The sequence below is a fragment of the Candidatus Hinthialibacter antarcticus genome (assembly GCA_030765645.1).
GTDB classification, from domain to species: domain Bacteria; phylum Hinthialibacterota; class Hinthialibacteria; order Hinthialibacterales; family Hinthialibacteraceae; genus Hinthialibacter; species Hinthialibacter antarcticus.
This window is the reverse complement of the sequence record JAVCCE010000031.1, coordinates 1-57,671: the sequence shown is the minus strand read 5'-3', so window position 1 is coordinate 57,671 and position 57,671 is coordinate 1. Positions and strand designations below refer to the sequence as shown.

The 57,671-nt window shown below is 49.7% G+C and carries 45 protein-coding genes and 2 tRNA genes (1 of these 47 running past the window's edge); 18 read left to right on the top strand and 29 right to left on the bottom strand.

Annotation, left to right across the window (positions count from 1 at the left end):
- Both P9L94_08190 and rplQ read left to right on the top strand, forming a co-directional pair.
- A protein-coding gene (locus tag P9L94_08190) for a DNA-directed RNA polymerase subunit alpha (GenBank protein MDP8244043.1) crosses the window boundary here: on the top strand, positions 1-908 show its 3' portion. It extends 181 nt beyond the left edge of the window; the window shows 908 of its 1,089 coding nt (coding positions 182-1,089); the start codon falls outside the window, past its left edge; its stop codon occupies positions 906-908.
- Positions 909-942: 34 nt separating this feature from the next.
- A complete protein-coding gene (gene rplQ, locus P9L94_08185; protein MDP8244042.1) occupies positions 943-1,323 on the top strand; it encodes a 50S ribosomal protein L17 in 381 nt (126 codons plus the stop codon).
- Between the two features lie 37 nt (positions 1,324-1,360).
- On the opposite strand, the gene P9L94_08180 is transcribed toward rplQ, so the two are convergent.
- Genes P9L94_08180 through P9L94_08160 form a run of 5 tightly spaced genes read right to left on the bottom strand, consistent with a single transcriptional unit; the run spans position 1,361 to position 8,461 of the window.
- Positions 1,361-2,146, bottom strand: a complete 786-nt coding sequence (locus P9L94_08180) for a hypothetical protein (protein MDP8244041.1) — start codon at positions 2,144-2,146, stop codon at positions 1,361-1,363.
- Positions 2,121-4,226, bottom strand: coding sequence for a glycoside hydrolase family 57 protein (locus P9L94_08175; protein MDP8244040.1), 2,106 nt, complete (start codon positions 4,224-4,226; stop codon positions 2,121-2,123). Before P9L94_08175 ends, P9L94_08180 begins: the two co-directional genes overlap by 26 nt.
- An 18-nt stretch (positions 4,227-4,244) precedes the next feature.
- Positions 4,245-5,756, bottom strand: coding sequence for a glycogen synthase GlgA (gene glgA / locus P9L94_08170; protein MDP8244039.1), 1,512 nt, complete (start codon positions 5,754-5,756; stop codon positions 4,245-4,247).
- Positions 5,704-7,599 (bottom strand): peptidyl-prolyl cis-trans isomerase, encoded by a 1,896-nt coding sequence (locus P9L94_08165; GenBank protein MDP8244038.1) that lies wholly within the window; start codon positions 7,597-7,599, stop codon positions 5,704-5,706. The genes glgA and P9L94_08165 overlap by 53 nt, the downstream gene beginning before the upstream one ends.
- Positions 7,600-7,606: 7 nt before the next feature.
- Positions 7,607-8,461 carry a glycosyltransferase family 2 protein gene (locus P9L94_08160; protein MDP8244037.1) on the bottom strand — a complete coding sequence of 285 codons (855 nt, stop codon included), beginning with the start codon at positions 8,459-8,461 and terminating at the stop codon, positions 7,607-7,609.
- A 198-nt stretch (positions 8,462-8,659) separates the two neighbouring features.
- On the opposite strand from P9L94_08160, the gene P9L94_08155 reads away from it, so the two are divergent.
- Entirely contained in the window at positions 8,660-9,025 is a 366-nt protein-coding gene (locus P9L94_08155; protein ID MDP8244036.1) for a hypothetical protein, read from the top strand.
- Between the two features lie 9 nt (positions 9,026-9,034).
- Here P9L94_08155 and P9L94_08150 read toward each other — a convergent pair whose 3' ends face one another.
- Together P9L94_08150 and P9L94_08145 are read right to left on the bottom strand one after the other, a co-directional pair.
- Complete coding sequence (locus tag P9L94_08150; GenBank protein ID MDP8244035.1) at positions 9,035-10,000, bottom strand: peptidylprolyl isomerase; 966 nt, start codon at positions 9,998-10,000, stop codon at positions 9,035-9,037.
- A 99-nt stretch (positions 10,001-10,099) separates the two neighbouring features.
- Positions 10,100-11,467 carry a hypothetical protein gene (locus tag P9L94_08145; GenBank protein ID MDP8244034.1) on the bottom strand — a complete coding sequence of 456 codons (1,368 nt, stop codon included), beginning with the start codon at positions 11,465-11,467 and terminating at the stop codon, positions 10,100-10,102.
- Positions 11,468-11,602: 135 nt separating this feature from the next.
- Here P9L94_08145 and P9L94_08140 point away from each other — a divergent pair, with 135 nt between their 5' ends.
- Complete coding sequence (locus tag P9L94_08140) at positions 11,603-11,926, top strand: YMGG-like glycine zipper-containing protein (protein ID MDP8244033.1); 324 nt, start codon at positions 11,603-11,605, stop codon at positions 11,924-11,926.
- Positions 11,927-12,040: 114 nt separating this feature from the next.
- Complete coding sequence (locus P9L94_08135; protein ID MDP8244032.1) at positions 12,041-12,460, top strand: hypothetical protein; 420 nt, start codon at positions 12,041-12,043, stop codon at positions 12,458-12,460.
- A 38-nt stretch (positions 12,461-12,498) separates the two neighbouring features.
- Here the strand turns inward: P9L94_08135 and P9L94_08130 are convergent, their stop codons facing one another.
- The 4 genes from P9L94_08130 to P9L94_08115 are packed head-to-tail and all read right to left on the bottom strand — an operon-like array spanning position 12,499 to position 20,542.
- Complete coding sequence (locus P9L94_08130; GenBank protein ID MDP8244031.1) at positions 12,499-12,891, bottom strand: S41 family peptidase; 393 nt, start codon at positions 12,889-12,891, stop codon at positions 12,499-12,501.
- On the bottom strand, positions 12,884-18,367 hold the full coding sequence (locus P9L94_08125; GenBank protein ID MDP8244030.1) for an alpha-2-macroglobulin family protein: 5,484 nt from the start codon (positions 18,365-18,367) through the stop codon (positions 12,884-12,886). The genes P9L94_08130 and P9L94_08125 overlap by 8 nt, the downstream gene beginning before the upstream one ends.
- A 28-nt stretch (positions 18,368-18,395) precedes the next feature.
- Positions 18,396-19,961: a hypothetical protein gene (locus tag P9L94_08120; GenBank protein ID MDP8244029.1), complete on the bottom strand. Its 1,566-nt coding sequence runs from the start codon at positions 19,959-19,961 to the stop codon at positions 18,396-18,398.
- Entirely contained in the window at positions 19,958-20,542 is a 585-nt protein-coding gene (locus tag P9L94_08115; protein ID MDP8244028.1) for a sigma-70 family RNA polymerase sigma factor, read from the bottom strand. The genes P9L94_08120 and P9L94_08115 overlap by 4 nt, the downstream gene beginning before the upstream one ends.
- Before the next feature lie 181 nt (positions 20,543-20,723).
- Between P9L94_08115 and P9L94_08110 the strand changes: the two genes are divergently transcribed.
- The 3 genes from P9L94_08110 to waaF all read left to right on the top strand — a co-directional run bounded on the left by P9L94_08110 (position 20,724) and on the right by waaF (position 23,944).
- Positions 20,724-21,401: a hypothetical protein gene (locus tag P9L94_08110; protein MDP8244027.1), complete on the top strand. Its 678-nt coding sequence runs from the start codon at positions 20,724-20,726 to the stop codon at positions 21,399-21,401.
- Between the two features lie 107 nt (positions 21,402-21,508).
- The gene (locus tag P9L94_08105) at positions 21,509-22,909 is read left to right on the top strand and encodes a hypothetical protein (protein ID MDP8244026.1); all 1,401 of its coding nucleotides are present in this window, start codon (positions 21,509-21,511) and stop codon (positions 22,907-22,909) included.
- A gap of 3 nt (positions 22,910-22,912) precedes the next feature.
- Entirely contained in the window at positions 22,913-23,944 is a 1,032-nt protein-coding gene (waaF, locus tag P9L94_08100; GenBank protein ID MDP8244025.1) for a lipopolysaccharide heptosyltransferase II, read from the top strand.
- A gap of 318 nt (positions 23,945-24,262) precedes the next feature.
- Here waaF and purF read toward each other — a convergent pair whose 3' ends face one another.
- The 3 genes from purF to P9L94_08085 form a co-directional block, all read right to left on the bottom strand.
- Positions 24,263-25,705 (bottom strand): amidophosphoribosyltransferase, encoded by a 1,443-nt coding sequence (gene purF, locus P9L94_08095; protein MDP8244024.1) that lies wholly within the window; start codon positions 25,703-25,705, stop codon positions 24,263-24,265.
- Between the two features lie 138 nt (positions 25,706-25,843).
- Positions 25,844-26,176: a hypothetical protein gene (locus P9L94_08090; protein ID MDP8244023.1), complete on the bottom strand. Its 333-nt coding sequence runs from the start codon at positions 26,174-26,176 to the stop codon at positions 25,844-25,846.
- Positions 26,177-26,245: 69 nt separating this feature from the next.
- Positions 26,246-26,968 carry a queuosine precursor transporter gene (locus tag P9L94_08085; GenBank protein MDP8244022.1) on the bottom strand — a complete coding sequence of 241 codons (723 nt, stop codon included), beginning with the start codon at positions 26,966-26,968 and terminating at the stop codon, positions 26,246-26,248.
- Between the two features lie 146 nt (positions 26,969-27,114).
- On the opposite strand from P9L94_08085, the gene P9L94_08080 reads away from it, so the two are divergent.
- On the top strand, positions 27,115-27,492 hold the full coding sequence (locus P9L94_08080; protein MDP8244021.1) for a hypothetical protein: 378 nt from the start codon (positions 27,115-27,117) through the stop codon (positions 27,490-27,492).
- Here P9L94_08080 and P9L94_08075 read toward each other — a convergent pair.
- From P9L94_08075 to P9L94_08065, 3 genes are read right to left on the bottom strand one after another with little or no spacing between them, the layout of a single operon-like run.
- On the bottom strand, positions 27,489-28,778 hold the full coding sequence (locus tag P9L94_08075) for a Gfo/Idh/MocA family oxidoreductase (protein MDP8244020.1): 1,290 nt from the start codon (positions 28,776-28,778) through the stop codon (positions 27,489-27,491). The genes P9L94_08080 and P9L94_08075 overlap by 4 nt on opposite strands.
- 54 nt (positions 28,779-28,832) lie before the next feature.
- Positions 28,833-30,209, bottom strand: coding sequence for an NDP-sugar synthase (locus tag P9L94_08070; protein MDP8244019.1), 1,377 nt, complete (start codon positions 30,207-30,209; stop codon positions 28,833-28,835).
- 14 nt (positions 30,210-30,223) lie between these two features.
- Complete coding sequence (locus P9L94_08065) at positions 30,224-31,453, bottom strand: DegT/DnrJ/EryC1/StrS family aminotransferase (GenBank protein ID MDP8244018.1); 1,230 nt, start codon at positions 31,451-31,453, stop codon at positions 30,224-30,226.
- 279 nt (positions 31,454-31,732) lie between these two features.
- Between P9L94_08065 and P9L94_08060 the strand changes: the two genes are divergently transcribed.
- Positions 31,733-33,163 carry a PKD domain-containing protein gene (locus tag P9L94_08060; GenBank protein MDP8244017.1) on the top strand — a complete coding sequence of 477 codons (1,431 nt, stop codon included), beginning with the start codon at positions 31,733-31,735 and terminating at the stop codon, positions 33,161-33,163.
- 128 nt (positions 33,164-33,291) lie between these two features.
- Here P9L94_08060 and P9L94_08055 read toward each other — a convergent pair.
- Both P9L94_08055 and P9L94_08050 read right to left on the bottom strand, forming a co-directional pair.
- Positions 33,292-33,374: transfer RNA gene (locus P9L94_08055), tRNA-Ser, on the bottom strand.
- A gap of 359 nt (positions 33,375-33,733) precedes the next feature.
- Complete coding sequence (locus P9L94_08050) at positions 33,734-34,825, bottom strand: DUF5009 domain-containing protein (protein ID MDP8244016.1); 1,092 nt, start codon at positions 34,823-34,825, stop codon at positions 33,734-33,736.
- A 172-nt stretch (positions 34,826-34,997) separates the two neighbouring features.
- Between P9L94_08050 and P9L94_08045 the strand changes: the two genes are divergently transcribed.
- Both P9L94_08045 and mnmG read left to right on the top strand, forming a co-directional pair.
- On the top strand, positions 34,998-35,576 hold the full coding sequence (locus P9L94_08045; protein MDP8244015.1) for a hypothetical protein: 579 nt from the start codon (positions 34,998-35,000) through the stop codon (positions 35,574-35,576).
- Positions 35,577-35,682: 106 nt separating this feature from the next.
- Positions 35,683-37,554 carry a tRNA uridine-5-carboxymethylaminomethyl(34) synthesis enzyme MnmG gene (gene mnmG / locus P9L94_08040; protein MDP8244014.1) on the top strand — a complete coding sequence of 624 codons (1,872 nt, stop codon included), beginning with the start codon at positions 35,683-35,685 and terminating at the stop codon, positions 37,552-37,554.
- Positions 37,555-37,599: 45 nt separating this feature from the next.
- Here the strand turns inward: mnmG and P9L94_08035 are convergent, their stop codons facing one another.
- Positions 37,600-38,529, bottom strand: a complete 930-nt coding sequence (locus P9L94_08035) for a hypothetical protein (protein MDP8244013.1) — start codon at positions 38,527-38,529, stop codon at positions 37,600-37,602.
- Positions 38,530-38,763: 234 nt separating this feature from the next.
- On the opposite strand from P9L94_08035, the gene purU reads away from it, so the two are divergent.
- Entirely contained in the window at positions 38,764-39,621 is an 858-nt protein-coding gene (gene purU, locus P9L94_08030) for a formyltetrahydrofolate deformylase (protein MDP8244012.1), read from the top strand.
- 87 nt (positions 39,622-39,708) lie between these two features.
- Here the strand turns inward: purU and P9L94_08025 are convergent, their stop codons facing one another.
- Together P9L94_08025 and pyrE are read right to left on the bottom strand one after the other, a co-directional pair.
- Complete coding sequence (locus P9L94_08025; GenBank protein MDP8244011.1) at positions 39,709-40,437, bottom strand: hypothetical protein; 729 nt, start codon at positions 40,435-40,437, stop codon at positions 39,709-39,711.
- A gap of 120 nt (positions 40,438-40,557) precedes the next feature.
- Positions 40,558-41,091, bottom strand: a complete 534-nt coding sequence (gene pyrE / locus P9L94_08020) for an orotate phosphoribosyltransferase (protein ID MDP8244010.1) — start codon at positions 41,089-41,091, stop codon at positions 40,558-40,560.
- A 124-nt stretch (positions 41,092-41,215) separates the two neighbouring features.
- Here pyrE and P9L94_08015 point away from each other — a divergent pair, with 124 nt between their 5' ends.
- A complete protein-coding gene (locus tag P9L94_08015; protein MDP8244009.1) occupies positions 41,216-41,884 on the top strand; it encodes an HAD family phosphatase in 669 nt (222 codons plus the stop codon).
- A 243-nt stretch (positions 41,885-42,127) separates the two neighbouring features.
- Here the strand turns inward: P9L94_08015 and P9L94_08010 are convergent, their stop codons facing one another.
- On the bottom strand, positions 42,128-43,249 hold the full coding sequence (locus P9L94_08010; protein MDP8244008.1) for an aminotransferase class V-fold PLP-dependent enzyme: 1,122 nt from the start codon (positions 43,247-43,249) through the stop codon (positions 42,128-42,130).
- A gap of 139 nt (positions 43,250-43,388) precedes the next feature.
- On the opposite strand from P9L94_08010, the gene P9L94_08005 reads away from it, so the two are divergent.
- Positions 43,389-44,540 (top strand): class I SAM-dependent methyltransferase, encoded by a 1,152-nt coding sequence (locus tag P9L94_08005; protein ID MDP8244007.1) that lies wholly within the window; start codon positions 43,389-43,391, stop codon positions 44,538-44,540.
- Here the strand turns inward: P9L94_08005 and P9L94_08000 are convergent.
- On the bottom strand, positions 44,537-45,238 hold the full coding sequence (locus P9L94_08000) for a glycosyltransferase family 2 protein (GenBank protein MDP8244006.1): 702 nt from the start codon (positions 45,236-45,238) through the stop codon (positions 44,537-44,539). The genes P9L94_08005 and P9L94_08000 overlap by 4 nt on opposite strands.
- Positions 45,239-45,241: 3 nt before the next feature.
- Positions 45,242-46,165: a PfkB family carbohydrate kinase gene (locus P9L94_07995; GenBank protein ID MDP8244005.1), complete on the bottom strand. Its 924-nt coding sequence runs from the start codon at positions 46,163-46,165 to the stop codon at positions 45,242-45,244.
- A 201-nt stretch (positions 46,166-46,366) separates the two neighbouring features.
- Between P9L94_07995 and P9L94_07990 the strand changes: the two genes are divergently transcribed.
- Positions 46,367-46,439 (top strand) — tRNA-Ile (locus P9L94_07990).
- Between the two features lie 112 nt (positions 46,440-46,551).
- Here the strand turns inward: P9L94_07990 and P9L94_07985 are convergent.
- The 4 genes from P9L94_07985 to P9L94_07970 are packed head-to-tail and all read right to left on the bottom strand — an operon-like array spanning position 46,552 to position 55,214.
- The gene (locus P9L94_07985) at positions 46,552-50,295 is read right to left on the bottom strand and encodes an efflux RND transporter permease subunit (protein MDP8244004.1); all 3,744 of its coding nucleotides are present in this window, start codon (positions 50,293-50,295) and stop codon (positions 46,552-46,554) included.
- 35 nt (positions 50,296-50,330) lie between these two features.
- Complete coding sequence (locus P9L94_07980; protein ID MDP8244003.1) at positions 50,331-52,307, bottom strand: efflux RND transporter periplasmic adaptor subunit; 1,977 nt, start codon at positions 52,305-52,307, stop codon at positions 50,331-50,333.
- A 27-nt stretch (positions 52,308-52,334) separates the two neighbouring features.
- A complete protein-coding gene (locus P9L94_07975) occupies positions 52,335-53,885 on the bottom strand; it encodes a TolC family protein (protein MDP8244002.1) in 1,551 nt (516 codons plus the stop codon).
- Positions 53,886-55,214 carry a TolC family protein gene (locus P9L94_07970; protein ID MDP8244001.1) on the bottom strand — a complete coding sequence of 443 codons (1,329 nt, stop codon included), beginning with the start codon at positions 55,212-55,214 and terminating at the stop codon, positions 53,886-53,888.
- Between the two features lie 646 nt (positions 55,215-55,860).
- Between P9L94_07970 and P9L94_07965 the strand changes: the two genes are divergently transcribed.
- Positions 55,861-56,970, top strand: coding sequence for an ATP-binding protein (locus P9L94_07965; GenBank protein ID MDP8244000.1), 1,110 nt, complete (start codon positions 55,861-55,863; stop codon positions 56,968-56,970).
- Positions 56,963-57,671, top strand: a 709-nt coding sequence (locus P9L94_07960) for a sigma-54 dependent transcriptional regulator (protein ID MDP8243999.1), incomplete at its 3' end; no start/stop codon positions are given. The genes P9L94_07965 and P9L94_07960, both read left to right, overlap by 8 nt.

Here is a 57,671-nt window from a genome sequence, read left to right as displayed (position 1 = left end):
TCACTGGCGTTCTTCAGGAAGTGTCCTATATCCCCGGTGTCGTTGAAGATGTCACCGATATTATTCTTAACCTCAAAGGCCTACGCGTAAGAAATCACCGTAACGGGCCTGTGACATTGTACTTAACTGCGAAGGGTGAAGGTGAAGTCAAGGCGGCTGCCATTGAAGCCAACCCTGATGTTGAAATCCTAAACCCCGAACTCCATATCGCCACCTTGGATAAAGACGGCGAATTGGAAATGGAACTCTACATAGACGTTGGACGCGGTTACCTTCCCGCAGACCGTCAAGGTAAATCAGCTGACCAATATCCCGTGAATACGATTTTGATGGATGCGGTGTTTACTCCAATTGAACGAGTCAAATACGTCGTTGAAAACGCCCGCGTTGGCGACATCACTGACTATGACCGTTTGATTATGGAAATCTGGACGGACGGCACTGTGAATCCCCAAGATTCAATCGCATTCGGGGCAAAAATTCTTAAAGACCACTTGTTCCTCTTCATTCACTTCCCCGATGAGGATGAGTTGCCGCTTGAGGCGGATGAAGCGCCAGAAGAAGCCGCGAATCCATACCTTCTCAAAGGCGTAGAAGAGTTAGAGCTTTCAGTTCGCGCTTACAATTGCTTAAAAGCCGCAAACATCAAATCGGTGGGTGTGCTTGTAAGCAAAACCGAAAGCGAAATGTTGAAATACCGCAACTTCGGTAAGAAATCCTTGAATGAAATCAAGGATGTTCTCACTAAATTGGGTCTTTACTTAGGAATGGATGTTTCTGCTCTTAATTCAGACGCAATCGCAACGGATACGCAGATTCCAGCGATGCTGGGTGATGACATTGATGATGAAGACGACGCGGATCTCGAACCCGAAGAGAGCCTCGCAACAGAAGAAGACGTAAACTAAAATTTAATCGCCGCTGCAAGGAGCGCATGAACTCATGATTCATAAGTGGAAAGGCAGAAAACTCGGACGTACCGCCGCGCATCGTAGTGCGATGCTGTCAAATCAGGCGGCTTCGTTGATCCGTTATGGTCGCATTAAAACCACTTTGCCGAAGTGCAAGGAATTGCGGACAGTCGTTGAAAAATTGATTACAACGGCTAAATCAGACACCGTTCATGCGCGCCGTATGGTGAACCGTTTTATCCAAGATAAAACCATTATCAAAAAACTGTTCACAGACGTTGCTCCTGAATTTTCAGAACGTCCTGGTGGTTATACCCAGATTCTTAAAATCGGGCCGCGCGCAAACGACGGCGCCCAAATGGCCTATATTCAATTTGTGGGTTATGATCCTGAAGCGGAAGACGAAGATTAAGCAACCGGTTTTAACAAACTCGACTTGTAACGCGCGGCTATTCGCCGCGCGTTTTGTTTTTACGCAAATCGTAATCTTTGACATTACGTGGAATGTTCGGCATCAATTCTTGCGGGCGCAAGCCTTGGTTTAATATCATGTCTTTGAATTGAATGGAAAGTTTCCAATCTCCCGCCACTTCAAAACGCTTCGGTAAGTAGTTTTCCCGATTTACCCATAAGAGTCGATCCGGTTCCATGCTTTTGTGTTCCGGCTTTGGAAAGAAGTGAAGACGATAGCATGAGACTTCGTCAACAACTTCTTCATAGACATCTTTGTTGACGAACACCTTATCTTGTAATTCGTCCATATCAAATTGCGCAAGGCCCGCCAATTTCAAAAATTCCGGTAACGGCCCGCTGTCGTCCAACCACTCCCGGGTCAGCGTATTGGCTTTGGGCTTATAGGTATATAAAATTTTCTGGGGGCTGGCGTAATAGGTCACCACGGGGGTGGCTGGAACTGCAGGCCCGGCAAGCGCTGAAACGGGGATGTCGTCTTCATAAAAATCGAGCCGCAAAGTGCCGTTGCGTTGTCCGCCGGACTCGTGTTCTTGCACCACTTTTGCGTGAACCCAAAAGCGCTTGGTCTCACCATTGGGTTGCTGTTCTATTTGTTGGAAGACGCATTGGAAATCCTGAATGTCTTCCCAGGTTTTTGCGATAGACTCCAAAATCGAACGCGGGCTGCGGTCCGTTTTTTCAAGTGCGAATGCGGGAACCGCCAACAACAAAAGCATGAACAAAAGCGTGATGTATTTAGAGAAACCAGAGCAGGCTGTCATTCGGATTATCAACTCCTTGAATTTGCAATTCGCCGTCTTGTGGGATGGAAACATCCAGTTTTCCTTGTTGTTCAATTACCAGACAAAACCAAGTTTCGTCTTTGGTTTCAATATCCCAGTTGCTTAAATCAACGATTGCTTGTAATCGTCGGTCACGCAGATCCAGTTGAATCGCGTTGTTTGGTTCACTGAGCGCAATTTTAACTTCAACGGGCTGGCTGATTTTTAGATAGATTTTTGAGTCGTCATGGAGCGGTTTATCTGAATTGAAATCGACCCGGATGCAAAGTGATGATTGGCAGCGGCCATATAAAACTTCGCCGTCGATTGCGTCCGCTTGGTGCATGGCCCCGCCGCTGGATGCGGGAGCATAACGCGCGCCCGCCCATTCGAAATAGCCGCCGTCAGCGCTGATGTTTGGCGCCTGCCGCAACATGCCGCCGCCGCTGGAATGGACAAGGTGATGTCCCTTCTTGATTGGATGACGTAATTCATTAGGCGGATCAAGTTCCAGCAGTTGGTATAAATGGGCTAAGTGGCTTCGGAACAACTGGTCAAAAATAAAGTCGAGCGATGTTTGGTTTTCATCGCCATACCACCAAAACCAATCGCTTCCTTCACAGATATCGAGTTGACGCCAAGCCGCGCGTTTGGTTTCTTCATCAAGCGAGGGTTCTTTTTTTACCAGTTCTGCGCGCGCATCCCGCATGAGCGACCAGCCCAAATTGTCTTCTTCATGGCCGATCCAAATTCGGAAGTTTTGGTTGATCCACGAACCGGGGAAAATTGATTTCAGCGTTGTTTCTGCTGGATAAATTTCTCGATAATCAGGTACGGTCGTTGGAATAATGCGAGAATCGTTCAACACGCCTTCGATGAAATATTGCAGAAAATCATGGCCGTCTCGCGGGTAATATTCCCAACAATTTTCACCGTCAAGAATAATATTAATCAACGGCGGTTCGGGATGGTTCCAGTTTGAGCCGATATTATGTAGTTGTTTGATTAAATTTTTGGCGGCGTGTTTTCCGTCTTGCGTTTGATTGACGAAGCCGATCATGTCCGACAAACCATGATCGCGGAAGATGCAGTCGAGTTCGCCGTTCGGCGTTTCGAGTCTATGTAGACGGAACAAGTCGTCCCGGGTCAACTCCCCGCCGTTCGCGGGAGACGAACGGAACAGTACGGCTTCATCGGTGGCAAAATAATTGATCCCTTCGCCGGCCATAAGCGCACAGGCCTGGTCTGAAACCGAACCCTCTGAAGGCCACATGCCTTTGGGACGAAACCCCATGACGCGTTCAAAATAATCGAGACCGCCTTGAATATGGCGCTGCGCATCTTCTGGAGACCGAAACGCAGGAGAGGGAACCGGGTCAAATGGGTTTGAAACACGGGCGATGTCGCTATCGCACAAGAGTGGAAGTATCGGGTGAAAGTGCGGCGTCGTCGTGGTTTCCAGCCCGCCGTTTTCCGTTAAGCGCCGATGGATTGGTATGATCTGTTTTAAAATTTTAAAATGCAGGTCGAGTAATTGAGATTTATCGCTCTCGGTGAAGTCGCGTCCTTTGTTAATTAATGCGGGCGCAATTTCATCGGGGTCTTCTTTCCAAATGGGGTCAAGCCAGGTGAGATTAAACCAGACTTGCAGATCAAGATAATCTTGCGTGGTATAGCGGTCGATGGCGTCTTCAATTTCACCGCATCGTTTATGATTGAGTTCCGCATAGCGCGGGTAGGGATCAACCATGCGCGGCGCATGAGCGTCAAAGAAACGTTCAATAATGGCCCGTTTTTCATCGCGCGTTAACTCTGCGGCGGGCTTTCGGCTTAGCTCGAGCGCTGTGTCGGAATACTCGCCGCTGCAAAGACCGCTGAGTTGCTCCAACAACGAGGGGACAAGATTGATTGTTTGTTTCCAACCATCAAAGCGTTGGCAGAGCCACGCCATGTCATAATAATCTTTGACTCCGTGCATTCTCACCCAGGGCATCCAGGCGATATTCGAGTCCGGGCCGATGTACCATGGTTGGTGTTGGTGCCAGAAAATATGAAGAAATATGGGTTGATGTTGAGACATGGGTTTCCTTTATTCAGCCTATTTGCTGGCGCTTACAATTTTAAGGTAAAGTTTGATGTACTCATGCGCGGAATTTTCCCAGGAAAAATCCTGCTTCATCGCTCGCTTAACGATTGACCACCAAACATGCTGGTTTTGGTAGAGGGTCAATGCGCGAATACAGGCTTCTTGTAATGCGATGGAACTGGGGTCATAAAACACAAAACCGTTGCCGTCTGGATACGAATTGACATCTTTGATAGTATCAGCCAAACCGCCTGTATGACGCACGATCGGGATCGAGCCGAAACGAAGCGCATACATTTGCGTTAATCCACACGGTTCATAACGCGAGGGAACGATAAATAAATCGGAACCCGCTTGTATGAGGTGAGACAGGCGTTCGTTATAGGTGATTTTTACCCCGCACGCATTGGGGTGGATTGTATTCAATGCGCGATATGCATCTTCTAAATGCGGCTCTCCAGTTCCGAGAATAACAAACTGGGCGCCTCGTTTAATCAGTTTTGGAATCGCTTCCGCGAGTAGGTCGAGGCCTTTTTGCGAGGCCAGTCGCGTGACAACGCCAAAGAGCGGTTTATCGCTATCCGGCGGCAAGCCAAATTCTTTTAACAAGGCTTTCTTGCAAATAGGCTTATTGGTTTCGACTGTATTGATGTCGTAATTAACGGGCAGGCTCTTATCATTGTCAGGCGACCATTGCGAATAATCCGCGCCGTTTAATACGCCGGTTAGATGTTCGCTTTTCATGCGCAATATGCCGTCTAGCCCGCATCCGAATTCCGGCGTTTGTATTTCATCCGCATAATTGGGGCTGACAGTGCTGACATGATCGCTGAGCAAAATGCCGCCCTTCATCAGGTTGACGCGATTGTAATATTCAAGCCCATCCAGACGGAAAAATTTCCAATCCAAGCCGGTCATTGGAAATTTACCCACTTCAAACGCCCCCTGGTAGGCCAGGTTGTGTATGGTAAAGAGACTTCTGACGTGAGAAAGTTCTTCTGTGTCGGCGTACAACGACCGGAGATAAACCGGAGCCATCGCCGTCTGCCAGTCGTTGGCGTGAATGATGTCGGCGGAATAATGTTTGCGCTTTATGATTTCCAAGCAGGCGCGGCAAAAAAAACAGTACCGCAGCAAGTTGTCAGGATAATCTTTGCCCGCTTCGTTATACAATCCATCCCGTAAAAAAAATTCATCCTGTTCAATGAGAAATAAAGGGATATCTGAACCGGGTAGAGTTGCTTTTAAAATGCGCCCTTTATAAGTCGCTTTGGGAAAAACAATCTCAAGCGTATCAATCGGGACCGCTTCAAGATCAACATCTTTGTATTTTGGCATACAAAGCGATACGTCAACTCCCTTTTTCTGTATCGCTTGAGGGAGAGAACCCGCTACGTCGGCGAGGCCGCCTGTTTTGGCGAGCGGCGCGACTTCTGATGCAAGAAAAAGAACTTTCATTGTAGATTCTGTTTTATCTTCCTGTTTGCGGCGTTTTTGATTGAGTTGTTTTTTTCGTTTGTGCATAATAGGTAATATCTACTTGTCGATCAGGCTTTTCTGATAAATAGGATAAATATTGGATGGCATTTTGAATTCCATTTTTATCTGGCGTTATGGGTTTTGAGTTAATGAAATTAGATTGCATGGAATCACGGATTTTCGCATACTGGTTTCCGATGAACCCTGTGGTCAGAATTGGTTTCGCTTCTTCAAAGGTATAAGGGCGGGGAGGCTCAATGCCTTTCACATAGAATAGTTCAATTCCAAATCGCTCTTCTGTTGTGTCGGATAACACTTCGGGCCGGGAAACTTCGCCTGCATCCAATTTGCCGATAATTGACTGCAAACGCGCATTCAATTTATTGAACGGGATTCGTCCCAATCGGCCTGCGGTGGAAGCCGAGGCTTCGTCGTTCGTGAAGAAGACGGCGACTTCGGAGAACGGGCGACCTGTTTCAATTTCTTGAAGCGCGGCGTGGGCTTTGCCTTCCGCATTTTGAAAGCGAATTGAACTCTCAAATGACGTCAAGGCAAAATTAAACGCAGCGTCAAAAAACAGATAGTTCAGGTCATAGTATTTCGGCGAACTCAAGTTTGGGTGGCCGTAGTTTTTATCAAAGACTTTTTTGATTTCTGCTTCAGGCGGCAACTTGGCTTCCGCCTCATGTTTTAAAAATAATTCGGCAAGACGCTTTCGACGCCAGACGGACAGCGGCCCTTCGACTTCGTTGGCTGACCAACCTCTATCGTAGGCTTCTGCAAGACAAGAAGCCTTGTTCGCGAGAAAATTGAGGTAATCGCTTTTTTGGTTGAAAGTCCATTTTTTGTTGTCGATGGCTAAGCGGTTAAATTCATCCAACGTAATTTCATACACGTCAGGGACAGACAAGACAATCGTGTCTGGCGATGCTTGGTCGGTTTCTTTGAGCAAGTCTTCATTGATTAAACAGTTGTGTTTTGTTTGTAGGCGCTGTGAAAAATCATACACGCGCTCATTGCGGCGTTCATCAAATAGTTGTTGCATGATGAGGTCATGGACTGCTTCATATTCAAGATAGTCAGCGCCGACAAATTCGACCAATTCAAAAATATACAGACGGTCTTTGTATTCGAAAATTGGGCTGTAGCCGCCTTCTGACAACAAGCGAAGTTGTTGCTCGATTGGCGCCGCCGCCGACCCGAGCGGAAGTGGATTGACCACGCCGCGCATGTTCGCTGGCGCTTCTGAATAACGTCGTGATACTGACGCAAACGGTTCGCCGTTTTTCAGCGCTTGATAGGCTTGTTGCATTTTTTCGCGCGCGAGTTCTGGCGAACGCCCTTCTTGGTTTAAGTAAACGTAAATGCCCCGCACTTTATAGACATTGGTGTTTTCTTTTAAAAAAAGGTCTTCGCGATACTGTTGATAATATTGTTGAATGTCATCGTCTGAGATGTTGATTTTATTTAGCACGTCTTCAATGATGACTTTTTGATATAGTTCGTCGCGTAACACATCTTCCATTTTTTTTTGGAAGGGTTCGCTCTGTTCGATCTGTATTTTTTTTGCTTCTTCCGCCAGCATGGTTTCAAACGCAATCTCTTCCGCGATTGTTTGAAGGTAATGCGTTGCGCTTTTGATGTCGGCGCTTGGGATGGAAGAATTGGTTGGCGTATCGGAACCTTTTTTGAAATGGAGTTGGAATTCCACAAACCCGCGAGTTTCTTGAAAGGTTAGCAAGACCTCGCCCGTGGTGATTGCATTGTCGCCGATCTGAAATGCAACCGAATTGGCTTCGGGGCGTTGCACAACATCAGTCGTTGGTCCGTAACAACCTGCGAAGAAAATCAAAATTCCAATGAAATAGCGTACGTTTTTATTTAACATAATATTTTTAATGAGTCCTGTATTGGACTCGGACGATTAGGTCTGCAATCAGCCCGAGTACGAACATTTGCATGCTGGCCATCATTAATACAATAAAGGTTGCGTCCATAAATTCCCCGATTGCCAGAGAGACGCCGCCGACCAATATTGCCAAAACCGCCAGCAATAAACTTAACGGTAAGAAAAAATTCAGCGGCCTTAATAATACGACGGTGCGAAGGATGACGAGAATCAAATTCCACGTATCCGCAATCGGGCGGAATTTTGATTGGCCCGACCGGATGCGATATTCCGTTTCAATATATTCAACTCTAGACCCCGTCGCTTGAAACGCAATTGTGATCGTCGTCGTCAATGAAAAACCGTCCGGCAATAACCGCAGAATCGGTTCAACCCGTTCCCGGCGAAACGCCCGTAATCCCGAATTTAGATCGGGGATAGATCGCCGCACCATCCATTGCGCAAACATTCGGATCAGCCATTTTGCCGGTCGCCGCACCCAGGGGATTTTGGCGTCTGTCCCGGTCCTTGCGCCAACCGCCATATCAACATGTTCAAGTCGGCGTACAAGTTTTTCAATTTCAGCTGGCGGGTAAGTGCCGTCTGCGTCAATGATGACGATGTTTGGCATGGAGGTTTTTTGAATGCCGGTTTTTATCGCGGCTCCATACCCCAGGTTGACGTCATGTTGTATATAGGGCAGCGATTGATTGGCTAAAATTTCAGTAGACCCGTCAGACGAACCATCATCGACGAGCAAAACTTCACAGGGCCTGGAAAACGTCTCCAGTACGGCGCTTAATTCGCTGATAAAAGCCGAAAGCCCTTCTGATTCGTTGTAAACAGGAATGACGATTGACACGCCCTCCTGTTTTTCTAAATGGGTTTCCATATCTGTTTGATCACAATCGTACGTTAAACAATAAGAACCAGTATAGCAACATTGAAATCTAGACTGGATAGTTAGAAGAGGATTGTTGATTTTCAATTAAGGATTATAATTTAACTATGTGATGTTAATGATGAGATGACAGACTCTCTACGGAAGTGAATGTGAACTATGAATGACGAGCGAGTTTTTACCTGGCTGGCCGATCATGATCGGCGCTATCATGTAAATGCTTATATTTTCGTCCTCGAATCTCTTCGTTATACTCAAAACCTCTATAAAAAACACCGCCACGTTTCGGGCAGACAACTCTTAGTGGGGATTGCCAAGTTTGCCAAAGAGCGCTTCGGCGGCATGGCGTACATCGTTTTTGATGATTGGGGAATCGCCACGCCGCGCGACTTCGGCAACATTGTATTCAACTTGGTCGAAATGGGTGAAGTCAAAAAAACCGCTGACGACAGCATTGAAGACTTTGATATTGCCTTCGACCTCAAACGCGAACTCGAACACGCCGACCAATTAATGAGCGAATAGCGCGCCGGTTTATTCCGATTTTAATTTGACTTCAATCTTTGCGCTCGCCGTAAGTTCTTCTGTCCATTTCAACAGAACATCCTGCATCTTCTGCCGGGCCAATAATGACTCGGGCGTTTCTTTTTCGAGCACTTTGACGACGTGATATCCCGAAAGCGTACGGATCGGGTCTGTAATGGTATTCACAGGATAATTGAATAAGGCATCAAATCCTGCGTCTAATTGTCCACGTTTAAATGGAGGAATCCGACCGCCTTGCATTTTGGTTTCCTGATGTTCGGAATTAGACATCGCCAAGTTTTCAAAGTTTTCGCCGCCACGGGCGCGGTTTGCAATTTCCGTTGCTTTGTCTAACGCGGCTTTTTCTTGTAAATCGTTTGCGTCTTGCGGGACGCGGAGCAGGATATGAGAAACGCGAATGGTTTCTTGTTCTGCTAGATTGGGGTTATCGGTTTTAAAACTACTGAGTTCCTCTTCTGTCGGCGGTGAAATTCGTCCCCGCATCAACTGCGGCGCGACAACGCTGACCAAGTAGTCCTTATAGAGATTGCGGTATTGAATCTGCCGAAGTTCTTCCCAATTGACGCCCATCTCTTCTTCCCGCTGCGCGAGCGCCGCAGGCGTTGTGAATTGCTCTTGCATCCGTTGAATAATTTCAGCGGCTTGCCGTTCGACAAATTGGCGAATGCTATCTTTCTGCGTCGGGCTAAGTTGTGATTCGATGCCTTGAATCAAAATGGTCTCGTCGATTAAGCGTTTCAACACGCTGGAACGAAATTTATTCAGCTCAGATTTTTCCATGGTGTTGAAATCAACGCCTGGCTTCTTTCGTTGCTCCATGAAAGCGTCAATTTCACCGCTTAAAATTAACTCACCGTTAACGATTGCCGCGATGGCTTCTGTGCCAGGGATCTGAGCAGACGAAATCGAAGGTATTAACAGAAATAAAGTGACGCCTATCAAGAAAGACCGCATGGAAATCTCCATTCAAAAACCGTAAGGTTCTATTTTTATCAATTTAGTACAGCGTATTATGCCAAGCAATTGAGTTTGCGCCAAGCAGTGGTTTAACAATTACTGACTCATGGGATGTTTGACGCCGTTATAAAAACTTTCCCAAATTTGATTATAACTCCACTCCCACAAACGCGCTTTATCATCAGAGAGGCTCACGGGCCATACGGCCCAATTGCCGGGGAAACAAAAAGCGCCCACCCATTGCACCCAAACCGAATAGAGCAGCAGGCAGACAAAAAGCGTCAGCATCCAGCGGCGTTTTTCAATTTCAGGCCAGGCGGCGGCCAGGCATAACATCAAAAACGGATAGGCGTCAACTTGATAACGCGGACCGTAGTGCATGATGCCGCCCCACCAGACGATATATTTTCCAAATACGCATAACAACCCAATGGGAATGGGAAGCATATATTTTAATGTTTGCCATTGGGCGCCGGAGCGCTTCCAAAGGAGAAACATTCCCAATAATGAGAATAGAAGAAACGGACTAAAGGCGAACACTCCACGGCTGGGGCTGATGAGCACGCCCGCAAGCCCCTCAAACAAAGGCGTTGACCAAACCCCGCCCTGGACGCGATCCAGATGCCAGCGGTCAGCCAGCACATACGCCAGGCCGCCGTTCCATGTATCAAATACCGCATAGTTATAGGCAATCAACATCGCCGTTAATATGCCGCATGGCAGTAAAAACGCAATAGCGGATTTTCGATATCTCCAGAGAATAACTGCTGCATAAAATCCCGCGCTGGTGAGGTGGACGATCCGGCACAAGACGGTGCACCCCGCCGCCGTTCCTGCGAGCGCGAGCCACTTCCAGCGATTGGGGCTTGCGCTGTCATCGGCGCGGATTGTGGCGTAAAAACAGACGCTCCACCAAAAAATTGCCCCGGTATGTTGCCAGATGCTTTGCGACGCAATCGGCCAGGCCGCCGTGCCAAACGCATAGGCGTACGCAAGAACAAAGGCGGATTTGATGTTTAATAAGCGTTTAAAGGTCAAATACAAAAATAGGACGCTCAATGAGGTGTAGGTTGAAGCGCACAATTTAGAAATATAATCCCAAACTAAATTTCCTTCGCCGGGGCGTATCATGCCCATCCAGACGAACGGGGCATAAAACGGCGTCGCCATAATACCAGGGAAAATGGGATAATTCGATACGACATGCCCATCCCGAACGGAAAGGAAATAAGGCAGTTCGTTATATTCGAAATACTGTTTCATATTGTCGAGGTAGATCGTGCCGGATTGCGCCAGAAAGATCGCGACGAACTTTGTGCAGGTGGTGTCGCCGCTGCTGAGTTCCCGAACATTAGACATGTAAACAACAAACGGAATGAAAAAGAGCACAATCAGCCGTTTATCGAACCATTCCGCAACCGCTTGCAGGGCGCCGGGCCGGAACAGGAAAAAAAATATTTTCATTCAGAGACCTATTTGGGATAATAAAGTTGATACAATACTATAACGAAACTGGCGTCTCAAACGTAGTGATTAGCCAGAGGCCATTGAGGAACGACATACACTATAGTGATGATTCACATAGAAGGAGAGTAACTCATGAAGATGATGAAATTTGGCGTAGTTTCAGTGCTTGGAATTAGTCTATTGTTCGCAGGGTGTACTGCGACTCCCGCGCAAAAGGGCGCAATGGGCGGCGGCGCATTAGGCGCGGTCGCAGGTCAGTTAATTGGCGGCGATACCAAGTCAACCTTGATTGGCGCCGGAGCGGGCGCGCTGGGCGGCGCTTTGTTAAATGACCAGGTCGATAAATCCAAACGTCAGTCTTATGACCAAGGGTATAACCAGGGTTACAACCAAGGCGCACAAAGCAATCAATCGACTCCGCCTCCTCCGCCGAATTACAACACCGCGCCCCGCTAAACTAATTTACGATCACCAGTCAAAACGCCCGGAATACTCCGGGCGTTTTTTGTTTAGCTAGGGCGGATTTTATAGCGATACAGTAGGCATACCATTGATCGCTTGGAGGGCGCCATGAAACATCCGGCACTTTATATTTTTTCAGCAGTAATCGCATTGGTGTTGCAAGGTTGCACGACCACTGGCGGCGCCTTCGGCGGCGGCGCGCTTGGCGCGTTGGCGGGGCAGGCCATCGGCGGAAACACCGAAGCGACATTGATCGGCGCTGGCGTCGGCGCCCTTGCGGGAGCCATCACCGCAGACCATGTGAACAACCAAAAAGGACGCTCTTACGACCAGGGCTATTCAAGCGGGTACTATGATGCGACTTCTGCGCCGCCTCCCGTTTATGAGCGGTCATATTATTACTACCCCGCGCCGCCTCCACCATCGTATTATCATTATCGTAGAAGTTACTATCGGCATGGACCGCGCGTCATCGTGGTTCCACCGCCGCCGCCTCCCCCGGGAAGCGTTATCTACTATCCATATTGAGAGCAAAACGGCCCGGTTCATCGCCGGGCCGTTTCATTTTATATTTTACGCAGCCGCTCAAGCGCAGCGTCTAGCAGGCTGTCTTTGTCGCTGTTGTATTCATTCCCATCAACAATGAATTCCACGTCTGGCTCAACGCCGTTGCCTTCGAGCGGCTTGCCGTCGGCGCGGTAGTCAATCCACTGGGGAACGCTCACCTGAATGCCCATCGGCAAGTCAAGCATCTTCGGGTTTCCGCTGGAACCGCGCGTCGCTTCTCCCATCAGGGTCACGTTCGGACACTCGCCCATCATTTTGACGAAGGCTTCGTTGCTGCTCATGCAGCGTTGTCCAATCAAGACGATGACGGGCTTGTCGTATTGCCATTCGCCCGTGGAAGGACGGCCCGAAGACCGTCTTGGAGAAAAGAGCCGTAGAACGAAACTAGTCAACAATGATGTCTTGCGGCGTGGAGATCGACTTCACTTCGGGATTGTAATATTCATACATGCTGGATTCAGGCGCTTTGGCCATCATCGGCAGCGTCGCCTTCATGGGGACGTCGATCTTGATTTCCTCGCCCGCGTCCATAGATTCAATATAGATCAGCAATTGGCGCGACATGATGGTGAATTTCTCAATCACGCCCTTATCAACATACGCGTCCAGATCAGGCCGTTCTACGCGGAAACCAGGAGGAACGCCCACGTCAATCATCACCATTTCCGCTCGTTGAGGCGTATTGTTTTTTGCGGTGACTTGACAGGTGACGCGGTCGTTGCGGCGCAACTGCGTCCGGTCATATTCAACGTCGATGTCAAATAATTGATTGCCGCTGACTTGGCGCGCTAACGCGACATCCCAATTTTGGTGATACTTGCCCACGATTTGATAGAGCATGCTGCCTTCGCCGTCGATGGTGAGCGAGACTTTGTTTTCGCCTTCGCGTAAGAACTTGCCAGCGTCAATCTGGCGGAACACGTCGGAATACTCCGGCGTGATGTTCAACGTATCGACGACTTCATCGTTGACTTTAATCGCGACTGTTCCGCTAGCAACGTCGGTGCGTTGTCCAAGGGATTTGACCAATGCCTTCAGCGCCAACACGGTTCCATGGGTGGTTGACCAGGTTCCGCTTGAAGTCTTTTGAGAAATCAACCAATTCAATGCTTTGCCCAATTCGCTGGGATAGCGTCCGTTGTCGATCAACGCCAGCGCCGCCCATGCAGTGGTTTCGACCCAGGCGTGTTCGCCGCGGGCGAAACTCATGCTGGCCTCGCTTTTCCAGTAGACGCTTTGGTTATCAACCGACGCCATTTCGACGAGACGGTCGAGGCAATCTTTTGCGGCTTCGCTTTTTGGATCCATCGCGATCAGCGCGTTGCACAGAATCGCAAGCGTGTAAGAATCTTTGGCTTCTTCGGCGTGGTCGATGAGATATTGTTTTGTGATTTCCAATTCGCTGCCTGCGTCGGTTTGCGCCAATGCCAGCGCGATGTAGGCCGTGACCAACACTTTGTTATCCTGAATGCTTTCCCACATTTCCGCGTGGGAATAATTATCGTCCGGGTCCCAACTGCCGTCGGCTTTGCGTTGTCCAAGCAGCCATTGTTTGGTGCGTTGAAGAACATTGGCGTCGATGGGATAGACCGCATTCATATCGCTGAACTCAAGCAATCCATACGCAGACAACACCCGCGTCGCAGGCGCTTGTCCAAACACCGAGAATCCGCCGCCGGGAATTTCAAACGTCAGCAATCGCTGGTAGCCCAGGTTGATGTACTCTTTGGCTTTCATCTCAATGGCGGGGGTAATACGCTCGCTGGCCTGCATATAATTCAACGCTAGCAGGTTGGGGTAAGTCGTTGAACTGGTTTGCTCAAAGCAGCCGTTCGGCATCTGCAAAATCGCGTCCATGCCTTCCACTACCTGGCTGAATACGCCCGGGTAAATCTTCACCCACAGGCGGTCGGCGCCTTCGAGACGCGAAGCGGGGAAGGCGAGCCGCTCTTCAACTGCGCTGCTTAAACGTCCGTTTCGGGTAATGAACTGCGGCTCGCCGTTGGGGCGCACTTCGATCTCGCGGCCAATCGCGTCGGCGTCTTCTGAACCCCAACCGAACACGGTGATGGTTTGCGTTCCTAGAGACTTCGCTTGGATTCGATACGAAACCGAGGTCACTTCATTGGCGGCAATATCAATATTCTTTTTGTAATCTCCATCAAGCAGATCAAACCAGCCGGATTTCTCTAACGAAACTTCAACGCTTTGCGGCTTGTCCAGATAGTTATAAACCGAGACGGGGATTGTGACTTCATCGTTTTTGGTCAAATGCGTCGGTAGATTGATATCAATGAAAAAGGGCTTGAAGACTTTCATCGCCGAAGTCGCATCGCCCAGCGCGCCGCTTTTGGCGTTCGCCATTGCCGACATGCGCCAGGTGGTAATTGAATCCGCCATGGCGAGTTCGATGGACGATTCGCCGTTTGCGTCGGTGATGAGTTCCGGCGTGTAATAGAGCGTCTCAGGAAAATAGCGCCGCACCCGCACCGCGCGTTCGTTGGGTTTGTTGTAGGTCACTTCAAAGTGGTCGGTTGATGCAATGACGAAATCAAAATGCTGGCTGATTTCGTCGGCGACATCGTCTAGCGTCCCACCAAAATGCTCGACGTAGCGCTCCGCCGCCTTCATCGCGGCTTCTTCGCTCAACTCGCCGTTAACGAACAGCGGGCCATCGCTTTCGTCGAAAAGTCTTATCCCATTTGCATAAGAGTCGTCGTAGACAAAATTTTTGTTACCCGCATTATCGGTAACCTGAAAGACAAATGGAATTACATCCCCCTCTTTTACTCGATTGGGGGTATTCGCCGTATCATCATCTTGATCCTTTATTGAATAACCGAAGTCCTCCTGTGTTCCGTCGAAGTCATCGCTGGCGAAATATACATCCTCACCCTTCGTATCTGCCGCGCTGACAAATATATCCGCAAATAAATCTTCTTGCGTTCTTTGTTGAACATGAGTAAGTATTTCATCTGATGTGAGTTCAAATCCTAACTGAAGGTCTCCCGCGCCGTCTTGAGCAAAGCGGTCAGTGGGTATTCGCACGGCAGTCCTGCCGTTTGCTCCTTGGGCGATGATGAATTCGTCTACGCCGCCTTTAAATAAATTTTGTCCGATTCCTTCATCTTGCACATTGGATGCAACGCCCGGAGGAGCGCCAAATTGATTGCCGCCCATCCCCATACCGCCCATGTTATCGACTTGTGCTGGGGCGAATTCGACAACGCCTTTTTGAATCATGCGTTGCGGCAAGGCTTCCATCATCGGTTCCGCTCCTGCTTCCCCTCGGAAAAAAAGAACTTCTTGCCCCAATTGGATACGACGTCCAAGGCGGTCAATCATTACGCTTCGGCCACGCGCTTGCATAAAATAAGCAACCTTCACGTCATCATCCGTCTTTTCTTTCTGGTCGATGCCAACGCTGGCGAGAACCGTGCTCCCATTGGCAGGGTTGATATAGGAAACATACGGGGCGCCCCAGGGATCATTGATGGAAATGTCTGTCAGATCAATATCATTTGTGAGCGCAATTTCGCCCAAGGGGAGGGAAAGTTCTAGATTCGTAATCCCATTGGCGCTAAAGACATTCACAAATTTTTGCAAATCCTGCTGGGCTTTCTGGCGTTTTTCCTGCACCGTATTAATGAACAAGCCGAAGGGTGATGGCGCGTCTAACTTCGCCAGCAGAGCGCGGGAAAGCGAGTCGCTTTTTTCTAACGGTTTGGCTGACAAGGGAATTGCCTTGTCGAGATGGAAGCCGTGAATCTCCACTTTTGGGTTCAACAATTCGCGTTCGATGGCGAAAAACACCTTTGCGAGTCCAGGCTCTTTTTCGCTAAGGCTGTAGACGCTTTCGTCAACGATGTGCATCCCCAAAGCGGCTTGCACAGGGACGCCATTCTGGTCTGTTACGGCGATTTTGAGTTTCGCGGGTTGACCGGGTTCATATTCATCAAAATCAGGCTGAATTTCAATTTTCAGGTCATCCGAACGCAACGCCACCACTCGCTTGGTGTCGCGTATCATGTTGCCGTCGTTTCTGATTCGATAAGCGTTAAGTTCCAATGTCCCAGCGAGTTCGATGTCGATGGCTTGTTGGATTGACGCCTTGCCGCCTTGGGGGCGCAGGGTGTGAGTCAGCATGGTTTGCTTGTTCTTGACGATATCAAGGTAAACCGCTTCGCCCGCTTTATCTGGCGTGAAAATATCGACCGTCATCACGTCGCCCACGCGATAAACGCCCTTATTTGGGCGAATTAGAATGCGGTTCTCATCTGGCGCCGTCGGAATCTCTTTTTCTAGCGTGATCGTCTCGCCGTCCAGTTCCGCAAGAATTGTCAATTCAATGTTGGCGTTTCTCTCCGGCGTTAGCTTGAAAGCCGCAATGCCGTTTTCGTCGCATTGCACTGATACATCTTGCTTTAACCAACCGGATTGAACTTTGAGTTTGGGCTTGGCGACGCTTCCATCTGGATGCGACGCAATGGCGAAAATTTCGTTTTCAACCCCAGCGATGAGATGCCCGCTTTCTGGAACCAACTCGATCTCAAGCGGTTCGACTGAAACATGAAACGTATGGATTTTCTGCTCTTCATGGTCAGCGCTATCAGTGACTCGAACATCCATCTGGATGATGGTGTTGCCCTGAAACGAAGGTTGTCCAATCAAGCGATCTGGAACCGTGAATTCATATTCGAACTTACCGTCATCATTGGTTTTACCTTCGATAATTTCAAATTCATTAAAACCGACGTCGAAGCAATTCGCTGTGATTTTGATGTTGCCGTTATCGACGGGCTTGCCAAAGAAATAACGGGCTTCCAGGTCGCCTTTGACCACATCGCCGGGCGAATAAAATTCATTCTGGTTCTTCACGTCAACGCGGAATTTTGGCAAGACGTATTCATACACTTGAACGCCTTTTTCGGTTTCGGAGTCGCCGCAAATCGTCTTGACAAGGTAATCGCCTTGATTGACCTCATCCGCTAGCGTGAAGTCCGCTGAAACCACGCCAAATTCGGATGTTGTTTTGATGCTCTTGAACACCTTGTTGCCGCGGCCGTCGTAGACCTCCAGCGTAACTTCCCGGTTCGCAATCGGCTTATTGGTCGCGGGGTGCGCCGCTAGCGCGCGGATGTGCACCGTCTGGCGTGGTTGGTAGACCGGTTTGTCGGTGGTCAAAAACACCTTCACGCCGGATTGGATGGTGATTTCTGAAGTCACGACTTGAGACCCAAGGCTTGAATCGGCTTGGATGTTTAATTCAAAATCGCCTTGGGTATTGCTCGCCGCCGGGAAAACTAACTCCGCGCTGCCATCATTATCGGTCGTCGCGGTCGAGTTAAAGACGGATTTTCCGTTTAGCGACAACGACGCGTTAATCTCTACGCCAGCGGCTGGTGCGCCGTCGCTGCTGTTGGCAATCACCCGCACAATGCTTTTGGCGCCTTCGATCCACTCGCGCTGTCCGATGACTTGCAACTCAAGCGATTGGGGCGACTCGCCCAAAGGTTTCAGCCAGGTTTGTCCCATGAGATCAATGCGAAGAACACATTGAGAGATATCCGGCGTGTTGGCTGATATGGGCAGCGCGACCTCTTCAATCTGCTGTCCGTTTAGCAATACCACCTTCTTGATGACGGTCGCCAGCGTTTCGTATTTTTCACCCAGCAACGTGACCTTCAACTCGTCGATGCTTCGCGAACCGCCTTCGTTCGAGAAGGGAAGCGTGATGGTCAGCGAATCTTGGCCTCGCGTAATATCGACTCCATTGCGGTCTAAGGCAATTTCGGATTGGGTCGCGACGCCCAACCAGGCGATGGCGATGAATAGTATAAAAAGTTGAAATGCTCGTTTCGTTTTCATGGTTAAGCCTCTTTGGTATGTTTCAGTTTTAGTACGACGCCGTCAGGTCGTGGTTGATGTTGTGATCGGTGTCTAAAATGGCGACGGAAAACTGGCTGTCGTCTTTCTTTCCGGTCGGGAAAAATAGTTTAAAGAGAATTGTGTTGCGCCCTTTTTTGAGCGGGCATTGAATGCTGTGTCGGGATAGATTTTGTTGTTCTTGCCGCCACAGGTTTCGGTTGAGTGCGCCTTTCCAAACCAGTTCGTCATTGACGAATAAAAGGCCGCGCACCTTGGCTGTCAGCGCAAGAATGACGACCTGTGGCTCTGGCGAATCAATATGGGTCGCCAGAAAAATAGAGCGGTATGCGTCTTCTTTTATTTTGTCTTGAGAAAAATCAATGAAGCCGTTTTCAATGCGGACCTTGTCCCAGGCAACGGGACGGTTGTTATAGCCGGGCATTGTTTTGGTTGATGCAATTGCTGGAATGTCTTCAGGCTGAACCGAAAAATTGTCCAGCGGACCTAATTGCCACCAGGGTTGAATGGAGTGCGCGGCCAAAGCATCTTTATAATATTGCGCCGCGAAGCGCTGCGCTTTTTGATGATAGATATGTTGCGGCGGCCACGAAGACAATACCTGTATTGCCCAAGTGTAGGCTTGTTCCGGGTGTTTCTCGCCAATTTTGCTTGATGCAGTTAACGCCAGTGACGCAAAGTCGTCTGATAGCTTCTCTTGTTTGGCGAGGACATTAAGTTGCTGGTCAACCTCATCAAGGCGGTCTTCTTGAGTGAGCAACAACTCAACCATCGAAATACGCGCTTGTGTACAAATCAAATCCGATTCAGGGTAAGACGAAATTAGCTGGTGGTAGGTTTGAATCGCCGAATCAATATCATCTAACGCCCGGTGAGAGTCAGCGATTAGCGTCATGGCGAGCGCCGCCCATTCTTTTTGGTCGGCGTATAATTTAGCGACATCGCTCAAGGTAATGACGGCGCTTTTTAGCAAGGTGAGGCGGTCATCGCCAATCTTGGTAAACGCCTGGTTGTAGACGCCAAGCCCGGTTCGGAACAAATCTTCCGCTTCGGCGTCTCGTTTCTCACTGGCTTTGTGTTCGATATGGCCTTTGGATGTTGCCAGCGTAAAGGCTTCGTTCGAGTCGCCGTTTCGTGCAATTTTCATCAATCCGGTTGATTCCGAATTTGGCTCATCCATTTGTAATTTGAACTGCGGCGCCATCGCAATTTCGGGCGATTGAGTTTCTTCCGATTCAACAAGATAGTTATCCGGTAGATTGCCGTTCAATTGTAAAAACGCTGCGCCGGATGCGACCAGGACGACCGCCGCCGTTAGCCAGCGCCCCCATCGAAAGAACGAAGCGTCATTCGCTGAAAGGTTGCGCGCCGCTTGTTGGACGGCGTCTTGCAGCGCGAGCGGGGCGTCCGAATGTTCTGTCTGGCGCATGAGGAGATGGACGGCTTGAGCGTCCTGCCATTCTTGCGCCAGTTCGGGATTTTTCTGCAACGCATCATTCAAGCGTTGGTCGTCTTCTGGGTGAATCTCACCGTAGAGATGTTCCATCATCCATTGGCGAACCAGTTCTTCGTTCATAATGTGATCCCGCGTTTGATTAACTGTTTGCGTATCGCCAAAAGTGCGTAGTGCGTCCGGCTTTTGATTGTATTGGCCGGGCAGCCCAACATCGTTCCGATTTCTTCAAAGGTCATGGTTGTATTTTCCTTGAGCAATAACGCTTCGCGCTGCTCGTCGGGCAACATCTGGATCACTTGCGACAGCGTCTCGCGCAAACGGCTGTCATGCGCTTCGTCGCGAGGGTTCCGTTCTGAACTGGCAATGGTCAGCGTCATGTCTTCCATTTCTCCGCTTGGGCCTTTGACCAAAGATAAAACGGGCTTTCGTTTTTGCGACCGTATCGCGTCGAAGCAAACCGAACGGACGATGACGTACAACCAGGTTGTGAATTTTGCCGTCGGCTGATAGCGTTTGCGGTTGCGCACCACTTTTAAAAACACCGCTTGAAACAGATCGTCCCATTGGTCTTGCGCATAGACAAACCCCTGGATAAACGCATAGACCGAATTTCGGTGGCGCCGAAATAGTTCGTCAAAGGCGTCTACATCGCCTTGTCCATACCGCACCATTAGCGTTTCGTCGGGGACGACGTCGTTCATTCGGTTTTCCACTGGCGCCAGTTGAGCGATCGCGTTCATCTTGTTCAATGTAACGCCGGGGCGCCTGGATCGTTTTAATAATATTGCAATTGTATGATTTTTTTTCCAATCCACTTGGCGGTTGGCGTTATCCTAACTTAAATAGCAGCGAACCGTATAACTAAATTCGGAGGAGATTCCCGTGAAAAACGTATTACTTTGTCTAATCACAGCGATGGCTTTCGCTTCATGTTCAGGAAACCAGGGAGAATTAGTGGATGCGCCCGAAGGTGCATCGACGCCGCCTCAAGTGGCGCAATCATCTGAACTTCCTTCAAGCCACCCGCCCATCAATCAATCGCAGCCCCAGGGTGAAACCATGTTGATGCCAGGCCCGAAGGCGGAACCGCTTGAAGTTGCGGGCGGGCAGGCCACCGCTGCGGGCTTGTCATTTAAGATTGACCCCAGCTGGAGCCCCGAGCAACCCAGCAGCAGCTTTCGCGCCGCGCAGTTTCGACTTTCCGCACCGGAAGGCGTTGAAGGATCGGGCGAATTGGCGCTATTTCAGGGAATCGGCGGTTCCGCCCAACAAAATATCGACCGTTGGATCGGGCAAATGCAAAGCCCTGTTGGCGAGCCGGAGCAAATCACAAAGACCGTCAACGGGCTTGCAGTACAAACGCTTGACGTAAAAGGAACCCTCGCGGTCGGCGCTATGATGGGCGGCGGCGAAGCCACGGCGGGAATGCGGATGTTGGCGGCGGTTATCGAAGGCCCCGGCGGCCCCTGGCATTGGAAACTGACCGGACCGGACGCAGTTTTAGAGCACTGGAAACCCGCGTTTAACGCAATGGTCGATTCAACCAAACCGGCAGAGTAAAAAAGTTTCGTCATATCGGTTTGATTACGTTATATTAACGTAGATTTGCTTGTAACATATTGTGTTGCACGGACACTTGAGATTGTAGTGCACCAGAGGAGCGGATTATGGTTCGGTTGGGTTTGAGTTGGATTGTTTGTCTATGCGCGGCATTATTCTCTGTGTCGGGATTTACGCAAGAATTGGCCCCAGTGTTTCCCGCCAATGGCGGCGAGGCGTCCATTGACGATCTGGTCACGCGTGGATTCGAATGGACTGCGCCCGAGGGTGCGACCCAATTCAGCGTTGTGTTGAATACTCCAAACCCGCTGTCACCTCAAATCGGCCCTGTGACTGTCACGGATACAAAATATGTGCTGCCGCAGATCACCCGCATTCAATTGCAAACGGGTCAATATTCCTGGAGCGTGTCCATTACAGGCGGCGCTGGTACTGGAACCGTGTCAGGCAATTGGGCGTTTTTAATTCCTGCCGTCGGGCAAGGGTTCGAGCCGTCTCCAACTCCCGTTGGGTTCCAAACGCCAACGCCAGCAGGCAACATAGACGGCAACGCTGTGATTGATTCAAAAGACGTAATCGCACTCGCGCATAAATGGCAGGTGCAATCGCAACGCAACCTCGGTCAATTTGATCTGAATTCAGACGGCGTCGTCAATCAAATTGATTTACTGTTAATGATTAATCGGCAGGGCTTGGCGTTGCCGACCGCCACGCCGACGCCGCCAGCGGGTATCGTGGAGAACATTACCTTTATTCCTGGTCGCGAAGTTTCGATTAGCCAAACCCGCAACTTTGAAATTCGCTGGGACCCGCCCTCGCATCCTGACGCTTCACAAGTGATCTATGACGTCTTTGTAGAGAACATTACCTTCCAAGACGTTGAAAAGCGCGGATTGACAACAAATTCATTTAAACCGTTTGCTGAATTTCCCTTTGGATTTACCCAAACGGGTCCTCAAACGGTTTTTATCCGAACCAAGACGCTGGATGGTCAAATTGGTCTGATCGCGACTGATACCTTCGAAGTCGTTTTGTCCGCGCCGCCGATTGCAACGCCGACTCCAACACCGTTTCCCGTCGTTGATGAAAATATCGCTCCGCCGTCATGGGCAAGCGCTGATGTTCCAAACATGGAACCGGACGGGCCGTTTTGCGCAGTGATAGACCGGACGACGGTTGATTTTTCGACAGAGCCGCTGAACTTGGCTTTTGATTGGCAGACGAATCCTTGTGCAGTCGCAGAATTACAAGACCCGGATAATGGGTTACTGCTTACATTTAATCCAGTTGTTGGGGCGGTAAGTTATACGCTTAAAATGACAAAAATCATCGACGGTCTCGAACCGTTTGAATTTTTAAGCAAGCCGACAATTGAGAACAATTCGCTCCGTATCAGTACCGATTTGGAATCCGCGACCTATTTACTTCAATTGCAAGCGTCGTTAGCAAATGGAAGTTTATCGAACTATGGAGACCCATTAACCATAGACTTCGTCTCCGTCTTTTAACCAATGGCGAAGATTCTTATTCGATTGCCGAACTGGCTCGGCGACGCTGTGATGGCAAGCGGGGCGCTGGCGCGGTTTGCGGAAGAACATCAGGACGATGAAATCACTCTGACGGGCGGGGCAGTTGCTCTGCCCGTCTTTCAACATGCGCCCTGCTCCTGGACGCTGACGCCGCTCGATCAACGCTGGCATCGAAGTTGGGGGCGGATGCGCGACGCGGCAAAGTCATTGCAAAAACAAAAATATGATGCCGGATACCTGCTCCCGAATTCATTTTCATCGGCTTTTTTATTTCGACTCGGCAACATCCCCCAACGCATCGGCTACCGCGCCCATTTACGCCGTTTGCTTTTGACGCAGGCGTTCAAAAAGCCTCATAAAGACATTCACCATTCTGCTGTATACAACCAACTACTAAATGGTTCGCTAGAAACAGCAGAGCCGTGTATTTCCTTATTGCCTGACGAGCGGGATTCGGTCCAAGCGTTGATGCAACGCTCCGGCGTTGCGCCTGGACGCATCATTGGGATGGCCGCTGGCGCCGCGTATGGTCCCGCCAAGTGCTGGCCGGGGGAACGCTACGCGCAACTCGCGCAACGCTGCGTGAATGAATTGGGCGCGAGCGTTATCCTGTTGGGATCAAAAGCCGAGGCGGATGCGGCGGACGCAATCGCTCAACAAGCGGGGCATGGGGTTGTATCGTTCGCAGGGCAAACATCTTTGCGTCAGTTGTTCGCATTGATCGAGGCATGTGACGTGGTCGCGTGTAATGATTCCGGGGTGATGCACGCGTCGGCTGCGTTAAAGCGCCCCACACTTACATTCATCGGGCCGACGAATGCCACTGCGACCGGGCCGTTAGGAACCCAAGCGGTATTGCTGAATAAAAATCTCGATTGCGCCCCCTGTATGAAACGTACCTGCCCGCTCAAGCATCACATGTGTATGACGGAGATATCGGTTGAAGACGCGATGAGTAGAATGAATGAACTATTGAAATCGTATGAAAAAGGGGAGGCTAGCAAAATCAAGTAGCGACTGTCTTGAAAATCAAGGCCAGTGTCATTGCGAGGAGGCCGAAGGCCGACGCGGCAATCTCACAAATCGAAAAGCGAGATCGCTTCGCTGCGCTCGAGATGACACGAACCAAATGTAGTCACTGTGGTCCCGTAGGGTGGGTTCTTTATACTTACCCCACCAAAATTTGTTGCCCTCATCCTAACCTTCTCCCAGAGGGAGAAGGGACAGGTTCAACTCCTCCCCTAAAATTCGACCAGCATTTTGCGTAAGCGCAAACTTGGGGATTATCAAATTTGCGAGAAATAATAAATATGAAACGAAATGATGAAACTCTTACAAATTCAGGTGGACGAGGCGTTTTTCGGCGGCGACTTCGCTTTTGCCGTTATCGATGTCGGTTGATTCTTCCATGCGGGGAAATCGTAGTGGGTACTTGCCGCTGAAACAGGCATTGCAGAATTCATTTTCCGTTCCGCCGATGGCTTTGTGTAGCCCGTCAGTGGTCAGGTAGTGCAGCGAATCAACTCTCAAGTGAGTTTTAATTTCATCTAACGTGTGGGTCGCGCCGATCAAACGACTGCGTTCCGGTGTGTCGATTCCGTAGTAACACGGTTCAATCCATACCGGCGAAGCAATGCGCAGGTGAATCTCGGTTGCGCCGCATTTGCGGATCATCTTCACAATTTTGCGGATCGTCGTTCCCCGCACAATCGAGTCGTCAACGACGATGACGCGCTTGCCCTCGAGCACAGAACGCACCGGGCTGTATTTAATTTTCGCGCCAAAATCGCGGATGCTCTGGCTGGGTTCAATAAAGGTACGGCCTATGTAGTGGCTGCGGATAATGCCTTGCTTAAAGGGGATGCCGCTTTCTTGCGAATATCCCAGGGCGGAACAAACGCTTGAGTCGGGAACCGGGACGATTACGTCGCCTTCGGTTGGGCGTTCCTGCCAGAGAATGCGCCCCAGGTTTTCCCGAGCGGGATTGACCTCGCGTCCAAAAATGTAACTGTCGGGACGGGAAAAATAGACCAATTCAAAAATACATTGCGCATGACGTTCAGGACGGGCGAAAAAGCGGCTTTCCATGCTGCCGTCTTTGGTGATGATGACCATTTCGCCTGGCTCGACGGTACGCATATACTCGGCGTCGATGATATCAAAACCGCAGGATTCTGACGAAAAGACGAACCCATCTTTATATCGGCCCAACGAAAGCGGGCGGATGCCCAACGGGTCGCGCAGGCCGATGACGTAGTCTTCATTCATCAAAACCATCGAAAAAGCGCCGCGCAGATGCTGCAGCGACTCGTGCAACGCTTTGAGAAAATCCTCTTCTGGGGAGCGCGCAAGTAAATGGATGAGAATTTCGCTGTCGGTGGTGGTGCGGAAGATTGATCCTTTAGATTCAAGTTCCGTGCGTAACTCTAGTGTATTAATTAGGTTGCCGTTGTGGGCGACTGCGAGCCAACCGCGGCGGTAGTCACACAAAATTGGCTGAGCGTTATTAAGGTTGCTGGAACCAGTGGTGGAGTAGCGTACGTGTCCAATCGCGCTGTCGCCGTGTAACTTATTGAGGGTGTCTTCATTAAATACATCAGCAACGAGACCCATGCCTTGATGTTGAAAGGTATGACCGTTTTGGTTTGTTACGATGCCAGCGCTTTCTTGGCCGCGGTGTTGGAGTGAATATAAACCCAAGTAGGCGAGGTGAGACGCTTCTTCTGCGTTGGCAATGGCAAAAACGCCGCAAGAGTCATGGATTGGTTCCGACATAGCCCTCTTAAATACCGCCGTATTTTATTCTAATCAGGGTACTCATAAACCCTTGGACGCGCAACTCAAGAAATCGAAAAAACAAAGAAAAGTGAGTTATTCACAGGCTGTAAACAAGTTATCAAGAGAAAAGTTACATTATGGTTGTGAAATCCAACTGCGTAACACTTCGGCAGCCGCTTCGGGGTCTTGTGCGGCGTAATTTTTTATCGCTTCACGCATTTTATCCCGACGCTGAATTGCCGGGTCTGCGACAGAATCATCAATATGAATCAAACCTAATTCACGGTCAGTGAGTGCGCGGGTGCGTTTGGTGGGCGTCAATTCATATTGAGTTCGCGGCGCCAAGGCGTAATCGTCATCTTGAGAAACTCGTTTGGGCTTAAAATCGTTCCACGCGGCGTAATACCCGATGATAAAGAGGGAATACAGCGCGAGAGACGATGCCAGCGAGCCAATCAGCAAAACCATCCGCGAATCTCCATATAAGAAATACTCTATCAAAGTTTAGTCGATTTGGCTGGACTTTAAATGGGTCAATTATGCGAGCGACTGTTGTTCGGGAATCTCGTCATATTTGCCCAGATTCATCCATTTGCGCAGCTTCCAGTTGGCTAGATAGAACAGCGGCGTATCCAGAAGCGCAAAGGTTATTTTGTAGACAAAACCGTTTTCCACCAAACCATACCAGCGGCTCCATTCGATTGTCTCAAAGATACACAGCAACGATATCACCATGATGGTGTCAACCAATTGCGAAACGATGGTTGAGGCATTATTGCGTAGCCACAAATGGCGGCCCTTGGTCAGGCGCTTCCAAAAATGGAACAAGCGGATATCAATAAATTGCGCGGCAAGATAGGCGCACATCGAAGCGAACACCGCAGGGCCGAACAGGCCGAACACTTTTGAAAATTCTTCATTGGATACGGGCGACCAATCGGTTTGCGGAACCGCTTGCGCGATGAGAATCAGCCCCATCACAAAAATACTTGCAAGCAAGCCGCTGATGACGATTTGATCGGCGCGCTTTCGTCCATAGATTTCTGAAACGATATCCGTCACTAAAAAAGTAATCGGGTAGGGAATCAGTCCGACGGAGATTTCGAATGTGTACCAGCCGAAAGGCGACCAGGTAAAAAATTTCTGAAAGATCAGGTTGCATGAAACCAACGATGCAATGAAAATTCCCGCGCATGCGATAAACACCCGTTCTTGCAGGGCTAGCGGCGTGGGGGCTTTCCATGCGCTGAATATGCTCATCGTTTCAATGCCTCGCGTTTTTTCATGCAACTATGCCGCGTTTTTTTGATTTGGGAAGTGTAGAGGCCTTTTGCGAAACTTGTACCAAGTACATGAAAACGATACGCTGAATCTGTTCATCAAATCATTCATAGGGACATTGAATTATGGTCGGCGAATTGGTGGAATTGCATTTACTGAACGGGAAGCGTTTTCTGGGCAAGATAACCGTGAAAGACGACCAGGGCGTCATTCTCTATTGCGTCCCGGTCAAAGCGATGGAGAGCGTACCGCCCGGCGTCGGCGCTTTAGATGAGATGCGCGAGATGCTGCACACGGTATTCTTCCCCTGGATTCAGGTTGAATATGTCGATATCGGCGGCGAGCCAATTGGCTTCGATGAACTATACGCTCCCTGGTTTAAAGATATTTCCATCGCCGAATTTTTTGAACGCTCTACTCATGCGACATTCACAAGACCCTCATCCCGCACCAAACTAACGCTAGACGCCAATCCTAACGACGACGGCGGCCTGATCCCTTAGAATTCCCACGGCGTACGATGCGTCATGTTAAGCATTTTGTTGGCTTCATCATCGTTGATGAATTGCTCTTTCGCCGGGTCCCATTTCAGTGTGCGTTTGAGTTGCGTCGCGATCCCGCCAAGTAATACGACGCTTACGGAGCGGTGGGCGGTCTCTGCATCGCAGATGGTTTGCTTGCGCGATTTGATGCACTCGAGAAAATTAATGGAATGCCCTTTGGTGTGATACAGGGGCTTGTCGTTTTCTCCGAATGGCGTGGAGACGATTTCCTTCGGCATCGAAGTCAGATGCTCGCGGTCGACGCCGATCATTCCCTTGTCGCCGATATACCAGCCGCCGCCGGTTTCGCCGATGGGGTTGCCTTTGTAGGGGCAGCCATGCACGGTGACGCCGTTGGCGTATTTGTAGACGGCGTGGTCTTGGTCGTAACTGATTTCAATCGGCCCGGTGCGGTCGGCGTCCATGCTCCATTGGACGATATCGTAATGGTGTTGTCCCCAGTTAATGTTGCCGTAGCCGAACAGGTGGGCGTCGTAGCGTCCCTGGTAGGGCATCTTCGGCGCAGGGCCAAGCCAGAGGTCCCAATCGAAGCCTTCGGGGACCGATTGTTCGTCGCCGTGATTTTCCGTCCAGATGGCGCCTCCGCCGTTGCGGTGCGCATAAATATCTTGCAGTTTGCCGACGCGCCCGTTACGGATGAGTTCGCAGGTGGTGCGGAACTTGCCGTCATATTCGGATCGCTGTTGGGTTCCGGCCTGATAGATGCAGCCGTTTTCTTTGACGGCTTTCACCATGGCCTGGCTTTCTTTGATCGAGACCGCCGTCGGTTTTTCGCAATAGATATCTTTTTTTGCATTCGCCGCCATGATCGCCATTTGTGCATGCCAGTGGATTGGCGTTGCAATCAACACCGCGTCGATGTCTTCACGCGCAAGCACGTCGCGAAAATCGTTATAGTCTTCGCAGGTGGTGTAGTTGCCGCGTCCGAATTTTTGTTGATAGAAATTATGCAGCCGCGCGCGCGACTGTTTGCGTTTGGTTTCCCACACGTCGCAGACGGCGAGAATTTGCACGTCGTCGCGGTTGGCGTAGCCGTCCGGCAGGTAGGTCCATGCTTCGCCGAACAGGTGCCCGTTGCCCATGGTGCCCATGCCGATGATTCCCATGGTGATGCGTTCGCTGGGGGCGACGGTGTTATCGGCGCCCAAGACGCGGGCGGGAACGACGAGTGGCGCGATTGCGGTTGATAGAAAATGCCTGCGACTAAGAGCCAGTGGATTTTTCATTGATATGTAACTCCCCAATCAAATAAAAAATATAGTAACAAATGTGTAGATAACTTACCAGCCGTATTTCTCTGGCCCCCAGGTGGTGCGCACCTGTTCTTGTTTCGTGTAGACGAGACTGTTATTAGGCAGGTCTTCACTCAGAATCACTCCTGCGCCTACAACGCTGTATGCGCCGACGCGAATACCCGGCATTAGGATCGCGTTGACCCCGGTGCGGGTGTAGTCGCCCAGATAGGCGGCGTTGACCGAATTGGTGGTCGGGGTTTCTTTTCGACCTTGTGTGCGGTGTACGGTTTTCTGGTCGTCAAAGCGCAGGTTGCCGCATACCGTGGCGGCGCCCAGGTCGGCGGAGCGTCCGATGATTCCCCAATATTCGCCGTAGTGGAACGAGTAGGCGCCGTCCATCAAGATGCCGCCCACTTCGGCGCCGTGTCCGACGATGCAGTTGCTGCCGATGGAGGTGTTTTCTTCGACGCGGCAATATTCGCGCACGATGGTTTTTTCGCCAATGCAGGAATTCGCGCCGATGATGGCGCCGTCGATGACCTTGCTATTGGCGCCGATCCATAGATTGCCTTTGATTTTTACGTCGCGTCCGATGAAGGCGTTTTCGCCCATCACCACAAAGCCGTCAATTTCAGCGCCTTCTTCGACGACCGCGCCCGCCGCCATTTCGTTATCGGTCAACTTGGCGCCGAGATACTTTAGAAATGCTTCATTGGCGTCGAGTAGGTGCCAGGGTTTGTCGATGTCGAAAAAGAGTTCCTGGGTTTCAATCGCTGCGACTGTCCCGCCTGCTTTGACGTATTGGCTGAGTGATTCCGCCAGTTCAAATTCATGCGGGGGCATAGCGCCGACTTCGACTGAGAGCATGAATCCGGGATGGTTTTCCAGATAGGGAACCAAGTCGCGGTTGAGAACGCAAATCCCACACAAGCGATGGCTGGCTTCACGCGGGTGTCCCCATATTTCTTTGATAACGTTTTCTTCCAGGTTTGCGCACAGCCACTCATGGGGGGGCAGTGTCCCCAACGCCTGGACTAAAGCGCAAGGTTCAGGATTATGATTTGCCTGCTCGATCAAGGCGCCCATGTCTTCTTCGGTGAAGAGGGTATCGCCGTAGACGACCAGAAATTTTTCGTCTTCGACGTAATCCAGCGCGTGTAACAACGCTTCCGCCGTGCCGGAGGCGCGTGGCTGTTCGATGCACTCGACGGCTTCGTATTCCGTCACTGCGCTACGGATTTGTCCGGCGAGGTGGTCGACCACTACGATGAAATTTTCAACGCCGCAGGACTGCATCGCCTCAATCTGCCATTGAATCAAAGGCCAGTTGGCAATGGGCAGCGCGGCCTTGGGCCAGGTGTCGCCATAGGGCCAGATTTTGCTTCCGCGACCTGCTGCGAGAATAACGGCGGTCTTCACCATGATAAGGCTCCCTGTCAGGCTTTCGCTTCGTCTGCGTGTTGTTGAATCTTTGTGATTGCTTCGGCGATGTCGTCCATATCGCTTTTGGCGCCCAGGAATGTTTCTTGAAACAACCAGACCGATTCTTCTTCACAAATGCGGTTGACGACCGGGCAATCGACAGCCGAATAATCAACCTTGCCTTTGTATAACGATTCATACCCGGGCGTTTTTTCGGCGAAGTGTTGAAAGTAATAATAATTGTAGAGCGGCAGATAGCCGGACGCGCATTCGATGCCTTCTTTGTTCAACGCGTCGATGAATTTTGCTTTCGGTAATTCGTTGAAGGTTTGTTGGTTGTAGCGCAAGATGCCGAGATGATGGACGCGGCGGGTGGCGTGTTGGTGCATCCCGGTCATGCTGACGCCGTCGATGTTTGCCAGCAGCGATTGAAGGTACTCGGCGTTGTCTTCGCGGCGTTGGGTTTGTTCATCCAAACGGGTGAGGCCGACGCGCAGGACGGCGGCTTGGAATGCGCCCAGGCGATGGTTGCCTGCGAGTTCGTGATGGTCATACCACAAGCCGCCTTTGACGCGACCGCAGTTCGTGAAAGAACGCACTCTGTCTGCCAGCGCTTCATCATTCGTCACGATGGCGCCGCCTTCTCCCGCCGAAAGGTTCTTCGAGTTCTGAAATGAAAACGTCCCCAAGTCGCCCAGCGGGCCAACGCGTTCGCCGCGCCATTCGGCGGCGTGAGATTGAGCGGCGTCTTCCATGACGTATAGGTTCTTGCGTTTGGCGAGATCGAGAATGCCGTCCATGTCGGCGGGGTTGCCCGCGATATGAACGGGAATAATCGCTTTGGTATTTTCGGTGATTTTGGTTTCAACCGATTTTGGATCGAGATTGTATGTTTCCGGGTGGATGTCCGCAAATACAGGCGTTGCTCCGGTCATCAACACGCCGATGCCCGTTGCGATAAATGTATATGGCGGAATGATGACCTCATCGCCGGGACCGACGCCGAGCGCTTGCAGGGCAATGTAAATCGCGTCGGTGCCGTTGGTGCAGGCGACGGCGTGTTTGGCGCGGCAGAACTCGGCGAACTCTATCTCGAAGTCGTCGATTTGTTTGGAACCGATGCCCCATTCGCGGCTGTGCAGCGTTTCCAGTAGCGCTTTTTCTTCGCGCTCATCATAAACCGGCCACGGCGCAAAAGGCTCCGTGCGGACTGGCGTTCCTCCGGTGATGGCCAAGTGGCCCATAGTTGCCTCCTAGAGCGTGTGTCAAAATGTTGTGCGGTAAGCGTGCCCGTAGGGCTCAGCGATAGATACAGTTATGTAAACTCTATCCGCACAGTAACCTGGTAATCACTATATAAATTTTAATTGCGTATTGTTGTGAGTTTCCTATAGTTGTATGAACCTTGCATAGGGTAGAATCGAATCATTCATCAAGGAAGACATAAAATTATTTATAGTGAAATTCAAATATTCAACATAGACAGAAAATACTCGCGAATTGATCGCTTAAGGAGCATTACTGTGAAACAAGTCATTCTTTCTTTGGCAGCCGTTTTTCTATTCGTATTCAGCGCGACCAGCCAGCCCGTCATCGTTGATCTGGCGATTAACGAAACCTATCAATTTGAGTTGCCGGATGGAAGCGTGAAGTCGATTCAACTGAAAGCCGTCAATGAGACTGTCGACCCGCTTCGCCATGCGGTGCGCGAAGCGATGGTGAAAATCATCGTTGACGGCGAGCAGGCGACCATACCGACAGCGCTCTATACCATGCCGCAGATCGTGAACGGCGTGAAACTTGACTGCGCTCTGACCAAGGGGTTTCCAGGAAACTCATCGCATGGCAACGCTTGGGGATTCCCCGCTGACAAAGACGCCCGTCTGCGCTTCTGGGCGCCGGATGCGCCGTTGTTTGAACCGGGGCGGTTGGGGTATCCCGTCAAGCAGCGCTGGTTCGCGTCTGACACGCAGATGTGCAACGAACCCGCTTACGTTGACGCCGCTGACTCGCCGCAATACGAGAACGTCTACTATCACTACGGCTATGACTTCGGCGGCTATGACATGATGGTGCCTGTCGTCGCCGCGACGAACGGAAGGGTGATTTCGGCGGGTGATGCGATCCTACCCGAAGTAGACGACATGCCGCACGTCAAGCAGCGCTATGACGTGATCTATATTCGCGACGACGCCGGTTGGGTGTACCGCTATTCGCACTTGCACGCCATCCTGCCTCAAATTGAGCCGGGCGTGCGCGTCAAGAAAGGCGACTGGATCGGCATCCTCGGCAAGGAGGGCGCATCCGGCGGCTGGTCGCATTTGCACTTCGGCGTCCATGCACCCAATGGAAACATCGTCTATGCTTACCCGTTTATCGTTGACGCCTACTTGCAGGAACACCCCGGCGCGTTGCTGGCGGTGGCGCGTCCGCACAAGTTCGCGGTGGTCGGCGCGGCGGTTCGGCTCGACGGCTCCAACTCGATATGCGACGGCGGGAGCATCGAGTCGTACCAGTGGGAATTCCACAACGGCGAGACCGCGTCCGGCCCGGTCGTAATCCGCACATACGACAAGCCCGGCGTGTATTCGGAAATCCTGCGCATACAGGACGACAAGGGCAGAGAGGCGGTTGACTTCGCGGTGGTGCAGGTGTTCGACGCGGACAAGCCGATGGAACTGGCGCCGCCTTCGATCAATGTGACCTATTGGCCCACCACAGAAATCAAGCCCGGGCAGGAAGTCTTCTTCAAGACGCGTACCTTCCGATGCGAGGGCGGCAGCGAGATTTGGGATTTCGGCGACGGCGCGTTTGGCAAGACCAAGTCGAAGGATGAATACGCTACCGTCTCGCACCATTACCAGGAACCGGGGACGTACATCGTCACCGTCCGCCGCCGCTCCACCAATGATACAACCGCCATGGCAAGAGTGTATGTGGTGGTGGAGGAGTGAAAAATGGAGCGCCTGTGTCCACACAGGCATGAGGAATGGAAATAAATTGGATGCAATTTCGCATAATCTTTCTGAATGGGAATAAGTATTTATATGGTAAAACGGATTGCAGTTTAAATCCGCTTTATTTTCGGTGGTGGGATTCGAACCCACAAGATCAAAGATCGCCGAGTTTCTAGTTCGGTGCGTATACCAATTCCGCCACACCGTGAATATATCCATGAAAAAATATTATCACTACTTTTTCCAGATTACAACCAGATTACACATTATAAAAAAGAACAACTCATAATTTTGATAAGTAAAGTCAACGGCTGGGCTGGGTGGTGAGCCAAGGCCGCGAAGCGGGCAGCCCTTGAATCGGTTATCAAAATCCATCAGTGGAATTCATTGCATTCATTTCACCCTACGGGGCAGGCTGCGCAACCTCCCTCCCCCAAGATCAATATAAATCTGTTCGTCTGTGTCATTGCGAGGGAGCGTAAGCGACCGAAGCAATCTCACGCGTCGAAAACCGAGATTGCTTCGCTTCGCTCGCAATGACACGAAATATAAACGCACCTGAAAATATCACACCTTAAAGAACACTTTTTTCTGATAGAAGAAATAGAAGATGTACCATTGGGCGGCGAGGACCAGAAACGCCTGCAGCACGTCGCCGTAAATGCCAAGTGCGTCAATCACCGGGCGGCTGAATACCATGATGGAATTGTCAATCCACCCACGGAACAATTGAAAGACCACATACGCCGCGATGGAATTCATTCCGATCACGATCAGGAAGAACGTCCACTTCTTGTATCCCAAGACATCAATTATCCAATAAAAAACCATCAAAAACAAAATCGACCATCCCGTTGAATACAGCGCAAACGACGGGCTGAGAATCCGCTTGATAATCGGAACCCATAGACTGAGGATAAGCCCCGCAACGATCAGCGCGATGGAAGATGCGGCGAAGATTTTCATCACTTTGGCGTGAGACTGGTTGCTCGCCAGGAGTTTTCCGCACATGGCCCCGGCGATGATGGTCGATGCCGATGGAATGGCATTGAGCGACATCCAATAGCCGGAGTTATGTCGACCCATCGCCCACAAGTCAAAATCGCCGCCCATGTTTTCATAACTCATCGCCCAGGGGCCGCCTTCGCCGCAATACGGGTACAGCGCCCAAGCGGTTCCATAAACAAACAGAATGAGCAACGCGACCGCGCCTTGGAAGCGGAAACTTTTATGCAGAACGAACATCGTCGCCATGTAACCGAAGGCGATTTGCGGCAACACATTGACCAGGGTATAAGTCGGGGTTCCCGCGTGGATGGAAGAAAACACAGCGGCGACAAGAAACAGGTTGATGCTTCGCCGGAAAGCGTGAAAAAGGATTTTGTTATGCGAGTCTCCCATCGATAGCCGCTTGGCGTAGGCGAAGGGCATGGCGACGCCGACCATGAACATGAAAGCGGGCTGGATGAGGTCCCAATAGACGAAGCCTTGCCAGGGGACGTGTTCGGTATGGCGCGACAGAAAGCCCAGGAAAGGATGATTTGCAAACGCGGTGTGAAATCCGAATCCAACTGAGATCAGGGAAATCATAATGGCGCCGCGATAGGCGTCTAAGCTGGTCAGGCGTTGAGTGGCTTTGGGAGCCGGCGCGTCGTTCATCGTCTTTCCTTCATTCCATATTGAAATGCTATAACATGATAAAACCACTTCATCATACGAGCCTTGCTAGGTCAAGAATGACCGGGGTAGTAAAACTAACATTTATTTCCATTAGGCAAACGGCCTCAAACAACGATAAACTATGGTTAACGAAATTATTTGGAGGCTGAAAATGAATTGCATGCGTTTAATACCCATCATTGCTTTGCTGTTTGCCATTACGGCGCAAGCCAATGTAACCTACGAAGTCGTCGACGTCGCGTCCCGCGCAGTCGAATTGACTTACGACGTTGAAGACGCATTGACAGGCAACCAAGTCTTCTTGTTCCCCAGCGGCGGTTTTATCCATGACGACACACAGGGCGACCTTGAAGTTTTGTCTGTGTTTGATATGAGTACGCAGGAAGAACTGAACTACGAAATCAAACGCGTCCAAGTGAACAATAACCCTCAACTCAGGATCATGTATACCAAGCCGGTTCCAAGGAATAGCAAAAAGCAACTACGTATCCGCGTACGCTTGAACGCGCCTTCTGCAGAAATTGGGGAAGACAATGCCGGGCGCACGTTTTTTGCGTATGAAACCAGTCACACCTTTGAGTTCATCATGCCGGATAACCATTACCTGGTTTATAGCAACGTCCCTGTGATCGTATTCGAGCGCGAATCGCAAATCGTTCTGCGCAACGACAACACTAAAATGCGCAACATTGTCATCAAGACGCGCCCGTTGCCGATCGCAGACAAATAGACGTTTAGCCAAATCAACATGCAAATATTGACTGACGGCCGCAATTCATTGCGGCCGTTTTGGTGCTACGCTATCTCGTTGAACTATAATTTGGAGTCGTTACCTGATGGATTACGATGTAATCGTTGTCGGCGGTGGACACGCCGGATGCGAAGCCGCGTCAGCAGCGGCGCGCATGGGCGCCAAGACGGCGCTGCTATCGTTCGACGTGAATGCGCTGGCGAAAATGTCTTGCAACCCAGCCATCGGCGGCGTCGCCAAGGGACAACTGGTGCGTGAGATCGACGCCTTGGGCGGTATCATGGGGCATATCGCTGACCGTTCCGGCATTCACTTCAAGATGCTGAATGCCTCTAAAGGCCCCGCCGTACGTTCGCCGCGCGCGCAGTCAGACCGCGATGGTTACAGCCAGGTTATGGTCGAGCGCTTGAAGCATACGCCGAATCTTGATTTGCTTTCCGGCGAAGGATGCCAGCTGGTCGTCGAAAGCGGCAAACTTCGCGGCGTCGCTGATCGCAACGGCAATGCGCTTTACGGCAAGACGGTCGTCCTTACGCCGGGTACGTTCCTCGGCGGCATTATGCACTTCGGTATGGAGCAAGTCGCTGGAGGGCGTATTGACGAAAGCCCGTCGCAAATTCTCGCTGACTGCATGACCGGGTTGGGTTTCAATCTCGGTCGCCTTAAAACCGGCACGCCCGCCCGGCTTGAGCAGAGTTCAATTGATCTTACCAATCTTGAAGTCCAACCTGGCGATGAACCACCCAAGGCGTTTTCATATCATCCCGAAGTCCAGGTGCAGAATAAAATCCAATGCTATATCACCCGCACCAACGAGAAAACGCACGAAGCCATTGTCGGCGGGCTTGACCGTTCGCCGTTGTATTCCGGTAAGATCAAAGGCGTGGGGCCGCGCTATTGCCCTTCGATTGAAGACAAGATCAAAAAGTTCCCTGACAAAAATTCACACCAAGTGTTTATCGAACCGGAAGGCGTTGATTGCAACGTTGTCTATCCCAATGGAATCTCGACCAGCCTGCCAGTCGATGTGCAGGAAAAATTTATTCAAACTATCCCCGGTTTGGAAAACGCTAAAATTCTCAAACCCGGTTACGCTGTTGAATATTTCTTTTCCAATCCGCAAGACCTGTTCCCCTGGATGGAAAGCAAACACCTCGAAGGTTTATTCATGGCGGGGCAACTCAACGGCACCTCCGGTTATGAAGAGGCCGCCGCGCAAGGCCTAATGGCGGGAATCAACGCGGCGCTGAAGGTCAAAGGCGAGACGCCGTTTATTCTGCGCCGCGACGAAGCCTATATCGGCGTGTTGGTTGACGACCTCGTCACCAAAGGCTGCGAAGAGCCATACCGCTTGTTTACCGCATCGGCGGAGCATCGCTTGTTGCTGCGCCAAGACAACGCCGACTTTCGCTTGATGGAACACGGCTATCAATTGGGGCTGAATCCACGCGAATGGAAGGACGAGGTCGAGGGCTGGAAACGGGATATCGCCGCGCTTCGGCTGGAACTGCAAAAACGCATCGTGACGCCCACCGAGGCGGTCAAAAATATATTTGCTGATCTTGGTTTGGGTGAATTTTCACACCCCGCGCCGTTAGAACAAATTCTACGCCGTGCTCCGATGAAGGCCGAATACATTGAGTGTTTTGGTGTTGACGCAAAGCGCTATCATCCACGCGTGTTGGAGCAAGTTGAAATCGAGACCAAGTATCAGGGATATATCGAGCGCCAGCTGAAGGTCATCGAAGAAGAAAGCAAATCAGAACGCCGCCGTATCCCGGTCGATTTTAACTATGACAAAGTAAATGGGATGCGTAACGAAGCCCGCGAGAAGTTCAAGCGCGTCCAACCTGCGACCATTGGGCAGGCGGCGCGTATTCCGGGCATTTTCCCCGCCGACATGACGGTGTTATGGGTGCACGTTCTCAAACAACAACGCGAACCCGACGCAGCGTAATTACTGATTTTTCAAATTGTTTTTTATTTCGGGAAAACAAACAAACTAAAACCCGAATTTGCCCATGAGTTTTTTGGCGAAGGCCATGCGGTTGCCGCCGCTTGCTGGTTTTTTTTCTTTCTTTGCGGCTTTGGCGGCGGCCTCTTTGTCTTCGAGTTCCTTTAATATTGCTTCGATGATATCGACCACCATCTGTACGCCTTGCGCTTGTTTTGCGCGGATGCCTAAGTTATTTTCATATTTCTCCAAGGCGCTGTTGAGCTGGCCCTGGTCTAGTTTTGACAAATCCATTTTCGAGACTTCGCTTTTTACCAAAAACGAATAAACGTCACGAACCAGCAGACGGGTTTTTTTGTCGGTGTTGTCTTTGAGGATATCGACGGATTTTTTTATGAGGTACTTGGTTTTTTCAACGTAAAAATTCCCAAGTTCTACTTCTTTGTTATAGATCGAAACCTGCGACTTGAGCTGCTCGGCGCCGCCGTGAAGGTATTGCGTAACAAGCGTCTTGAGCAGCGACTGGGCGAATTCGTTTGATTCCATCAACTCCGCAAGTTTTTTTCGACTGTGGATAATTTCCCGCGCCGCGCCTGCGCATTGCAATTCTCTCTTTTTTAGAAAATCGACTGCTCCTCGTTTTTCTAAGAGGCCAAACGGCATTTGAGTGGAATTAAATAGAAAGTCGATTAGCTTTTTCGATTGTCCGACGGATTGCTGGCAGTTTTTGTATCGCTGGTCCGGCTCAACGCAAAGGTACTCATTGATGTGCTCATTAATGGTTTGCTGGTTTGATTTTGCGGCGGATTTGACTTTATTACGCGATTGGATGTCTTGCATCAGGTTGGCGACTGAATCGGTTACGAGAACGCCATTTTGGCATTTGGTTACGACATCGCTTTTGGATACGCCAGGGTGTTGTTTGACGTACTGCTCGATTAGTTCTTCTTTAATGTGCTCTGTCAGCGTATCTGTCATAAGAGATCAAAAAATAGAATATAATGTTCCATTCCCTACGAATGAAATTACATTATATCATAGTTTGTACAAACAGTTGTATCTATCAGGTTCTTATCAACGATTCTTTATTTAATCGTATCGAAATATTATCTTAAAGCAATCATTTTAAGATGTCTCTATCTATTGATATGGATTTCTCAAGAAAAAAGAGCATGATATAAGCACTTAAAACGCCTTCTGGGGAGAATGATTGTGGATGAAACCGCCCGACTGTTAATCAACTGCGCTGATCGCCCTGGAATTGTTGCCTCTGTGACCAATTTTTTGTATTCGCACGGCGTAAACATCACCCAACTGGACCAACATTCGACCGACCCGGTAGGCGGCGAGTTTTTTATGCGCCTGGAATTCCAAACGCCGCACCTCGATTTGTCAAAACCGGCTTTAGAACAAGCGTTTGCTGATGGCGTCGCCGAGCGCTTCAAGATGGATTGGCGCATCAGCTATGCGACACCGCTCAAGCGGGTGGCGATTTTGGCTTCAAAAGTTGACCACTGTTTATTGGAACTGTTGTGGCAATGGAGGCAGGGGAGGCTTCAAGCCGATATGGCGCAAGTCATCAGCAACCATCCTGACTTGAGAAAAGACGTTGAGGCATTTGATATCCCTTATCATCACGTGACTGTCTCGAAAGAGACCAAAGACAAAGATGAAGAAACCATTCTTGGGTTGCTTGAAGGTAAGACCGATCTCGTCATTCTTGCCCGGTATATGCAAATTTTGACGGGTTCCTTTATTTCCAATTATCCTTATAAGATTATTAATATTCATCATTCATTTCTTCCCGCATTCGTTGGCGCGAACCCTTACCGCCAAGCGTACGAACGGGGCGTCAAACTTATTGGCGCCACTGCGCATTATGCGACCGAGCAACTCGACGCCGGGCCTATCATTGAACAGGACGTTGCGCGGGTCTCTCATCGCCATAGCGTAAATGATCTGCGGGAATTGGGGCGCAACCTTGAACGCCAGGCATTGGCGCGGGCCGTGAAATGGCACCTCGAAGACCGTATTCTCGTACATGGAAACAAGACCATTGTATTTGAATAAAATACGTTCGAGTTTCTAGGCTAAGAAAAGGCCCCGGTCGCTTAAAGCAATCGGGGCCTTTTGGTTCTTGATTAGAACGCCGTTCGTTTACTTTTCAATGAGTTGCAGGTTGTCCATGTAGAAGTAGTTTTTGCGGCGGCTTTTGGCTTGGAAACGGACAATCATCATGAGCGTCATATCTGATTCGCCTTCGGCCAATGTATGGCTGACTTCAAGTGGATGAAATTCTTCGGTGCCCAATGTCGTCTGGTCTACTTGTTTAGTCGTAGGAACTGGACGGTCCGGGTAATCTTCTACATTTGCAATGGCTTTTTGGTCGGCATGATCGCCCGACGCAACGGCGAATTGGATGTAGTTTTGATCGGGTTTGTCGATATCAAAACGATAGTCTAATGTGATATCGTACGTTTTGCCTGGGGTCAAGTCTGTGAAATGGCGCGCCAGGTAAAGGTCGCGAATACGGCCATCGCCTGCTTTGGCGTTGGCTTTCAAACTTACGAGGCCTTCGGTTATTGCGCGTTTGTCGGTGCGTAGGTCAAATTCTTTCATTGAACCGACCCAGATGGCTTTGTCTTGGAACCAATCGTCCCAATCTTCGCTTTCAAATGCGATCGCGCCAGCGGCGGGCTCGCTTGAGGCTTCTTCAGCAGGTTCAGAAGACTCCGCTTCTGTTTCGGCTGGGGCTTGAGCGACTTCTTCTTTTGGGGCGGGGTCTTCTTTGGCGGTTTCGCTGGGCTGCGGAGAGCAGGCGGCGAACCACAAGGTCGCGCCAAGCGCAACAATCAGGGTGAATAACGTACGGGTAGTTTTGCTCATGTTTCTTTCCTTCCTATATGTTTTGTAAATGGTTATCGTTGCAAATTGAGTTTTGGCTGGGGCGCAACGTCTCCCTGTTCAATCTTCTCAGGTTTTTAAAAATCCTCAAGGTGAATGGCGTTAAATCGCTGTTGTTGCAGCGTTCTTTAATTGAGTCATGGTAAACAAAGGGTGCAGTTCCAGGCCGTCTTTTTTTAAATTTCCCCGGCCTCCCGCTTCCCGGTCAATGACGCACAACACATCTTCAATGATCGCGCCCCGGTCGCGTAAATCCTTGGACGAAAGCAGAATCTGACCGCCGGAGGTGACCACATCTTCGATTATAACCAGTTTTTTTCCGTCGATGTCGCCGCCTTCAGCTAATTTACACGTACCATATTTTTTGGCTTCTTTGCGGACGAACACGCAGGGAATCCCGGTTAATTGCGACAACAGGGTTGCGATGGGGATTCCGCCCATTTCTAACCCGGCTAGAGCGTCAATATTCTGCGGGAGCATTGATTTCATTTCTTCTCCAATGGCTTTCAGCAATACTGGATCGGCTTCAAACAAATATTTGTCAAAATATTCATTGCTGACGGCGCCGGAACGAAGCGTAAACGTCCCTCGTATATTGGAAACGTCATGGATCGATTTCGCTAAGGTTGGATTCATCAATTTGCTCTCCCGCTTTGTGTTTTTTGTATCATAATGGTACGCTGAATGAATGAATCAAGTTCTCTGGTTGTGATCTTCCTTGAATATCATCTAAACCTCATTCGTTATAAGGACGGCGTAAATGATCGAAGCGTTTCTATTCGATATGGACGGCACCTTGCTCGATACAGAAGTATTGTGGCTTGAGTCGGTGCAGTCATTTCTGCAAGAACAATCTATCTTATTGCCGCGAGAAGAGGCTTTGTCTGTTGTCTATGGGATCGCATGGAGCGACATCTATCAGGAACTACGCCGACGATACCCTCAATTGCAGCAAAGCAAGGATGCGATGTCGAAGGTCATCTGCGAGCATTTTTTCCGTTTGCGCGAGCAGCGGGATATCCGCATTCATTCGTCGGTTGAATTATTAAAACAACTTGCCACCACTCATCCTATCGCCATCGTTTCGGGTTCTGATTCAAAATTTATTGAGTATGGAATCGACCTGATGGATATTCGCTCGTTGTTGAAATTCTACCTGGGCGGCGAGCACTATTCGCCGGGAAAACCCGACCCCTGTTGCTATCAAATGGCGGCGCAGCGCCTTGGGCTGTCACCGGATGCGTGTCTCGTTTTTGAGGATTCCTCTGCGGGGATTCGCGCGGCGAAAGCCGCCGGGATGCACTGCGTCGCGTTGGCGCGCAGCGGGCGGCCAATGCAGGATGTTGAATTAGCCGATATGATTTTAAATGACCTCGCCGCGTTCTCGCTGGATGAATATTTGGACGAGTTCCAACAAAAAACCGCGTGAATAGTCGTGACCCTTTCAAAGATTTCTGAAGCGCGGGGAGGGCGAGTCTCCTGACGAGCCGCGAAAATGAGAAATGTTTTCGTTTCAGTGCGGTGGTCCGCTGGGCACGAGGTTGCTTACCCGCGTGGACATAGGCGCTCCAAAAAAAGAGGCGTGTGTGCATCTCTGTGAGCGCCTGTGCAATAGGGCCTGAAAGCCCGCACTGAAGCGAAGAGAGATGTACACTCGCCTCTAAATTACAAATTACAAACAACCAATAACTTTCTGCATTTCGTCTTCAGTCTGGTAAAAGTGCGGCGCAAGACGCAACATGCCTTCGCGCTCCATGGTAAAGGCGCGAACGGTCGCCAGACGAGAGCAGGCTTCTTGTATTGTGATGGTCGGATGCGTAAAACTGACGATGCCCGACCACTCATTGTTCTCACGAGGAGAATGGCAAATCCAACCTTTCGCTGTTAGGCCGCCTACGAGGCAATCGGTTAGCGATTTTATACGCTCTCCGACAGTTTCCATTCCAACTTCGAGTAAGAGTTCCGCTGCGGCGCCCAAGCCAATCAGTGGAATCACTGGCAGGGTGCTATATTCAAAACGTCGCGCATCGGGGCGAAGAGTGAAATCATAATCAAGATAGGGAACATGGTTGATGACAGAATCAGCGCCTACGTGGACCGGTTCCAGCAAATCAAGGTTTTCTTTTGGACAATAAAAGAAGCCTGCGCCTTGTGGGCCAATCATCCACTTTTGGGCGCCGCCTGAAGCAAACGAAACGCGGCCCTTTTTTAGATCGAGGGGCAGGGCGCCCATTCCCTGAATCACATCCACAACAAACAACACGTTCTTCTCAGCGCACAAAGCGCCTACGGCTTCGAGGTCAATTCGGAACCCACTGACAAACTGCACCCAACTGACCGCCAGCACCCGGGTGTTAGGCGTCAACGCATCGTCAATTTGGTCGAGAGTTACGCGGTTGTGAATGGGTTCGATGAGATGGAACTCAACGTCTTTATTTTGTAACCGCAACCAGGGGTAATGATTGGTGGGGTATTCGCCGTTGATCGAAACGACGCGGTCGCCCGGGTTCCATGAGAGGCCGTTCGCCACCCAATTGACGCCGTCGGTCGTGTTGCGGGTTAAGGCCAAGTCGCTTTCAGGGACATTCAACATGCTAGATAAGGCGCGGCGGCATCGAGCAATGCCGTCTTCATTAGTCATCCATTCTTCTGGCGTCATGCCTTGAAAGCCGTCAATGGCGCGTTTCATTGCTTGAGCCGTCCGGTCTGACATGGGCGACACCCCGGCATGGTTGAGGAAAATTCGTCCGTCCCGTACCGGGATAAATTGATCGCGATAGCCACTCAAGTTCATAGCGCTCTCCGAAATGTACTGAAGCCAATATAATACTGGCTTGAATGACTGACTGCTGAGTTCATATCATTCAAACCGCGCTTGTGTTTGGCGGCAAGGAGGATTCAGCCGTATTCAGTAGATTGAGGAATAGACCACTATGTTTCAATGGATTCAAAATTTATTTTCTGGAAGCACGGACGCCAACCAATTGCAGACCCTTGATACGGACAGCGTCGATCAATACAACGTTTTTCGCGGCTACTTTGAGAACATCGAACTTGAAGACAACCGCCTGGTCATTGATGGATGGATGTTGAGCCACCAAGGCTCCTATGATGCGTATGTGCTTTATATCAACGGCGTGCGGAGAGCGACTGCGAAAATTGTTGCCCGGCCTGATGTTGCGACAGCGCTGCCCGACATACTCAATGTTGAAAACTGCGGCTTTCATTTTGAAGCGCCGTTAAACGAAAAAGACGCCCAGTCGCCCATCCATTTATGCGTACGCGGTTCTGTTTTACAGACGGAACCCGGCCGTATGGAAACCGCCTATTGGCTGGACATGAACGAACGCCTCAAAGCGCCGCCCAAGCATTTAATTGAGCGCGTGGATGGTACCGGCATCGCGCCGTTCTTTCTTCTCAAGGGCGCACAAAACTATTGGGAACTGATCAAAGCAATCGAAAAGCATCGCACATTGAATTCGATTGATACGATGTTGGATTGGGGATGCGGCAGTGGACGACTGATCGGCTTCTTTGCTGAATATTCAGACATCCCAAACATATATGGATGCGACATTGATTCAGAAGCGGTCGCATGGTGTCACTCCAATTTTTCCAAACAGAAATTCGCCAAAATCCCTTTGATGCCGCCTACGAAATATGCGGAAGACAAATTTGATCTGGTCGTCTCATTTTCCGTTTTGACTCATTTAGAGCGCGAGGCCCAAGCCGCTTGGTTGAAAGAAATGGAACGGATTCTAAAACCCGGCGGATTATTGCTGGCGACGGTTCATGGATTTACGGCGGCGAAGGCTATGCTGGGTGTGGAGACTGCCTATCAAGTGAAGCGCGACGGCATCCATGACGAACTAAAGGATTCTGCGTTAAAAGGCGTTGCGCCTGACGGCTACTATCGAACAGTGTTTGTTACGCCTGAATATGTGAAAAAAACATGGACGGAAACTTTTAATGTTGTGGATTACATTGAACAGGGCGCCAGTAATTATCACGATTTGGTTGTGATGAAAAAACGAAATAAGGATGGCGCGGCCCCATCAAAAAAAAGTGGATTTAACAATTACTAACCGCCAAAACGCAACTTAATCAACTCAACCAACATGGACGGCCCGTCACTGTGTACGCGCAGCCGTGATCGTGAGTTGTCGCTCCATTCGATCGGCACTTCGACGATGCGAAACCCTGCTTGCCTCAACCGCCAGATCAAGGCGACGTCGAATGACCAGCCAGACGTCTGAATCGTTTCGCGTACGGTTTCAATTGACTTGCGCGTGAACGCCTTTGCGCCGCATTGCGTGTCCGTATAGGGCAAGAAAAACAAGATTCGAACGATCAAATTGAAGATGCGGCTTAGAATTCTTCGCGTAAACGGTTGTTTGATTAATTGCTTGCTTTGAGGAAGCCAACGCGAGGCGATGGCGGCGTCAGCCCCGCTCTCGACGGCGTCGAGTAGTTTGCGCAACTCCGGCGGCGTGGTTGCGTTGTCTGCGTCAGAGAACGAGAGAATTTCTCCCTGCGAGAGTTCAAAGCCTTTGAATACGGCGCCGCCTTTGCCCATTCTCGCGGGCGTGTCCCAAGCGCGGACGCAATTTATTTCGTTCGCCAATTGATGGGCAATCTCAGCCGTGCGGTCTTCTGAGCCGTTAACGATGATTAAAATTTCCGTCTCGTCCATCGACTCTTGCACGTATGACGCATAAGCCCGCACCGTTTCTTCGATGCGGGCTTCTTCGTTATACGCAGGTATGACAATGGTGTGGCGCATGAGTTACACCGTAATGTCTTGGAACGTCGTCATTTTTTTTAGTTGTTCAATTCGGCCTAGAATATCACTTTTTTCAACAGCGCCTAAACGGTCCAAACTGAAGTCTTCAACCGTGAATGACGCCATCACGGTGCCGACGACAGCGGCCTGTTTCAATGTTTCAAATGAGGTATCGGCCTTGGAGGCGATATAGCCCATCATACCGCCCGCAAACGTATCGCCTGCGCCAGTCGGGTCTTTCACGTCAGGCAAGGGAATCGCCGGGACGGAGAACGCATCATTCTTGGTAATCAACAACGCGCCTGCATCACCCTTTTTGATGACGGCGAGCGACGGCCCCATATCGAGAATTGCTTGCGCGGCGGGAATCACCGCCGTCTTGCCGGTAATCATTTTCGCTTCTTCATCATTGACAAAGAGCGCATCCACGCGGGAAATAACTTTCTTTAATAAATCGGGAGTGATATCGATCCACAAATTCATGCTATCCGCCGCAGTGTAGGGCTTGCCCTTCATGGCGTCCAAAACGTCCAGTTGTAATTGCGGGTGAATATTCGCCAGGAACAAATAGGGAATTTTCGCATGAGAGTCTGAGACTTTCGGAGAAAACTCGCCAAACACGCCGAGTTGCGTATCGAGCGTTTCACGGTCGTTCATATTTTCGAGATAACGTCCATGCCAGAAAAATGTCTTGCCGGGTTTGGTTTCCATGCAAGCGAGGTCAATGTTCTTCGACCGCAGCATCTGCTCGTGTTCTGCGGGGAAGTCGTCGCCGACGACGCCGACAATGGCCGTGGGCGCAAAATGGCTGGATGCGCAGGCCGAGTAAACCGCCGCGCCGCCGAGAACTCGCTCAACCTTGTCGGTCGGCGTTTCAATCGTGTCGAGTCCGATTGATCCTACGATGAGTAATTTGGAGTCAGTCATTCATACATCCTTTTTTCAATAGGTTCGTTGGGGACAAATTAAGATTCGTTGTCTGTATTCACTCATCTTATGCGTTGGTGGATTGTTGCCCAAGGGGTTAGATGGCGCCGGAGAAGAGAATCTGAGCGATTCTCGCTGATATGTAGGAAGGCGGGCTTTTCGCTGGAAGTTGAGGCGGTTAGAATGCGTTTTGTTCCAATCGGGCCTATAGCTCAGTTGGTAGAGCCGCCGGCTCATAACCGGCTGGTCGCTGGTTCGAGTCCAGCTGGGCCCAACTTAAAAACCTCTCTCGGAAGTTCTCGTTATTTCGGTTAACAGATTTCTGAACATCATTTTGCCTTTTTTCTCATAGCGGATAATTTCTCACCAAACATGGGCGCATCGCTTTAATTTTCATTTCTCAATTTCAAGCGTATTTCTTTTACAGAACAGTACAAAACTGGGACGACAAAAACCGTGATGAGAACAACCGTCATGCCGCCAAAGGATGGAATCGCCATCGGAACCATGATATCGGCTCCGCGCCCGGTCGATGTCAATACGGGAATCAAGGCAAGAATGGTTGTTGACACTGTCATCAGGCAGGGCCGGATTCGCCGTTTGCCTGCCTCCACGGTTGCTTCACGAATTTCCTTGATGGTCGTAGGATCATTTTTCTTGAATGATTGATCGAGGTACGTTGTAAGAATGACTCCATCATCGGTCGCGATGCCAAACAGAGCCAAAAACCCGACCCAAACCGCAACGCTCAAGTTATAGGGCTGCACCTGGAATAACTCGCGCATGCTTTCGCCAAACAGACTGAAATTCAAAAACCAATCTTGTGAATACAGCCAAAGCATTTGAAATCCGCCTGCCCATGCGACCAGAATTCCCGAAAAAACAATCAACGTCGTAAAAACGTTTTTGAATTGGAAATACAGGATCAGGAAAATAATGAATAACGCGAGCGGCAATACGACCCGCAAGCGCTTTTCCGAGCGGATTTGGTTTTCATAACTGCCCGCGAATGTGTAACTCACGCCTGAAGGAATATCGAGTTCGCCGCTGTTTTCTTTTTGTTTCAGATAATCGCGGGCTTCTTCGACAACATCAACTTCGGCGTATCCATCTTTCATATCAAATAAAACATAGCCAATTAAAAATGTATCTTCACTCTTGATGACTTGCGGCCCACGCAAGTATCGAATTTCAGCCAGTTCGCGCATAGGAATTTGGACGCCAGTCGGTGAAGGTACAAGGATTGCGCCAAGTGATTCAATGGTATCGCGCAACTCACGCATGTAGCGAACACGGACAGGATAACGTTCGCGTCCTTCAACCGTCGTTGTAATCCGTTTGCCGCCAATCGCAACTTCAATCACGTCTTGAACGCTGCGAATTGAAATGCCATACCGGGCAATCGCTTTGCGGTCAATATCAATTTCTAGATACGGTTTTCCAACGATTCGGTCTGCGATCACCGCGTCTGCTTTAACTGAAGGGACTTCTTTTAGCAGTTTTTCAATTTGCATTCCCACATCTTCAATCGTTTCCAGGTCTGGCCCTTTCACTTTTATCCCCATTGGAGCGCGCATACCACTTTGCAGCATGACGATTCGCGCCGCGATGGGCTGCAGTTTGGGTGCGGACGTCGTACCGGGCAGCCGGGCGGCTTTGATGATTTCATCCCAAATATCATCTGGTGATTTGATGTGGTCTCGCCATTGCCGATAGGGCATTCCGTTTGGATCGGGAATGAGTTTACCTTGATCATTTTTCACAAATTCTTCTTTGGAGTGATCGTATTGGAATCGCAAGCGATGGCCGGATTCATCGGTGAGATATTCTGATTTATAATTGATAACGGTCTCGACCATCGAGATTGGCGCTGGGTCTAAAGAACTATCAACGCGCCCAATTTTTCCGACCGCTTCTTCGACTTCCGGTATGGCATTAATTGCCATGTCCAACTTCTGCAAGACATCCATCGCCTCGCCAATTGAAGCATGAGGCATCGTGGTAGGCATATACAAATAAGAGCCTTCATCAAGCGGCGGCATAAATTCTTTGCCTAGTCCAGGAAACGCATGGCGAACGTCAGACACAATGGGGGCGTTCATCACAAAACGGGGCAGAAATCCAAATACGGTATCGAACCCCAGCCAGATGACGCCTCCCCATATCACAAGCGCGGTCGGAATGGACAAGAACAACAATTTATGTTGTAAGCACCAGCGCAAAATCGGCGGATAGAAATGTTGAAATAATTGGATCAACGCCAGGACGCTACCAAGCAGCATCACAACAAAAATCCAATTGGTTATAAGCCAGTGGTCGGCTCCCAAGGGAAGCCAGTGGTTTGATAATATCGTAACAACAATAAGCACAGCCAAACCATTCACGATCCAAGGGACCCATTTGGAGTAAGACTGAGGGATGGATTTCTCGGCAAGATGGTAAAGGCCGAAGCCGGTCAGGATGAGCCCCGCCCAAAATGAAACCATGAAAGCAATCACGGTTCCAGCGAACGCCATGCCGCCAAAAATCCAATGGCGAAATTTTTTACCGCGAATTTTTCCCGTGAAAAGGATATGAGCAAAAGGAGGAATGATGGTCAATGCAACAATAATGGATGCAATTAACGCAAAGGTTTTGGTATACGCCAAAGGCGTAAACAGTTTGCCTTCCGCCGCCGTCATCGTAAATACGGGCAGAAAACTCACGATGGTTGTCGCCACCGCGGTCAATACTGCGCTACCGACTTCAGACGTTCCTCTGAAAATCACGTCCAGTTTGTTGTCGTCCTCGCTAGATTTCTCAAGATGATTGAGAACATTTTCACAAATTACAACGCCCATATCGACCATGGTTCCAATGGCGATGGCGATTCCCGACAGGGCGACGATGTTAGCGTCCACGCCAAAAGTCTTCATGGCAATGAAACACATCAGCACCGATAACGGCAATAGCCCGGCAATCAGAAGCGAACTGCGTAGATGCAAAACCATAACAATGACAACGATGACGGTGACTAAAATTTCATCCGTTAACGCCGTCTTCAATGTTCCAAGTGTTTCATAGATTAGGTCTGTTCGATCATAAAAGGGAACAATAGTGACTTGAGAAACGGTTCCATCGCTCAAAACTTTTTTGGGAAGCCCAGGGGAAATTTCTTCAATTTTTGCTTTGACATTTTTAATCGTTTCAAGCGGGTTATCTCCATAACGAACAACAACCACGCCGCCAACCGCTTCAGCGCCTGCCTTGTCTAATGCGCCGCGCCTTAACGCCGGCCCCATTGAAACATGAGCCACGTCTTTTACGGTTACTGGAACATTATCATTTACTTTGAGGACGGTGTCTTCGATGTCTTCCAAGTTTTCTAAAAAGCCCAAGCCACGAATGACATACTCAACGCTGTTGACTTCGATGGTACGGGCGCCGACGTCGACGTTTGACATACGCACCGCATTGAAAACGTCTCCCAGCGTAACCTTGTAGGCCCTCATGGCGTCAGGATCGACGTCAATTTGATATTCACGGACAAAACCGCCGACCGACGCCACTTCGCTTACGCCCGATGCGGATAGCAATGCGTATCGAACATACCAATCTTGCGTACTGCGCAGCTCATCTAAATCCCAGCCGCCAGTGGGGTTTCCCTGTTCATCCCGCCCTTCCAGGGTGTACCAGAATATTTGACCGAGCGCGGTTGCATCTGGCCCCAACGCGGGTTGCACGCCTTCCGGCAGCGTTCCTGCTGACAAACTATTCAACTTTTCCAATACACGCGAACGAGACCAATAGAACTCAATATCATCATTAAAAATAATATAAATACTTGAGAACCCAAAAGACGAATAACTGCGAATGGTTTTAACGCCGGGAACGCCTAACAGCGAAACCGTGAGCGGGTAGCTGATCTGGTCTTCGACGTCTTGAGGCGAGCGCCCCATCCATTCGGTAAAAACGATCTGCTGGTTTTCGCCAATATCGGGAATCGCATCGACGGGAACCGGATTGCGGGGAATCGCTTTTACGTCCCAATCAAACGGGGCGACCATCACTCCCCAGAGAATGATGAAAATAATAAACAAACTAACGACAAGTTTGTTTTCAAGGCAAAAACGTATGATCTTATCAAGCATGATTTACACCTGGGATGTCGGTAGAGTATTAGTGATTAATGAGTCGAGTGATCCACGTCTTGTTGCGGCGATTGATTGCCTGGTTGAGCGGATGGGATCGTGTTTTTTACTTCGCCGCATTTCAACATCGCGCCGCCGAAGTAGGGATTGCGAGTTTCTTGCTGCCATTGCAGCCAATCGGCGCCTTGGTTGTTAAACGCCATCGGGCAGTGAATGATGTATGCGGTTTCACCCGGTGCGCCATGTTGTTCAAACGCCTGGATGATTAAGTCGGCAATTTTTTGAAAAGCCTGGCGGGCTTCCGCGATGTCATTTGCGTGCATCACGCCATGCCCCAACATTTCAACGTCTTGTAAGTTGTTTTGTTTGGCTGCATCCACCCATTGGTTTGATTTCGCTTTCGCCGAGTTTAAATCATCATTCACCAGGGCTTCATAAATCGCTTGATAGGCCTTTGACAACGCAGGAAGCGCTTCAGTGGGTATATTGATTTTATGCTTGGATTGCATCGGCGTTTCAGACGTCTCGCCGCCGTGCGCATGGCCTGCCATTGGCGCGCCGCCGTCGGGGCTCATCATGCTGGGTTTGGCTTGAATTTGCAGCGCGCTGTCGATCTTGAAGTTGCCTTTGACGACAACTTCTTCGCCTTCTTCTAAACCGGCCTGTACGATGTAGTGGTCTTTCAGTCGTGGTCCAAGAATAATTTCCCGGCCTTCAAATGTCGGCTTTTCGGTGTTGGGAACCTTTACATACACCACAGCGCGTTTTCCTGTAATCAATGGGGCCGAAGCCGGGATGACCAATGGCGGATTGCCTTCTTCAGCAGGCGAACCGACATACCCAAGCGTTTCGGCTTTGACCAACGGCATCCCGCACACGTCGCAGGTTCCGGGCTGGTCTTTAATAATTTCCGGGTGCATGGGGCTGATCCATTTTCCTGCCAGCTGCGTATCGTAAACAGATCCTTCAGCGTCGACTTTACTTCGCACTGCGGCGCGTACGAACATTTCGGGTTTTAATTTTCCATCAGAATTGTCAACATTGACGCGCACTTTGACGGTGCGGGTTTGTTCATTCAAAAAAGGATCAATAAACGAAACTCGTCCTTTGAAGACTTGTCCAGGATACGAGATGGTTGTGAATTCCACTTCTTGCCCGTAATGAACCCACTGCAGGTCGGATTCGTAGGCGTCCATTTTTACCCATACGACGCTTAAATCGGCGATGGTATAGATTCGAGTCCCTGTTTGGACATAGTCGCCCTTTAGCGCGTTTTTATGAATGACGATTCCATTGATCGGCGAGTAAAACGTAATGTGTTCAGACGGGGCGCCGGATTCTTCGATCGCCTGTATTTGCGCATTGGTCAGTCCGAGTAAACGCAGACGTTCACGCGCCCGCTCCAGCGTTTCTTTTCGATTGCTTAGCACATTCGGCACCGATGATTCACTTAAACTGCCTACGGCCTTTTTGGCTTGAATCAATGATTGCTGGTCGGTAATGATGGACGGGCTGTAAATCTCAACCAGATGGTCGCCTGTTTGAACTGCCGTACCTGTGTAATCGACAAACAAGCGGTCTAATCGACCGGGAAACCATGCGGTGATATATTTCAATCGCGTTTCATCATATTCGACCTTGCCTACCATGCGCAGCTCATGCTCGACAAAACTGCGCTGCACTGGCACGGTCTGTATTTCCGCCAGGCCTTTCGCCGCTTCAGACATGGTCAAGGTTCGGGGGCCGCTGTCTTCATCTTCTGCTGAATTGACCGGGATCAAGTCCATCCCGCACATTGGGCAGTCACCCGCTTCAGGTTGACGGATTTGCGGGTGCATCGAACACGTCCAAATTGTGGCAGCGGATGATTGCCTTTCTATGTTCGCGTCTGGCTGCATGGAAGCATGATCGTTCGATCCGCCTGAAAACAGCGAGACCACAATAAGCCCCAAGATCATTCCCATGACAAGATAAGTGAATTTATATTGAAGCAATTTTGTCAGCCCGTTCATGATTGTCTCCTGTATTTCGAATAGACATTATTGTTGGATGCTATCTAGAGAAGCGCCTACGACCCGCTCTAATTCTGCAAGAGTAACGCCATACGAGCGTTGCGCGTTATAGTGGACTAAATTGAAATCCAGCCAGGTTCGTTGTGCGTCTAAATAGTCCAGAAAGTCGGTGCGCGCTCCCTGATAATCCGCTTCCGCAACTTCCAACGATTGCTGCGCTTCAGGAATCAGAGTGGTTCGATACAACTCCGATTCCCGATAGGCTGCATCTACTGAAAAATGAGAACTCTTCACTTCAAATAAGGTTTGATTGATTACGCCTTCAAGTTTATTGCTTAACTGCTGTCTGCGTATTTGCATTTCTGCAATAAAGGCTTCCCGCTGCCCAAACCAGGGGCGTATTGGTTGGCGCGGCGCAGGTTGAAACGCACTACGGTCAGGCTCCGCGCCGACTAGCAAACCACTCCGTTCTTGAAAATAACTGGCGCCAAGCGTCGGGTCAGGTCGGTTCATCTCCTGGGCCATATCAACCAGCAATCGGGTTCGCTCGACCTTGGATTGCATTTGTTGAATTTCTTGACGGTTCTGTTTTGCAATCTCATACAGACGGTCGATCTTCAGTTGCATCTGTTTGATGGGAGGAGAAACAAGTGGACCGATTGACGCATGTGGGGCGCGGTCAAAAATCGTATTGAGACGAGCGATGATGGTCTCACGCTGGTCTTCTAGCGTGATGATGGCGTCGGTCAATTTTGAAAGCGCGACCCGGGCTTTGATGACGTCGTTGTAGGCCGTGTTTCCCGTTTCAAATTTTTGTGATGCGACATCCAGCATCTGCTTCAACAGTTCCTGATTTTCGCGTGTGACCTCGATTGCACGATCAATATAGACAAATTCGTGAAACGCCTTTTTGGTATTCGCAAGCACATCCCGAAGCGCAATGGAAAAATCCTGTTTGGCAATTTCAATATCTGTTTGAATAATATCTCCACGCAATGAGACAATTCCGGGAAAAGGCCAATCGGTATCGACCATTTGCTTTTGCGGCTGCATTCCGCCAAGTAGAAGGTCTAACCGTTTGGTAAATGAATTGTATTGCCTAAGGATGCCCTCTAAATATGCCCCTTGCGGATATCGTTGCAGTGCAGCCTGCCATGCCTGAGACGCCGCTTGAATCGAAGGGTTGCGTCGATACGCAACGTTTAAGGCGATTGTTACATCCAGTTTACCCGTCATCAATTTGTCGATTGATTGGCTGTCTGCTTGGTTTTGAATTTGTATTCCTTCTTGCGACAACAGCGCAGGCTCGACGATTTGTATGATGGACGCTAATGATGAACTGGACTCGTCATGATACCGCCCCATTAACATGTCCACTTCAGGTAACGCAATCGCTTGCGGCAATTGAGCAGGCTGTTTATTTTCATTGCGTTGAATCTGCTCATCCACAAACCAAGGGCGCTCTCCTGCGGTAATTTTTTTTCGCGCATCTTTATAGGAGTCGCTCCATCCAATATGAGGAGTGACGCTGAGTGTGGTTAAAGCCAATGTAATAATAAAAAAGAGAGGTTTCATCATTTACTCCAGATTCAATACAGGAGACAGCGAGCCGCCTGCAATGCGTTCGAGTTGTGAGAAAAATTGCGCATAATCAATGCGAGCGCGAAGCCAGGCCAGGTTAAAATTGAGCCAGACGCTCTGCACTTCAAGCACCTCAGACACGCTGCCTTGCCGGTTCCGGTTCCATTCCTCGGCAATTTGCATTGATTGTTCGGCTTGGGGAATTAAATGGTCGCGGTAGAGAATGACTAAACGCTGTGCGTTTTCCATACGGAAATAGGCTTTGCGTAAATTGACTGCAATTTGGTTGGCAACCGATTGTTCTTTTTGTTGCGCTGACGTTTTGCCTTCTTTTGCGTAGCGGATACGCGCCTTGTTCTTGCCAAACCAGAGCGGAATTGTCACGCCACCGCCAACAATGATCGGGTCTTTGCCGCTTTCAGGCGTTTGAGGATTTAACGCGTCATCGGTAGAGATATAGTTGGCCCCTATCGTAAACCCCGGCAAATTCATTCGCCGGGCCAACCGAATTGATTCTTCCGCTTTTTCCACTTTCATCTGAGAGATCAGGATTTCCTGATTTTGTTCATACGCCAAACGGTCAAGCGCAGCAATCTCCAATGTCGTTGGTTGGGGGATGGACGCTGCAATCGATCCAATCGGGTCGTCGGCAGGACGGTTGAGCATGGAATTGATAACCGTCTGCTGAACCGCCCGCAGCTCCCGTAGCGTTATCAAATCATAATCCAACTGCGCCAGCTGCGACTCCGCCCGGAAGACGTCGTTTATTCCGTTGGCTTGGTTACTATATTGGGCTTCGGCATAAGACAGAATTTCATTTAACAACTCTTGATTCTGTTTGGTAATTTCTATAGCGCCGTCCATATACTGGATTTCGTAAACGGCTTGTTTGAGATCGACAATGATGTCCCGCGCCGTCTTTTCATATTCCAGACGCGAGATTTCGATTTCTTTTTCGACAACGCGCTCTTTTTGCCTTAATGTACCTGGGAACGGAAACTTTTGAGAAACCCCAACGCTGTATTCTTGGGGGCCGACCCGGGTTTCCACGCTTTCCACATAATAAGAAAAATTCAACATGGGGTCGTCTAACGCGGTTTCTTGCGGGTGTTTTTCTATGGTTTGGGCCCACTGCGCTTTCGCCGCTTGAATCTCCGGGTTTGCAAAAAAGGCCTCTTCAATCAATGCGCCCAGATCAACGCCTGGCGCATCGCTGCTTGAATGTACGATGGCCTCTACCGCTTCTTGACCAATAACACCATGCGCGAAAACAAAAGCGCACAAGATCAGGCAATTGGCAACGAGGATCAATGTAGGAGTCTTCATATAACTCATATTCTTTTATCAGGATTCAAGTTCACACAGATGACTCTTTATTGTAACGCAGATATTGTTCCAGTTTTATTTTTAAGCATTAATTGGACTAAATCTTTCGGTTGATGATTCAAAAAAACAGGATATTTCACTGATTTTTATCTTTTATTTATTCATTCCAGATTGATTGAACACATGAAGCGCATACGATCCATTAGACAAATGTGTTTCATATACCACACGATGAGCCGCGCAAGTGTGGCATATAAAACACTTCCTGATTGTCCCACTGCTATGTCAACGCTATGATAAAAATGTTTCATCCAGATAAATGAGTACTTACATTGATGGGTGACCATTATATTGATTACGAAAACGTATTTCGGCCTATCAAAAATTGACAAACCAATTCAGGCATGGGTGCAACTCTGGGAGCGCCTGTGCATCAGGGCCTGAAAGCCCGCACTGAAGCGAGCAAAGTTACGCAACGACAGACCAGGTATTCATAAGATGTTTTTTAGAAATCTCAATTGAATTGTGAAAAAGTACCCCGTTTTTGAAAGAACCATAATCATTAAACTCGCGACAGTTTGTTAAGTTGGCATAGAATCTGCGCTAGTCGCCATAAACAGCTTTTTATCAGAATCGAAAACCATGAATGATACTTCAATCTGACTTTTCAAAAAAAATACCCGTCAAATTGATTTTTGTGGTTGCGCTGGGGGCGTTTGTTTCCAGTCTTCATTTTCTGACTTCAACTCACGCCCATTACCTGCATTTGATCTATGACCGTCTCTGCTATCTGCCCGTAATTCTGGCAGCCTACTGGTTTGGCTTGAGAGGTGGAGTGTTAATGGGAGCCTCCATGTCGGTTATGCACTTGGCCCACATCTATCTTAGCTGGAACGGTCATTTTTTTACCGCCAATTTATATCAAACGCTTGAAGCCTTTGTACATCTGTTCCTTGGGTTTGTTACGGGCTTTTTATCGGAGCGGTTTATTAAAGCATCAAAAAAATTAGAACTGTCTTATCGCGATCTACAAGAAAAAACTCTCCAAGTATTGAACGCCGAAGAGCAGCTCCGAAGAACGGAACGCATCCAGGCCTTGGCCGAACTTTCCGCTGGCGTCGCTCATGAAATTCGTACGCCGCTCGCATCCATCAAAGGCTCCGCTGAAATATTGGCGAACGAGTCGCTGAAGCCAGAGCAACGGGAAGAATTCACTACCATTCTGTTGAAAGAATCACGCCACCTCAGCAATATAGTGAATGAATTTTTAAGTTTTGCTCGCCCTCAAAAAACACAACAGGTCGAATGCCGCATCCCAGAAGTGATTGATGTCATCCTTGATTTGACCCTGCAACAACGGCGCTCAAAAGAAATCAAAATTGAAAAAAGATATGCCACAGAACTACCTTCCATTTATTTTGATGCAGACCAACTCAAACAAGTATTCGTCAACTTGATTAGCAACTCCATCCAGGCAATGCCGAAAGGCGGGACGCTGACGATCTCAGCGAAGCGGGAGAATGACTCGATCACCTGCATGATTGAAGACACGGGTTCAGGAATTCCAGACCACATCCATACCCGGATTTTTGATCCGTTCTTTACCACTCGGCCCAATGGAACAGGGCTTGGGCTTTCGATCGTGCAAAAAATCATGAACCATCACCAATGTTCTATTGATGCAGTAAACCGCGAATCGGGTGGGGCCTGTTTCATTCTCCAGTTCCCAATTGCAAGGAGTTTCACAAATGAATAACAAAACAATACTGCTCATAGATGATGATCCCAGTTTATTGCGCGTCACTGAATATCAACTAGAGAGCGCCGAATATAAAATCATCACGGCAGTCAATGGCAAGGACGGCCTAACCGCTTACCGTAAATACAAACCTGATTTGGTTCTAACTGACATCAAAATGCCTGTAATGGACGGGATGGAACTTTTGACTGAAATCAAACGCATCTGTCCTCACGCTTTGGTCATTTTAGTCACGGCGCATGGTTCCATCGAAACCGCGATCCAAGCCATGAAAACAGGCGCATTTGACTATATTTGTAAGCCTTTCGATAAGGACGAACTGTTAATCACAGTAAAAAAGGCATTGGACTATCAACATATTGTCAACGAGAACCTCCATCTTCGTGAAGAGCTGCTTTCAACCTTTCGATTTGAAAACATCGTTGCGGGCTCAGAGGCAATGAGCAAAGTGTTTAAAATGATTCGCCGCGTCAGCCAGGCCGATTCATCCGTGCTCTTGCAAGGCGAAAGCGGAACCGGGAAAGAACTGATTGCCCGGGCGATCCATTACAGCAGCCCACGGCAAAACCACCCGTTTATAGCGGTGAATTGCGCCGCCATTCCAGACACGCTGATTGAGAGTGAATTTTTTGGTCATGTAAAAGGCGCCTTCACCGGCGCAATAAATGAACGCACGGGAAAATTTGAACAAGCCAATC

Excerpts from the sequence above, each read along its gene's own strand:
- P9L94_08045 (MDP8244015.1), top strand. The coding sequence starts at position 34,998 with ATGAATTGCATGCGTTTAATACCCATCATTGCTTTGCTGTTTGCCATT.
- P9L94_08005 (MDP8244007.1), top strand. The coding sequence starts at position 43,389 with ATGTTTCAATGGATTCAAAATTTATTTTCTGGAAGCACGGACGCCAAC.
- P9L94_08115 (MDP8244028.1), bottom strand. The coding sequence starts at position 20,542 with ATGAACGACGTCGTCCCCGACGAAACGCTAATGGTGCGGTATGGACAA.
- P9L94_07970 (MDP8244001.1), bottom strand. The coding sequence starts at position 55,214 with ATGAAGACTCCTACATTGATCCTCGTTGCCAATTGCCTGATCTTGTGC.
- P9L94_08065 (MDP8244018.1), bottom strand. The coding sequence starts at position 31,453 with ATGGGCCACTTGGCCATCACCGGAGGAACGCCAGTCCGCACGGAGCCT.
- glgA (MDP8244039.1), bottom strand. The coding sequence starts at position 5,756 with ATGCACAAACGAAAAAAACAACTCAATCAAAAACGCCGCAAACAGGAA.
- pyrE (MDP8244010.1), bottom strand. The coding sequence starts at position 41,091 with ATGAATCCAACCTTAGCGAAATCGATCCATGACGTTTCCAATATACGA.
- P9L94_08105 (MDP8244026.1), top strand. The coding sequence starts at position 21,509 with ATGGTTCGGTTGGGTTTGAGTTGGATTGTTTGTCTATGCGCGGCATTA.
- P9L94_08085 (MDP8244022.1), bottom strand. The coding sequence starts at position 26,968 with ATGAGCATATTCAGCGCATGGAAAGCCCCCACGCCGCTAGCCCTGCAA.
- mnmG (MDP8244014.1), top strand. The coding sequence starts at position 35,683 with ATGGATTACGATGTAATCGTTGTCGGCGGTGGACACGCCGGATGCGAA.
- P9L94_08165 (MDP8244038.1), bottom strand. The coding sequence starts at position 7,599 with ATGTTAAATAAAAACGTACGCTATTTCATTGGAATTTTGATTTTCTTC.
- P9L94_08050 (MDP8244016.1), bottom strand. The coding sequence starts at position 34,825 with ATGAACGACGCGCCGGCTCCCAAAGCCACTCAACGCCTGACCAGCTTA.
- P9L94_08025 (MDP8244011.1), bottom strand. The coding sequence starts at position 40,437 with ATGAGCAAAACTACCCGTACGTTATTCACCCTGATTGTTGCGCTTGGC.
- P9L94_08180 (MDP8244041.1), bottom strand. The coding sequence starts at position 2,146 with ATGACAGCCTGCTCTGGTTTCTCTAAATACATCACGCTTTTGTTCATG.
- P9L94_08035 (MDP8244013.1), bottom strand. The coding sequence starts at position 38,529 with ATGACAGATACGCTGACAGAGCACATTAAAGAAGAACTAATCGAGCAG.
- P9L94_07980 (MDP8244003.1), bottom strand. The coding sequence starts at position 52,307 with ATGAACGGGCTGACAAAATTGCTTCAATATAAATTCACTTATCTTGTC.
- P9L94_08070 (MDP8244019.1), bottom strand. The coding sequence starts at position 30,209 with ATGGTGAAGACCGCCGTTATTCTCGCAGCAGGTCGCGGAAGCAAAATC.
- P9L94_07965 (MDP8244000.1), top strand. The coding sequence starts at position 55,861 with ATGATACTTCAATCTGACTTTTCAAAAAAAATACCCGTCAAATTGATT.
- rplQ (MDP8244042.1), top strand. The coding sequence starts at position 943 with ATGATTCATAAGTGGAAAGGCAGAAAACTCGGACGTACCGCCGCGCAT.
- P9L94_08080 (MDP8244021.1), top strand. The coding sequence starts at position 27,115 with ATGGTCGGCGAATTGGTGGAATTGCATTTACTGAACGGGAAGCGTTTT.
- P9L94_08120 (MDP8244029.1), bottom strand. The coding sequence starts at position 19,961 with ATGAACGAAGAACTGGTTCGCCAATGGATGATGGAACATCTCTACGGT.
- P9L94_08135 (MDP8244032.1), top strand. The coding sequence starts at position 12,041 with ATGAAACATCCGGCACTTTATATTTTTTCAGCAGTAATCGCATTGGTG.
- P9L94_08075 (MDP8244020.1), bottom strand. The coding sequence starts at position 28,778 with ATGAAAAATCCACTGGCTCTTAGTCGCAGGCATTTTCTATCAACCGCA.
- P9L94_08155 (MDP8244036.1), top strand. The coding sequence starts at position 8,660 with ATGAATGACGAGCGAGTTTTTACCTGGCTGGCCGATCATGATCGGCGC.
- P9L94_08140 (MDP8244033.1), top strand. The coding sequence starts at position 11,603 with ATGAAGATGATGAAATTTGGCGTAGTTTCAGTGCTTGGAATTAGTCTA.
- P9L94_08125 (MDP8244030.1), bottom strand. The coding sequence starts at position 18,367 with ATGAAAACGAAACGAGCATTTCAACTTTTTATACTATTCATCGCCATC.
- P9L94_07995 (MDP8244005.1), bottom strand. The coding sequence starts at position 46,165 with ATGACTGACTCCAAATTACTCATCGTAGGATCAATCGGACTCGACACG.
- waaF (MDP8244025.1), top strand. The coding sequence starts at position 22,913 with ATGGCGAAGATTCTTATTCGATTGCCGAACTGGCTCGGCGACGCTGTG.
- P9L94_08090 (MDP8244023.1), bottom strand. The coding sequence starts at position 26,176 with ATGGTTTTGCTGATTGGCTCGCTGGCATCGTCTCTCGCGCTGTATTCC.
- purF (MDP8244024.1), bottom strand. The coding sequence starts at position 25,705 with ATGTCGGAACCAATCCATGACTCTTGCGGCGTTTTTGCCATTGCCAAC.
- P9L94_08175 (MDP8244040.1), bottom strand. The coding sequence starts at position 4,226 with ATGTCTCAACATCAACCCATATTTCTTCATATTTTCTGGCACCAACAC.
- P9L94_08000 (MDP8244006.1), bottom strand. The coding sequence starts at position 45,238 with ATGCGCCACACCATTGTCATACCTGCGTATAACGAAGAAGCCCGCATC.
- P9L94_08145 (MDP8244034.1), bottom strand. The coding sequence starts at position 11,467 with ATGAAAATATTTTTTTTCCTGTTCCGGCCCGGCGCCCTGCAAGCGGTT.
- P9L94_08015 (MDP8244009.1), top strand. The coding sequence starts at position 41,216 with ATGATCGAAGCGTTTCTATTCGATATGGACGGCACCTTGCTCGATACA.
- P9L94_08010 (MDP8244008.1), bottom strand. The coding sequence starts at position 43,249 with ATGAACTTGAGTGGCTATCGCGATCAATTTATCCCGGTACGGGACGGA.
- P9L94_08150 (MDP8244035.1), bottom strand. The coding sequence starts at position 10,000 with ATGCGGTCTTTCTTGATAGGCGTCACTTTATTTCTGTTAATACCTTCG.
- P9L94_07975 (MDP8244002.1), bottom strand. The coding sequence starts at position 53,885 with ATGATGAAACCTCTCTTTTTTATTATTACATTGGCTTTAACCACACTC.
- P9L94_07985 (MDP8244004.1), bottom strand. The coding sequence starts at position 50,295 with ATGCTTGATAAGATCATACGTTTTTGCCTTGAAAACAAACTTGTCGTT.